We start from the raw sequence: 57671 nt of genomic DNA, 5'->3' as shown, positions 1-57671 counted from the left end.
CAAGGCCGCGAATCTCAAGCGCCTCGGCAAAATGGTCCGCGCGCGTCGTAGAGAACTCGAGCTCAATCAGGACGAGGTCTATGCCCGTGGTGGGCCCTCGGACACGAAGTTGACCGAAATCGAGCAGGGACGGACACCGTTCCCCAGCCTCACCACGCTGCGCAAGCTCGACAGGGCGTTGGGTTGGGCGGAGGGATACTCGAACTCCGTGTTGTGCGGCACCGATAGAGTGGTATCGGATCACGAACCTGTCGAGGCCGACGATGAACTCCACGATGCTTTGGCCGCGGCATTCGCTCGGCACGGCATCACCCACATGGCAGCGCGCTCCGTCGGTACCGACCGCAGCTCGCTGCTGCTCGGAATGCCCGAGATCCAACAGCTGATCCGCATCCTGAACACCCTGCCCGATCCGGGCGATACCGCAGCACCGGAAATCGAGTCCGCCGCCGCCGACGTGGAACGTCCCGTCCCGCAACCGCTGTTCTTGGCACCGGCGCCGCCACGACGCGCGACGGGATAGACTCACGGCCGCTCGCAACACCCAGGGCCGCGTTCCTGGCTCGATCGCCTGGTTCGTGAACAGCAGACACCACAGCGGTTTCGGTCATCGCAGGTCCTGCGTCGTGGGGCAGTTCAACTCGTGCGCAGTCGCCTGTTCCATGAGTTCTTTCGCCGATTCCCACAGTTCTGCCAGTATTTTCAGGTCGGGCGTGCAGTACTGTGCGATGAGTGGATCTCCGGCGTGGTGGACGCCGCCGACAGCCTTTAGCCGCCACGCCGCAGCGGCCAGCTCGAGGACGCGACGGAGGTCTTCGCGCTCGTCCTCATCGGACTCGGAATTCTCGATCAGTTCATCGACGGCGTCCGGCAGTGGCGCCGTGTAATGTCCGACTATCGCTGCGGCGTCCATGATTTCGACGCGGTGGCGGTGAAGATGTTCGGCGGTGGTGGCACCCCGTCGGTCGATCCGGTTCAGTTCCAGCACGACGCCGGGAACGGCCGCGGTCAGGTCGCGCCACACCGGATACAGCCGCCGCAGTGCCCGAGAGTCCGGGTCCAGCCGCGCGAGCTTGGCCGCTGATCGCAGCACCGAGGGAACCAACGTCGCGTGCCCGAGGAACAACAACGGCAGCAGCAGCTCGCAAGAGCCGTTTAGATGCGCGAAATCGGTAAATAGATTGCTCATCCCGGCCGCGCGCATCATCGCCCCGCATGCCATCAACGCCGACACCAGTGTCGTGCCGCAGGCCGCTACGTACAGGAACAACACCACGAGCCGTTCCTTCTGCGTCTGCGTGCGCAGCATCAGGACCGGCCGGGAATTACAAACACAGAAGCCGACCAGCAGGGCAGCAGTCAGCGAGCAATACACCGCGTAACGCCATCCACCGGCCTCCGGAATACTCATCCCGGCGCGGCGCGCGGGCTCGGCCACGACGAACAGAGCGACACCGATCGCACACGCCAGCAGCACAACTCGCCGTTGTGGCTTGCGGTACTGCGCGAGACCGCGATCCCACAGCAGGAACAGGCCCACGAACAACGCGGACATGAGCACGAACAGCGCGTGCCATACGGTGTAGAGCGTGGGCGCTCCGCCTGGCACGACGGGCGCGACCCGGGCAGCGATCGCGGGCTCACGCAGCAGCGCCGTCGCCGTCGCGAGCGCCACGAGTTTGTTGATGTGGCGCTCGCCGGTCGACGAGTGGACCAACGTCAAGCGCGCCACAGCGACAACGGCCACGAAAATCAGCAACGGAATCATCACAGAGGCGGGATAGCGGTTGTCGGTCCACATTCAGAGCAGCCGAAGTTCGCGATCACGGCGCAGCGTGCCGTCCTGGCTGGCCCTGGTCATGATCATGGTCGCCAGCAACTCGGCCTCGTACTCGTCGCGGCGGCTGTAGGCACCGGTTGTGCTCGCGCCTCGAGCGGTGCGGACCTGCGACACCACCGAATCGAGCCGCCCGCCGAACGTCCAGTCGACCAGCAATCCCGCCAATTCCTGCGGCGTGGAGTCCCGGCCGTGATCCAACAGCATGTGCGCGGCCTCGTGAGCCAGGACATGGCGTTCCATCATCGGATCCGGTGACGGGCGGTGCAGCACCACATCGTCCTCGCTGCGCGCCAACCACAACCCACACAACCCCACCGGCGCGTCCTCGGGTAACGGCAGCCGCACGATCGGACGGCCCCGCACGGTCACCAGACAGGCGAAAAGGTCCTCAACCGTCCAGTCCTGCGGCAGTGCCAGTTGATCGATCAGCGATGTCAGCTGCGACCGTGTAGGCGATCCACGCCGCCATCCGCCACGCACCTCAGCCTCCCGACCCGAAACGGCGCGCGCCACGATTCATCATGGTGGGCCGATATTGAGTAACCATGCGTTACCGACTCCCGTTGTCGACCTGCGCCGAACCTTGTGGGCTCTTGCGCGTGTCCCGTCCCGTCGACGTCCACCTGTTGGCGGACTCGTGGTGAGGCCATTGGCCCGCCGATCCCGACCCACCCGGAGCCACGTCTGCGGTGCAGGTGCGTCCGGGAGCGGTGTAGCCCCCTGCCGTTCTAAACTACGTAATCTGTGTGGTCAATGCTACATAGTTAGGCCATAGTTTGCATGATTGAGAACGAAAAAATGTATGAACTATGTATCCTCTCTGAGGTGTGAAGCTGGGCAAACCAGGCGGCTTTCCTGTATACCCGCGGTTGACATAGGCTGATTCACGCCACATCTGTTGATGAACTGCGGTGTTTATGTAGTGTTTCTGTCTAGAGCTCGGGACAAAAACGACAGAAGTTGAGGCGATGACGACGGCAGATGCGGAGCGGTTCGGGCGCGTGGTCAATGCACGCCGCCGCGTGCTGGGCCTGAATCCGCAGCAGGTGCACGACGCCGGTGGTCCCGCACCGACGACCCTGAGCAAGATCGAGAACGGTGCAGCCGGCAAGCTCTACCTGAGCACCTTCCAGAAACTCGATACCGGGTTGAGGTGGCAGCCCGGATCGGCCGCCAGCGCCCACGACCACGGGACCACACCCGTTCCCGTGAACGGGATCGGGCCGGAGTCGGTGAAGGTCCCCACTCCGGTATATGTGGCCTTTCCCCCGGGGGTTATCGAGGAGGTCTGCGGCATCGCGAAGGATCTGGAGATGCGCGCGGCCGCCGACGGGCAGTTGTCCGAGATCTCCGTGGGCCTGGACCGGGTCGCCGATCGGATCCTGCGAGCGTGGACGATCGCGGAGATCGAGCGAATGCGCGTGGCGGGCAGCCTGGAAACCTTGCCGGTGGAGACGCTGCTGGGGCACTACATGCGCCGAACGCCACTCGCTCCCACGCCGGAAGATCACGAGGAGCTGATGTATATGCGGTGGCTGCTGTGCCGCCTGCCTGCGGACTGCTCGGAGGAAATGGAACTGCGATTCGCCGCACGCTGGAACCGCGTCCGGCAGATGCTCACCAATCACCCTGTCCTGGAATGAGATTCGCACAATGGCACTGCCTCTAGCAGAAAAGATCGAACGCCTGATCGCGTTCGCGCATCGTTACGGAGAGCCCGCGCTGAGCAGTGAGCAGATCGCCGCGGCGCTCACCCCGAGGGTGGCCCGGGTGGTCACGGTTGATCAGATCACCGCGCTGCGCGACGGCTCGATGACCGAGATCGCCGATGATCTGGCCAGGGAGTTGTGTCAACTGTGTCACTGCCTGGATGACTCCTACCTCACACCCATCGGGGACGAGGATATCGATATCGATCAGCGTCTACGGCTGTGGACGCTGGCCCGCGACCGCGGGTTGGAGCACCTCGCGGCCCGCGCCCCGGGCACTATGTCGCGCCCCATGCTGGAAGAACTCATCGCCGATATCGAACTGCGGCCCGTGAGCGGAGTGACCTTGCAGGCCGGTCAGATTCGGCGGTAGGTGATCGCCAACCCCGAGGGTCGCAACGTCAGGTTCTCCTCCACGTCCAGCTTCGAGGTTGTCGTGGTCAACTCGAAATCCCGTACGAGGGAAGCCAGCATCAGCCGTGCTTCGTGGCGGGCGAAGGCTTGGCCGATGCACGAGCGCGGTCCGGTGCCGAAGGGGCGATAGGCCCCTGGGGGCACGGGCTTGGTGTCGCCGAGGAACCGGTGTGGGCGGAACTGGTCGGCGTCGGGGCCCCACACCTCTTGGTCGCGGTGTACCGCCAACATCAGCGCGAAGACCCACTCTCCGGCGCGGATCGGATACCCACCGAGGGTGGTGTCGCGGCGCGCGACCCGGAAGAAGCCGGGCGCGGTGGGCCACAGTCTCAGCGATTCCGAGATCACGGCGTCGGTGAACCGCAGCTTTGCCACGTCGTCGAAATCGATGCGTCCACCACTGGTCAGCGTTTTGACTTCGGAGCGTACCTGCTCGGCGAGGTCAGGATCGGCGGCGAGGAAGTAGCTGGCGAAGGCCATCAAATTGCCGGTGGTCTCGTGACCGGCGATCAGGAAGGTCAGCACCTGGTCGGCGATATTGTCATCCGGCAACGCTGCCCCGGATTCGGGGTGAAGCATCCGATCGAGCAGATCCGGCTGCCGGATTCCGGAGCGACGACGAGCGGCAATGACCTCGAGCACAGTCGATTTCATCAATGCGATGTCTGCGGTGTGCTGCCGAGCGCGTTTGCCGCCGGTGAGCCCACCGAGGACAGGGATCGCGGATTCCTGGACGTAGGCGAACGCCCTGGTGAGCGCGGCCGCGAACGGCGCCCGCTCTGCATCCGAGGTGAACACCCCGCAGGGGTGACCGAATCCCGCGAGGCTGATCGTCTCGAGCGCGGCGTCACCCATCATGGCCGCGACATCGGTGACTTCGCGCTCCTCTCCGATCCACTGCTCGGCCTGGTCGATGACGCGCAGCATGGTCTCGTGATAGCCGGACATCGCGGTGCGAGCGAAGCCGGGCATAAGGATTTCGTGCGCGCGTTGCCATTGCGGCGAGTCGTTCGGTGCCGTGAACAGGCCCTGCCCTCCGATGGGAACCAGCTGTTCGTAGGGTCGCGCGGCGTAGCGTGCCCAGGTGTCCTCATCGCGCAGTTCCTGCATCAACGCTGCGGAACCGGCGAAAGTCAGGTGGACTCCTCCGACGAAGGAGCGACGGTACAGCGGCCCCAGCCGGCCAAACTGCTGCAAGGTCTTCTGATTCGGTCGCTTGCGGTCCATACCGAGCACGTCGCCCAGAATCGGCACCCGCCGCGGCGGATGCGGAATGGTAGCGGTAGTGGTCATGACTTGCCCTTTCACACGTTCGCACTTGTGGGGAGTTGCTGAGTTTCTTTCCAGACGCGCGCCACCGCGAGAATGAATCGCTCGTCTTCGAGCCAGTCCGGAGCGATCACCTCGGAGCCACTGCCATCGGGGATCTCCTCGGACAATGCCGCGCGCAGCGCCGCGCACACCTGGCCCGGTGTCGGCCGGTCATCGAGCGCGGCGAGCGGACCGGCCACCGACAACATGACGTCCTCGATCTCGATTCGCATCCTGTGCTCGGTGACCTGTGGCAGGGAATCCCTGTGCTGCACCTGCAATCTGGTCGCCGGGCGGGCGAGCATCAGGTCATTCCACAACGGCTCCAAGGTGCGGATATTGCGGCTGGCCGGGTCACTCCGCAGCCGGATCCTCGTCGATTCCACGATCGAGGGGATGGCCAGCAGCATGAGCGCCGATATCGGTCCGAGAAACAGTAGGTCGTTGCTGCTCGCTCGGGCTTCGGTGAGCTCGTTGTCGACACCGTGGAAAACCAGCCACGCAGACGATATGCGGCTGAAACTATCGATCATGCTCAGCGCGATGGCCGAGGTCGTGACGATCCCGAGCACGGCTCGCCGCCCGCTCTGGCGCCAGCGCCGGATCAGGTCGAATGAGGTGATGAGCACCGGGATCTCGGCCAATGGTGTCGGCAGGCTGTAGACCATCATGTAGGCCGGTGTTCGCCAATTCCCCAGTTCCTCCACGGCGATGTTGGCCTGTCGTGCTGGCATCGACAGCCATGCCAGTGTCACGCCCAGTACGACGACCGCCGTGACGATGCCGCCCATCGTCCATCGCGACACCGGTGTCCTGGTTCGCCACAGCAATCCGATCCAGAGCACCGCGCCCGCCCCGATCAAGGCGCTGATGTGGGTGGCCAACCGCACATCCGCCAGCGCTATCCACTCGGTGAACACCGACTGCACGGTGCCGACGCGCAGAACAGCCACGCACACGTAGGCGCCGATCAATGTCGCGATCGCCCAGTCGAGACGGCTGCGTTCGAGCATCAGCGTCATTCTCAAGACCATCAGGATCACGATCCAGCCGACCAGGGCGGTCGCCGCGACGCCGGGCACTACCGATGTCGCTTCGGTGACCAGCAACGGGCTCGGCGGCGTCATCGTCGCATCAACTCGAACAACGATGCCGCGCGATGCGCGGCTCCGTTCGTGTCGTTGGGCCCGCCGCGGCTCAACCCGGCTAGATGGGTTCCCAGCCACTCTGCCTGTGCCTCGGCCACATCGTCGAAACTGCCGCGATGCAGTATCTGCCGGACCCACTCCGGATCCAGTCCTTCGGTCAGAAGCGACTCCGACACCTCGAAATCGGTGCTGCCCTGGTGATCGAGTAGCACGTGCCCGGCCTCGTGCATGATCTCTTGTCGCTGGCCGCGCGGTGACCGGTTGGGGTTGTACTTGATGACCATCCGGTGATCCATCACCCATAACGCCCCGCAGCGCGAGGCGATCGGAACCTGTTGGCGCCACGGGTCCAGCACGATCGTCCTGCCCACCCGGTCCGACAGCCACCGCATGAACTCGGCGATCGTCCACGGCGGGGTCAACGGGATCTCGTCCAGGATGTCCTGCACCCGCCCCTCAGCGTCCACCGGCAACCGACCTCTCCCACCGTGCCGACTCCGTCATCTGGAGAAAGTGGGGTCGCCTTCGGACATGCCCATCTCGCCGCGCCACGTGACGCGGTGCAGTCCGGTCACCGTCATCAATTTCTCCCGCCGCCGGATGAACAACCCATAGTGATAGCACATGAACTCGCGGGTGCGCGTTGGTCAGCACCCGTTCCCGACCCGATGGCGTCCCCCCTGTTGCCGCTCCATTGCCACAGAGGGGATGCCATCTCTGCGCGGCGCGACGATTGCGCGGATTGAGCACCCGAGACCGAGACGATTCGCACGCGCCTCGAATTGCGTTGTCGCGCCCCCTTGCTCGCGGCAACGCGCTCCTGAGCGGGTAGGGAGCAATCATGCCGGGAGACTCCTGTATCCGAACAACCGAAAGCAGCGCTGAGTAGACGTCTGCTTCCAGCACGGGAATCGCTCACCGGCCGACGCGGATCGGAGTTTAACAACGACTTATGTGTATCGGCAATCATCTCCATCCGGAGACTGCGGCAGCAACCGTCCAGCGCTCAAAGGCCAAGGCGCACATCGTGGTGGCAGGATCCAGGACCGACCGGTCGATCCGTCGGTGGCTACGCTCACTTCCATGAGATTGCCGAGCGCCTGGATTTGCGTCGATGTCATCGGCACGGCGCAGTGCGGGGAAATCGTGGTGCACACCTTCGGGGAGAAGCGGGTGTCGCGTCGGCTGCGTCGCGTCGGCACCAAGCTCGGTTTCGATCACAGCGGCGAAGCCCTGTTCGCCTCGCTGGTCGGCGCGGCCCTCGAGCAGCAACCGCGAGTCGATCAACGCAGCAGCGAACACGGGCTCGAATTCCACACGAAATGGGTCATTGCCCCCGACAATGTCGCGGTGGCCCTGGTGGTCTGGCTCGCCCCGGCGCCCGTGGCACCACGACCGATATACAACGCGTGGGTACTGGATCTGCGACAGATCACCACGCGCTCGGCCGGTGACAACCTCGCCATAATCGGCGACGGGCGTGTCGAAGGTGAGGAACGCCCGATCCGCGATTTGCTGACCAATGCCAACACCGACGACACCCCCAACTTCCTCGCGCTGTACTGGGACGCGTTGACCGGTGACCCTGGAATACTCGCCGAGGCGTACTGGTCGATCCGCTCGCCCACGGGTTGGATCCACTTCTGGAGCGCCGCGCGAGTACCCACGCACCCGACCTCGACTGCGCAGCGCAACTTCGTGCACGGGATCAGCGTCGAACTCGCCCACCGCGACGTCGTGTCCACGATGTCGACGATGGTCGCCTTCACCGAGTCGACATTGCTGATCGTCGATGGCGACGCGCTGTTCCCGGTGACCACCACCGGCAAACTCGCCCCGCTCGAGGAACGCCACATCAAGGAAATCCTGGGCCAACTCCACCTCGCGGACATCACAGACGACCTCGCGAAAGCGCCCGTCGAGCAGATGATTTCAGTCGAGCACACCGCATTCCGCTGTACAGTCTTCGCCCTTCCCACCGTGCAGCAACGTCTGACGGTCAGACCCGTGGCGATTCTCCTCAAACCGGAACAGGCACAGTACCGACCCGAGTAGTCAGGGGCGAGGAACGTCGTGGATCACGATGGGGGCCGCGGCCCTCGTGCGCACCACAGCGCGACCTGGCCGATCACCTGCACCTCGACCTCGGACCATGCCGTGTCGAGCGCGTGCCGAAGACCCTCTACGTCGTCGTCGGCGTTGTGGAACGCGCCGCGTTCGTTGAAGAATCCGCCCACGGCGCGGCTCAGTCGCGTGGACGGGCTCGCCAGGACCGTTGATCCGAAGAATCGCCCCTCCGGCGCGGTGACGGCCGCGACGTGCGCGAACGCTCGGCCCTTGCTGTCCCACGCGCCCGGCACGCAATGCATGAGCAGGCTCGCAGCTACCGAGCGGAACCGACGCCCTTCCGGGATCGGGAACGGGCGCAGGACCGAACCCCGCACCGCCTCCGCTGTGATGCCGCGCGCTCGCAGGCGAGAGGTCGTCATCGCCAGCGGATGCTCAGACAAGTCCATCAGCATGATCGACGGCACGTCGACGGGGTAGCTCGCCCGCTGCAAGAAAAAGCCCGTGCCGGGACCGATGTCCAGATGATCACCGGCGACATGCTGGTTGTATTGATCGCGAATATTCGTTGTCGCACAACGCCATACGAGGTGATTGTTGAGCCCGAGCACCCACGGGTCGTAGATCCGGAGCAACGCCGGCGAATACGGTCGTGAACCGTCCAACTCGCCACTACTGAACTGCTCATCCATTCGCCTACCCCATGCGCGCGTCGAAAACGATCCCCCGAAACTGGGGGCCGTCTGCTTCCGACTCAGGACTCGCTCACTGACCGGCGCTCGTTGATCATATACAAGATCGCGACGCGCGGGCATCGCGACCGCAGACATGGGCAACTGATCAGCATTTCCGTGTGATCACACCCTCGGTGGATTCCGACGACGTGAACTGGTCGGTCGGTGCGTGGCGAGGGCTCGAGGTTGTGCCACGATGAGGGGGCAGGTGGCAGCGAGAAGCGTTTACGCATTTCCGCATCCAATGCGGGGACAGGGGGCACGATGGATATCAGCCACACAGGATCTCACCCCAACATCGCTCCGTTGGAGTTCTGCCCGGATCTGCGGCCCGAGGATCTGACGATCTTTCTGGAGCGGATCCGCCCCGGGATGCCGGAGCAGTTGTGGAAGATCATCGCCCCCTACACCGCGCTCCCCCGGACCTATGACCCGTCGTCCTACGGACTCGCCGAGCCGATGGAATCGGAGACGACCGCCGGACCGTGGGTGGCCGAGTTCAACGCGCCGGTTCCCTGGCACGAGATCCTGCCCGACCTCGACGCGGTCGAACTCACCAATACCCGTGTGACCCTCGAGGACTTGGCCGTCGCCTGGAATCTGCTGCGCACCAACGGTCATCGCCCTTCCATCGCGGTCAATTTGGCACCCGGCCCCATGCCGGAGAAATGGCTCATCGAAGTCGTGGCCGTGATCGCGGACGGTGTGGTCGATCGCACACTGGCAGCCGATGTCTCCATGCTGCTGTGCGGGCAACTCGCGGTCATGCAGGCCCCGACCGGCGCGATCTGGCGCTGCCACGACTGACCGCCGCTGCCGCTGGTGCGGCTAGCGGCGACGCCGCCACGATCTGACCGCGTGCTCACCGGTGATCGTCGCGGGTACTCCCGAGCCGTCGTATTCGCCGTCGGTCGACATGTCGGTCCAGATCATGGCACCGTCGGTGAGGGCGCGCACGTGAATACGCGCGGTGACCGCCACCCGGGCCGTACCCAACCACGCGGCCACCACATCGGAAGCATGGATTATCGGTCCCACGACCTTGGTGGATCCGACCACGATCAGCACCGCTCGATCAGTCCCGAGAGCGTTGGCGACCGTTCCCAGTGGTGGTGTGTCCGTCGTGTCCAGGAAGTGCATGGTGGCAGCGACCGCCGATCCGCGAAACAGGACCACCACCAGGCCGGGGCCGGCGCGACGGATCCCGCGCGCCGCGTCGACTGCCTCCAGCACCGCCGCCGAACCTTCATCGTCGACCCGCATCATCGCTGCTCCGTGGAATGCGCACCGGCCGAAGAGAATTGCTCGGTCCAATCCGACCGGCTCGGTCCTGGACCAACCTCCAGTTCGCGAAGCCAACCAGCCAACTCGGTCACTTTCGCGGTGGTGGTCAGTCGCAGGCCGTACATGGTCTCCAGCCAGCGCCGATCATCGATACTCATCGCCCGCCCTTACCTGCCGGATCACGCGGAACACGCAGGCCGATCGTTGCCATGACGGCCACGACCCCGAACAGCGCGAGCCCTACAACCAGCGCGATCTGCTCGTGGCTCACCGTCGCACCTCTACCGGCTCAGTGCTGGCCCGGGGCCGAACCGATGATCCGAGCGTGGTCACAGCCCACCGCCGGTCGCGATATCGCGCGAGAGCGCGCCGAACCATTCCGCGGCCTGGCCGGTGGCACCGGTCCCGTAGCTGGTGTGGTGGCCGATCACATCGACGTAGTTCCCGACAGTCGCCGGGTCGAGGAGGTCGCCGTTCGCCGCGATATTTGCACCGATGGCCGCCCCGACCTGGGCAGCCAGTTGCGGAAGTTGTCCCACCGGATCCGCGACGACAGCGGCCACGATCCGGTCGACCTTTGCGGTCACCGCCTGCGCTTGGCCCTCGTCGGGTACCGAGGCACGTGGGTCCGCGGCATCGGCGACTCGATCCGAGATGGTCTCGACCGGAACATAGTTGACCGCGCCGCCGTCGACATGGATGTCCTCGAGCACAACCGTCGCGGTGGCTGCGGCCACCGTCTGCTGCCACGCCCCGCCGAGGGAATTCACCGCCGCTATCGGATCGCGCAGGTCCGCCTGCGCGGCGAGACCAGCCGCCGTGCGTAGCACCGCCGCCCGCCCGGGTGCGTCACACGCGAGATCGCCGGGAGCACAGAATTCACCGACCCGGCCCGTCAGCTCGCCGAAGCCGGTCTCGTCGGCCGCGAGCCCGCCACTGGTCGGGGGAACCCCGATACGCACCCGCGAGGTCGCCGCGCCATCGGTTCCCGGCGCGGGCGCGGGTGTCATCTGCCCGGGGGCCCCCGGAAACGCCCCACTTCCGACCGGGCGGGTTCCATCGCTGAACAGCGCGATACCCGCTACACGATCGGCGGGCACCGGACCTTCCCCGGCGCCGACCTGGCGGGCGAATTCGCTCGCGGCCATCGCGCCCTGCGAGTAGGCCGCCACACCGAGCAGAGTGTCCGGGCAGCGCGCTACGACATCGGTGGCCGCCGCGTACAACGCCGCCGATGCCTGCTCAACCGACGCCGCGAACGGGGCCGTTCCCGCCCCGGTGCCCGGCGCACCGCCGAAGCTCGCCTCGTAAGGGATGGTCACGGTTTCGATCCCGACGCCCTGGGCGAGCATCGGTCCGACCATCGTGCCCAGCATCCCGCCGGGGACCAACGGATTCGCCCCAGGGCTGGACTCCCCTGTGCCCTGAACAGCCAGGACCATCAAACCGGGGCAGCCTGAACTCGGCGCCGCGGCGGCGATATCATCGGGAAGCGCCACCGGCTCCGCAAGGGGAACGGCATGCGCGGGAGTTGTAGTCAGCGCTGCTCCACCACATGCTATTGCTGCGGCGGTCAGCGCGAAGATGTATCGCACCGGAAGTCCTCACAACTACGGCGGCCTCGGTGGAATCCATCGGCGATCAACACCGAGCCGCATGATCATCTGCGAACGCAGGCGACGACCCACAGAAGGGGCACACGCCGAAAGCGAAGGCCCCCAACGATGTTCGGTACTCGCTGTCGCGAGCCCGTGCCCGTGGGGGCCACCCGCCGAAATGGCGGCCGGGCTCCGCACCTGTGCCAGACCCTCGGGGTCCGGCACACGTAACGAAGACGGCGACCGTCGTGCTTGCAGCCGACTCCTAGCGAATCGGCCGGATCAACGGCGTCAGTGCGGAACGACGCTGAGGATGAGCCCGACGATGCTGTTCGCCGCCGCGAAGGCGTTGGCCGCGATCGACGAGAGAACGTTGAGCGTGTACAGGAGATCCATGTTCCGGGTTTCCTTTGCCTCGAGGGTTTGTGGCCCGCGACGGTCGCGCTACCACGAGTTGAGAGAGGAAGCCGCAACGCCGTCAACAGCGCTTACGTCTTGTGAACGGGACTCCCACCACCCAAAAGCCAATCTAAAGCCAGTTTTTCGCGGTGTCAACGAAAACTTGTAGAGGCCTTCGCGCGTCTCACCGCCGAGCTGACGAAACTGGTAGGCAGCTCATCACGGGCAAACAGACTGCTTCACTGCGGATAACGCAGAGCAGCCCGTCCTTACACGCCCTAGGTAGCCGCGCGGTTCTCGTTATAGTTACTTTCAGGAAAACGCAATTTCGGCACCCGCCAGTCCCCCTCCCGGGTCGGCCATCCGGTTGCTGTGTTCGTGATCTCAGCGCATGTTCGAGCGAACAGGCAGTCGCGCACAAGGCCCACTCGATGACCAGATCGTACTGCGGTGTGTGCGCGTCGAACTTGTGAAATCTGTTCTTACGCTCCAGATTCGACGTACGGTTGTGTGCAGGGGCGATCGGGCCCTGGTGCCTGAGCCGCCGGCCCTCTGTTCGGTCGGTCCGTTGACAGCTCCAAAAATTGGCTTTAGATTCGCTTCATGCCGAGACCGAAGCACATGCGTGTCTCCCCTTGGCATCTCGCTCTACACGCCTTCATCACCGCGCCATCGTCGCCGCAGAATTATCCATTCACCACAGTGCTTTTCAGGATTGCTGGGATCCACGCGCTGGCGCAGTCGACCGCCGACGCCCCCTTCCTTCCACGTGTGCGGTCACAGTGGTGACGGGTTCGGTACCGCAGGAGTCGAAGACAGGGGCGATGTCCCGGCGCGACGACCGAAGCACACATTCCGGCAGTTCGTACGCATCTGTCATAAATTTCGGGCGTAGGCGGCGTGTCGATTCTGTATCAGATACAGGGGCATGCAAAGGTGTGCGCATGGGTCAGACGAATAAAGGCGAGAGGGAGTTAGTGCAGATGCACGCCGCACCTGCACTAGTGCGCGCCCTGGACACGGAAGCCCAAGAGAGCGGCGCAGATAGGGGCCCCTTCGTGGCCGACATGATGGCCACGTTCTTCGGCTTCTACACATTGCCAAGCGGGAAAACGGACCGAGACGCTCATGTCAAGGACGTGACCGGACTTGCGGCCCTGCCGGTTCGCCGACAGGTCTATGACGTAATGATGGCGCACGCAAGCGATTCCGGAGTCAGCCTCACAGAGGCTGTCACACTCACGGCCGCCCACGCGATGGGTGTTCCCGAAGCGAACTTCGCCTTCGATACCGGTCAGGAAATGTTCGCGATCCGTGCCGGACGTGTCCATACCCAAAACCCGCCACCGCGGATCCCAGTGCGAGTCGTCAAGCCGGTTCATACCATCTTGAAGGACGAGGCCGATCTGCACGGTACCGCGATGGGGCGCTATCTGGCTGACATGATGGCCACCTTCCTCGGCCTGCCGGAGCACGTGAAAGTCGTGGAAACCTGTGCGGCCCTGCCAGTTCGGAGATCCGTGTATGAGGCATTCGTCGATCGTGCAGCCGAACTTGAGGTCAGCCTGATCGAGTGCGTATCCAACACCTTGGCCCAGGCGCTGAACATGCCAGCCACGGCGTTCGGCAACGAACAACCGACCCAGCAGATGTTTCCCATCGGCGCCGAAAGGGCTGATGCGGCCTGACAAACCAAAACCCCCTCACCGTTTCGCGGACGGGAAGGGGGCCAGATACCCAACCAGCTAGAAGGGAGTTCTGAGCTTTTGGTCGTTCTCACGGTAGCCGCATGTCCGGCGCCGATCAATTCGACACGCCGTCACCCTTCGATGACGCAGTGCCAACACCTGGGGGGTAATGCAATGACTCGACTTTGAGCTGTCCGTGCCAGGGACAGTCTCATCAGCAACTGAATAAACGACAGGCTCGGAACCCCGAACAGTCGGAAGCCCCCAGCGTGCCAGGCCGAGGGCTTCTTCCCGAAAAGTGGTTATGAGGGACTCAACCTCATTACCTGAGCCGTCCCCCCCACTTCCGAGAGGGCTTTGTTGTGAACAGCAACGGCTCTGAGGATAGCGCACGCCCAAATGCCGGTCCACTAGCAACGCGCAACGGTGTCGCTGACCTCTGCCTTGACTCACCCGCACCTCCCCGCAGTACCGATCCTGTAGCAGTCGCTCCACACGCCGATAAGACCCCTGAAGCGGTGGTGGCAGCGCTTGCCACCCAAACGCACAAACTGGCTGGCTTTAGCAAAACACCAGCTCCGACGAGTGAAACTCCGGAGCTGACTTTCACGGTGCTCGCCCCCTTGCTCGCGGCGCGTCGGCGCATGCGCGTGATCGACCCGCGAACGAACACCTCAGGGCGTACCCGAAATCTCGCTTTGCGGCGTCCGGAGTGGCCGGCTGCGGTGCCGATCTACGACGCGACGCGGCTGACGACGATGCTCGTGTTCGATTTCGACTCGAAGAAGCACGGTGCACCTGCGGTCGACCGGGATGTCGCAAAGGTCACCGCGTGGTTGCGTGACTGCGGTGGGCAATGGATCAGCGACCACAATCCGGGTAACGGCGGCCGCCACGTCATCGTGCTGCTGGCAGTGGGTGAGTCCTATCGGCGCGTGAATATCGAGCCCGTGATGCGGCTGCTAGCCGATCGCCTTCCGACGCTGGATCTCTCGCCGATGCTCAACGAGAAGACCGGCTACATCACCCCGCCCGGTTCAGCAACCAAGGACGGCGGGTCACGGTTGCTGGACGGCCCGCTCAAGGATGCTGTCGCCGCCTGCGCTGCCCGGTCCGAACCAGGAGTGATCGCCCGTCTGAGGCTGCTGCTGGGCGACTCGCTGCAAACGGCGCACACACCACCGTCGGCCTTGAGCACACCGGAGACCGTCTCTGCGGACCTGTGGAATGGAACGGGTGCCGACGCTCGGCTGCGCCCAGAATGGCGACTGCGCACCGAGATCCCCGCTGTTCCTCTGGCCTTCGCCCGCCACGGCACGATGCCGAAGGACGGCCGCTACCGCAGCCGGACCGAGGGATGCCAGTCCGTACTCGCGCACGCCGCCCTCCGCGGGCTCTCCCTCGCTGAGGTTCAAGTCCTCGTCCACGCCAGCGACGCGGATGCCTGGACCGGATTGCGCGCCCGCTATGAGGAGGACGAACACCGCGCCGATGCGCATCTCCAACACGACTGGAGCAGAGCTTGCCACTGGACATCGCAACACATCCCAATCTTGCGGTCGTCCGGACACGGAGAACATGTAGTGCACACGCCCCCCCTGGGGGAAGAGTTCGGCGGGACGAGAGACACCCCGTACTCACGCTGGCTTGCGTCGGCTGCTGGCTGGGTGCAAGCCAGCTTCCCGGGACAGTCTTACCGGTGGACAGCGATGGCGGTGCTTCAGGCACTCGCGTATGCCGCTTGGCTGAAGCAGCACCAGGGTGGGGACGGGACGCCGCTGGTCGGCGTCGGTATCCGATCGCTGGCACTGCACGCCGGGCTGATGCCGGAATCCACCGTCGCCGACGTCTTGGCTCGCATCAGGGATATGCCGGGCGCCCCGATCGACCGCGTACGACTGGCTGCGGGCACCCTCGCCGACCTCTACTCCCTCGTTCCGGCACGCCGGCCCCACGACCTCGACACCACGATCGACCCGGTCGACCTAGCCCGCGTGCGGGTCGACCCGGTCCATGATGCTTGGCGCATCCTCGGGCTGCGCGGCCGCGCCGTCTACGAACTCATCATCCGCACCGGCCTGCGTCGACGAGCGGACCTCGCCGCGGCCACGCATATGGCGGCCTCCACCGTCGACGATGTGCTCGCCGCGCTCAAGCAGGCTGGCCTGATCGTCTCCACTGGACGTGGCACCTACGGCGCTGGCACGGTCACCCTCGACGACATCGCCCGCGCCCACGGTCTGCCCGCCGAACGCGCCCGCCGCCTGGCCGCCTACCTGCGCCAACGCCGCGAATGGCGAACCTGGCTCGAAATTCGGCACGGAATGGTCGTGGACCCAGGAAGCGTCGACCCCATCGACCTTGTCGCGCCGTGGGACCTCGATACCGAGCTGGACGAGGCCATCTGGAGCGCCCAAATGGCCACAGGACCACCAGACCCACAGTCGACACACTCACTACCCGGCGATATCGACGAAGGCCCAGCCCGAGACGAAGATGCAGTCGCGCTGGCCCTACTCGTCGCCGAACTCGGAGCCGTCGTCATTTCTTGAAGGAGCGCTTTCCGGCACCGGTCGGCGCGCCTGGTGTCGGGGTCTCATTCGAAGTGGCGGGGCCCCCTCTCTGCGCCGGCCTGCGGTTCGCCACGTGCCCAACAGCTGCACGGTTGAACCCTCCTCACGAGATCTGGCGGATCCCGGTCTCTCCGTGGTCTGGTGCGTGAGACGGCCGATGGACCCGATGTCGCCACGCAGGACCCGTCGTGCAATCGACGGGGGTCACTTTTCGGGGTTCCGGTAGTAATCGCCGAAAATCGGGCGGATATGGCGTAGCTGCCTGGTAGGAGCGGGTTTCGTGTTCGTGCTGCGGGCTTGGGTCGTTGGTGCTTGGCTGCTGATGAGGTTGATCGGCGCAGCTGGAGGTTGGGGTTCGTGGCGACGCGGCTGTTCGCGGACGAGGAGTTGCAGCGTCTGCGCGAGTTCCCGGAGATCAGTCGGGAGGAGTTGTTCCGGTATTTCACGCTGACGCCAGCCGATTTGGCGTTCGTCGATCCGGGCCGTGGTCGGGGTCCGGCGGATCGGTTGGGCCTGTCGGTGGCGTTGTGTGCCTTGCCGTGGCTGGGATTCGTGCCGGACAAGGTGTCGGCGGCGCCGCCGGTGGCGGTGGCCCGGTTGGCGGAGCAGCTGAAGCTGAATCCGGCGGAGATCGGCACGTACGGCAGACGCGCCAAGACTCGGACGGAGCACGTTCGGCTGGCGGCGCAATATCTCGGTTGGCGGCCGTCGGGTGGGCTGGAGTTGAAGGAGCTGGACGAGTTCCTGCTAGCGCGGGCGCTGGAGCACGACTCGCCGACGTTGTTGTTCCGTCTGGCGTGTGAGTATCTGATCTCGGCGCGGGTGATCCGGCCGGGCCCGGTCACGGTGGTGGAGCGAGTCGCCCACGCCCGCAAGCAGGCTCAGTCCGAGACTTACGACCGGTTGGCGCATGAATTCACGTCGGAGCGGTGTGCAGAGTTGGATGCGCTGCTGGCTATCGATGCCTCGATCGGGACCTCGCGGGTGCGGTGGCTGTCGACCGGGCCGGTGGAAGCATCGGCGAAAGCAGTGAAGGCCGAAGTCGACAAGCTCGGGTTTCTGCGCGGTCTGGGCGCGGACACCCTGGATATGTCGGTGCTGCCGGCGGAACGACGCCGGTTTCTGGCCACGATGGGGCGGCGGCTGACCCCGCAGGCCCTGGAACGGCGGGATCCGCAGCGCCGCTACCCGATCCTGCTGACGGTGCTGGCGCAGTCGGCTACCGAGGTGCTCGACGAGGTGGTGCAGCTGTTCGACCAGGCGATCTCGGCGAAGTTCAGCACGGCTGAAAGACGGATGCACGAGCAGTTGGCCGAACGCGGCAAGACCGGCGAAGACCGGCAAGCTCTGTTGGACGAGCTGCTGTCCATCGCCTGCGACCCGCAGATCCCCGACGAGGAGATCGGCAGTCTGATCCGGAGCGAGCGGATCGGGTGGGACCGGTTGCGGGCGGCGATTGCGCAGGCCAAGCCCCGCCTGCCGCGTGATCATGGGCATCTGGCCGCGTTGGATTCCTCCTACAGCTATCTGCGGCAGTTCACCCCGGCTGTGTTGTCGACGGTTCGGTTCGCCGGTGGTACCGCGGCGACCGAGCTGCTGCTCGCGGTGGACATCCTGCGGGAGCTCAATGCCACCGGTTCCCGCAAGGTGCCCGAAGAAGCGCCGGCCGGGTTCGTACCGTCCAAGTGGCGCGGCTACCTGGACGAGGCTCGCAAAGCGGGAAGTGCCACCGCCTACCGGCACTACTGGGAGCTGTGCGTGCTGCTGTGCCTACGAGACGGGTTGCGGACCGGGGATGTGTTCGTGCGCGGATCCCGCCGCTATGCCGATCCGGCCGCCTACCTGCTCACACCCCAGCAGTGGGAGCCGCAGCGCGCCGAGTTCTGCCGCCTGGTCGGCAAATCCGCCGATCCCGCCCGCGCCCTGGCCGCGGCCACCGACGAGCTGCACGCCGCGGTCGGCGAGCTGGAAACCGTACTCGCCGACGGTGACGGGCCGGTACGCCTGGACGAGGACGGGGACCTGGTGATCTCGCCGCTGACCGCCGAAGACATCCCGGCCGAAGCGACCGCACTCAAGGCCGAGCTGACCGAGATGCTGCCATTCGCGCCGATCGTGTCGCTGCTGATCGAGCTGGACAAACGCACCGGTTTCCTGGACTGCTTCACACATGCCACCGGAAAGCAGGCCCGCACACCAGAACTCAAACGCAACCTCATTGCCGTCCTGCTGGCCGGTGCCACGAATCTCGGCCTGACCAGCATGGCGGATGCGACGGGCATCTCCTACGACATCCTCACCTGGACCAAGGAGTGGTATGTACGGGAGGAAACACTGCGGGCGGGGAACCTGGCGCTCATCGACTACCACCAGCGGCTGCCGCTGACCGCGGCATTCGGTACCGGAACCTTGTCCTCGAGCGACGGGCAGCGGTTCCCCACACGTGGCAAGTCGGTCACGGCCAGGGCTCTGAGCAGGTATTTCGCGGAGGAGGGCCTGTCGACGTACACCTGGGTCACCGATCAGCATGCCACCTACGGCACAAAGATCATCGTCGCCACCCGCCGCGAGGCCCACTACGTGCTCGATGAAATTCTCGGCAACGCATCGGATCTGCCGATCACCGAGCACGCTACCGACACGCATGGGGTCACGCTGGTGAATTTCGGACTGTTCGACCTGCTCGGGCTGCAACTGTCGCCGCGGATCCGGGACCTCGGCAAAATCACGCTCTACCGGCCGGGGTCGCGTGCGGAGGCCGAATCCCGGTTTCCGCACGCGGGCCCGCTGCTGACTCGCAAGCTGAACACCGATCTCATCGCCGAACACTACGACGATCTGCTCCGGTTGGCCGGATCATTGAAATTCGGGTATGCCACCGCGTCCCTGCTGGTCGGCAAGCTGTCCGCGTCGGGCCGACAGAACGCGCTCGCTGCGGCGTTGAAGGAGTACGGGGCCCTGCGCAGAACGGTCTACGCCGCGAAATACTTGTCGGATCCCGACTATCGGCGCAGGATCGCCCGCCAGCTCAACAAGGGCGAATCGGTGCACGCACTCAAACGCGACCTGCTCTACGCCCACGAGGGCATGATCCGGGCCCGGCATCTGGAGGCACAGACCGAGCAGGCGTGGTGTCTGACCCTGGCCACCAACGCGGTGATCGCCTGGACCACTGAGTACTACGGGCTCGCCGTCGACCAGATGCGCCGAGCTGGGCGTCGGATCGATGACGATGTGCTGGCGCATATCAGTCCGGCGCACAGCGAGAACATCAACTTCTTCGGTGCGATCGAGGTCGACATCGACGCCGAGCTCGCTCAACTCGGCCCCACCGGCTACCGGCCGCTGCGCGTTCGCGACACTCTGTTCTGACCGGGTGCCCGTGAGAAGTGCTGTCGCTGAGGGTTATCCGGTGGTGGCTGCTGCGCCCGCGATGACCACCTCGAGGCACTCGCTGAACAGGTCGTCGACTGTGCGACCGGGCCGGAAGTATTCGGTGATGCCGGCGATCACGGTCGGGTGCTGTTCGGTGAATGCCGCCATGTCGAAGTCGTTCATCGCGTCGGGGTCCGGGCGAGGGGCCTGCTCTTCGAGGACGTGGCCGACGGTGAAACGCTCCACCGCCAGCACGATCACCCGAGCACGGTGCAACGGAACACCTCGCGCCACCAGCGTGCTCATCGCCAGCTCAGAGATGTCGGCCATCTTCAGCGAGAGCTGGGAAGCCGACAGCACACGCGCACCGTCGGGGTGGGCCAGCAGCGCACGGCGCAGCCGCTGGGCCAGCTCGCTGAGCCAGTCCTGCCAGCGCTCCTGCGGCGCCGGCGGTGACAGCTCACCGAACTCCTGATCGAGGATCGCCTCGGCGAGCGCGGTGACCAGAGCTGCCTTGTTGGGCAGATGCCAGTACAGGGTCGGCTGCCGCACACCCAGCCGTGCGGCCAGCTTTCGCAGGGTCACCCCGTCGAGACCCTCGGCATCCAGCAATGCGATCGCCTCGGTGACGATGCGCCCTCGGTCCAATGTCAACACACACCTCCCGCCACGACTCTATCACTGATAGAGTCGTCTCTATCGGCGATAGAGACGACCATGAGTCTTCGCCGAGACCGCAGACACAGGAGGATGAAAATGACACACCAGCATTCGATGCGGGATTTGCTGCACTGGGCGACCCACCGAGTTCCCGGGGTTCCCGCTCACGCCGAGCGGACACCCGGCCACCAGGGCGCCACGCGCCACAGGCAGGCGTGGCGGAACCCCGCTGTCCACAACCGGGTGCTCGACCACCGGTGGAATCACTCACCCGCCCGCCAGCCTCGGGTGCTGGTGGGGTGGCAGACGCGGATCGCGGCGTTCTTCGGTCAGGAGCTGCGGTGAAAGCCGCGGTGTTGCACGAGATCGGGAGCGTTCCGCGATACGAGGACTTTCCGGATCCGGTGGCCGGTGAGGGGGAAGTGATCATCGATGTGAAGGCCGTTGCGGTCGAGAACGTCGACAAGGCGATCGCGACCGGAACGCATTACGCCAGTGGGCAATTCCTCACCGAACTCCCGGCGATCCCTGCCTTCGACGGCGTCGGCGCGCTGCCCGACGGCACCCTCGTCGGCTTCGGTAACCCCCGGCGGCCTTACGGTGCGCTCGCCGAGAAGACCGTGGTGGCCGCCGCCGCGTACGTCCCGATCCCCGAGGGAATCGATCCGGCCGTCGCCACCGTGCTGGCCACGGCCATCACCGGCATGTCCATCACCACGGCCGCCGGTTTCGTTCCCGGCGAGACGGTACTGATCCAAGGGGCTACCGGCGTCGCCGGGCGACTCGCGGTCCAGGTGGCCCGGCTGCTCGGAGCGGGGCGGATCGTCGCGACCGGCCGTGACGACGATCAGCTCCGCGACGTGCGGGCGCTCGGCGCCGACACCGTCATCAATACCGCTGTCGGCGACGACGCGTTGGCGCGGGCGTTCACCGAAGCCAAGGGTGAGGGCTACGACGTGGTCTTGGACTATCTGTGGGGCCGGCCGACCGAGATCTTGTTGCGCACCCTGGTTCCGGAGTCGTTCGCGTTCCCGAAATCGACGCGCTTGATCCAGGTCGGTGAGGCCGCCGGCCGCGGGCTCACCCTCACCGCCGAGAGTCTGCGCACCTCCGGAGTCGAGATCTACGGTGCGGCCAAGGGGCTCGACGCGGAGACCATGGGCAGGATGTACGGGCAGATCGTGGAGTGGACACGGTCCGGCGAGCTCACCTTCGACCTGGCGACGATTCCGCTGAGCGACATCGAAACCGCGTGGCAGCGAACCGACCTGCGCGGCAAACGACTCGTCGTACTGCCATAGCCGCGAAGGCCGACTCCGCAGCACTCGGCGCGGGCCACATTACCCCGGATAATGGGCTGTTATCCGAGGTAGCGCGGGGGTCCGAAGCGGTCTGCATTCTGGGTTATCGGGTACGGCGGCTGGCCTGCGGGCCGATCCGCACGGGTGGTTGGTTGGTTGTTGAGCGACCGTCCGGGATGTGGATTGGGTTGTGCGGGTGGGGTGTAACGGTTGGTGGCTGGTGGGCGGCATTGTGTGTGTCGGCTGGTGGTTCTGCGGTGGTGCTGTGAGGATCGATGGCCATATACCGGATGTTCGAGGATGGAGGTCGGGCGTGAGTTGGGGGCAGACGGTGGTGCGTGCGGTGGTGAGTGCTGTGGTGGGTACGGGGTTGGCGGTGGTGGTGAATCTCGCGACCAGCGGCGATTACTCGCTGTGGGTGTGGGGCGCGGTCGTGGCGTTCACCCTCGGGGTGGTGGTGGTGTCGGTGTGGGCGCAGAGCAACCAGCCTCCGGCGGCTCCTCCGGCGGGTGGGGTCGATGTCGGCAATGTGAAGGCGCGCGGATTCCGGGTCAGGAACGTGAAGTCCCCGGGTACCGGGGTGCGGATGCGCCGTGGCCGTTTTCGTGAGGATATCGATATCTCCGATGTCGAGTCCGGTCCCGGTGGTGGTGCCTCACACCCGTGACCCCGTCCTCGTCCTCGTCTGCGGTGGGTTCGGGTACCTGGTTCGGGAAGGCGTCGGCCCGCGCCATCACTGTCGACAACTCGCGCACCACGATCAATGTGGGTGTGGCCGGGTTGCCTGCGGTCGAGACCGGGTCGGGGTTGATGGTGGTGGGCCGTATCCCGCGCCGGGCCAAGCATTTTGTGGACCGCGCCCAGGTGCGGGAGTTGCGGGAGACGCTGGGCCGGTCGCTGGTGGGGGTGGTGGTGTGTGGGATGCGGGGTGCGGGTAAGACCCAGGTCGCCGCCGCCTACGCGCGGGAGGTGATCGCGGCGGGTGGGCCGGGGTTGGTGGCGTGGGTCAACGCCGAGACCTCCGATACCCTGCTGTCCGGTTTGGGGGAGGTCGCTGCCCGGGTCGGGGTCGCCGACCCCGACGGCGACTCCGAGAAATCGGCGCACCGGCTGCGTGATCACCTGTCCGGGCGGGACGTCCCGGCGTTGCTGGTCATCGACAACGCCGTCGGCCCTGACCGGGTCGACGCGTTTCTTCCGGTGGGTGGGGTGACGCGGGTGGTGATCACCAGCACCGACCGGGCTTTCGCCGGGTTCGGTGAACTCGTCGACGCCGGTGCAGGTTTCGCCCGAGCCGAGTCGGTGGACTACCTCACCGACGCGACCGGACTCAACGATCCGCCCGGCGCCGACCTGGTGGCCGCCGATCTGGGTGATCTGCCGTTGGCGTTGTCGGCCGCGGCGGCCACGATCACCGGCCGTCGCCTGGACTACCCCCGCTACCAGGAGCTGTTGGCCGCGCAACGGTTGTCGGCGGTACTGCCGCGCGGCGGCGGTAGTGAGCATCCCCTCGCGGTCGAGGAAGCGCTGCTGCTGGCGCTCCAGACCATCGAAACCCCCACCGGCGACCCCGCACTCGACGACACGGTGCGCTGGTTGGTGGGGGTGATGTCGATGCTGGCTCCCGACGGCGTGGACCGTGTCATGCTGCCCGACCGCGACGGATCGCTGGACATAGCGTTGCAGCGGTGTGTGCAGGGTTCGCTGTTGTCGTGGTCGGTGACCGGGGACACGGTCGTGATGCACCGGCTCCTGGCCCGTGTGGTCCGCGAACGCGCCCACGCCACCACCCTGGACCGGCTCGCCCTCGACGCCACCGCGGTGATCACACCACTGCTGTTCGGCGAATCGGAGGCCTACCAGCGGCGTGAGGAAGGTTCACGACTGGTCGACCACATCGAAACACTCTGGGAAGCGACCGATCACGGTGGGCTCGACACCGACACCACCACCACGGTGCTGAAGTACCGCCGGTGGACGACCCGGCAACTCATCAAAGCCGCCGACACCACACGAGCGATCACCCAAGCCCACACCACCCACACCGACCACGAGCGGGTCCTCGGCCACAACCACCCCGACACCCTGTCCTCCCGCAACAACCTCGCCTACGCCTACGAATCGGCGGGAAGGCTCGGGGAGGCGATCGCTCTCTACGAACGCACCCTCACCGACCGGCAGCGGGTCCTGGGCGAGGACCACCCCGACACCCTGGCCTCCCGCAACAACCTCGCTCTCGCCTACGAGTCGGCGGGGCGGCTCGGGGACGCGATCCCGCTCTACGAACGCACCCTCACCGACTACGAGCGAATCCTGGGCGAGGACCACCCCAACACCCTGAACTCCCGCAACAACCTCGCCTACGCCTACGACTCGGCGGGGCGGCTCGGGGAGGCGATCGCGCTGTTCGAACGCACTCTCACCGACCGGCAGCGGGTCCTGGGCGAGGACCACCCCGACACCCTGTCCTCCCGCAACAACCTCGCCTACGCCTACGAGTCGGCGGGGCGGCTCGGGGACGCGATCCCGCTCTACGAACGCACCCTCACCGACTCCGAGCGGGTCCTGGGCGAGGACCACCCCAACACCCTGAACTCCCGCAACAACCTCGCCTACACCTACGAGTCGGCGGGGCGGCTCGGGGACGCGATCCCGCTCTACGAACGCACCCTCACCGACTCCGAGCGGGTCCTGGGCGAGGACCACCCCAACACCCTGAACTCCCGCAACAACCTCGCCCACGCCTACCAGTCGGCGGGGCGGCTCGGGGAGGCGATCGCGCTGTTCGAACGCACTCTCACCGACCGGCAGCGGGTCCTGGGCGAGGACCATCCCGACACCCTGGCCTCCCGCAACAACCTCGCCTACGCCTACTGGTCGGTGGGGCGGCTCGGGGAAGCGATCCCGCTCTACGAACGCACCCTCACCGACCAGCAGCGGGTCCTGGGCGAGGACCACCCCAACACCCTGGCCTCCCGCAACAACCTCGCCTACGCCTACCGGTCGGTGGGGCGGCTCGGGGAAGCGATCCCGCTGTGGGAGCGACTGCTTCTCGACTGTGAGCGTGTCCTGGGGTCGGTCCATCCGATCACCGTGGCTGTTCGCGGCAACCTCGAGGCTGCCAAGTGATTCACAGGCGCCGCGGAATCGTTCTCTGACAGCTTTTTCCGGAAGAGGATCTCCGACTACCGCCAGGCCACACGAATCGACGACCACGTCGAGAAGGAACGTACGGCGGGTTCCGGTGTTGCTGTCGGTGCCATCCCATATCTGACCTGCTCGTATTCCCCCTGGCAATCACGGATGTGAGGGTGCTCGGCGGGCTCGGATAGCGGCGTAGTTGGACCAGTCCGTAGCGATGAGCGAGGCGCGTTCCGCAGCGAATTTCGGGTTGCAGCCGACAAGGTCCGCGAGGACCGGCGCGGGGATCTCCCGCAGCAGTTCGTTTAAGGCCGCGACCCGGCCGGCGCCGGTGACGCCGAGTTGGCGAAGCCGTTCCCGGAGCCTGGCGGTGCTGATCGGGCGGTTCGGTCGCTGCCCGGGTAGTAGCCAGGGTGACGTCGGGTTGGCTGCGGTGCCCATGTTGCGACGTTGGGTGATCAGATCGGTGATGAGACTGTCCAGGGGCTCGGGCATCGGCAGGTCTTCTTCGGCGATCCGCAGGAACACCTGACCGTCTTGGATGGTCACGTCGTCCAGCCTGATTTGAGCGATGCGGGTGGCGGGCATGGCATAGAGCAGGACCAGAAGACCCGCGACGCGGTCGATCGGGGGCAAGGTGTCCTCGGTGAACAGTTCGCGGATCAGTGCGATCCGCTCCGGCTGGGGTTGCGCCGCCGGAGCGGCGCCCCTGGGTGGGTTGGGAATTCGCAACTTCGGGCAGAGCCGTCGCCGGATGGCGAAGGTCATGAAGATGCGGGCCAGAAGGCGGGTTGTCGGGCCGTCGGCAAACCAATCGTCGATATCGTGCTGTGTGCATTCGGCCAAGAGGGTTCCACGAGCCCTCAGCCAGTTCAGAAAATCCAACGCGGCCCTTGATTGCTGGCGGGCGGTCGAGAAGGCCGAGGCGCGAAGGGCGCCGTTGTCGAGTTGCTGCAGGATCCGGTGGCGGTGGTGCCACCGAATGTAGGTGGCGAGGGCCTGGCGGTCGTCGGTCGCGGCGATCCCGCTGAGCAGGTCGGCCGTCCATTCATCGAACTTCAGCAGTCCTGGATTGCGTTGCGGCAGAAGACCGGTCGACATGAGAAGTTCGCGCAGGTAGCGGACGCTGTGGGAGCGAGGCAGGGCGGAGAAGGCTTCGTGGGTCAGCGGCAGGTCGCCGGTCGCCAGCGCCCGCAGCCGATCACCGACGCCCGGATAGCGAAGCCACTTTTCGACGCTGGCCGGGTTCTTCGACGAGCACAACGCATCGACCAACGGGGTCAGGAATACCGCTGCAGAGCCGGTGCCGTCATCGAGGATCGTGCTCACTCTGCGGTGTAGCGCGCATCGTTCGCATTCTCGGACTCCCCACAAGATCTGATCGTCAGCACCGCAAGTGTCACAAGCGAATCCAGTGATGCCGAAGCAGGGTGCGCAGAGCTGGTCTTCGTCGCGCTGGCCGGGGAGGACTCGGCAGTGTCCGCAGTCGGAGCAGACACCGATGCGACGGTAGACGGCCCGGTGGCAACTGGCGCAGATGACACCATCCGGCCAGCGGACCGACCGCGGCCGCATCTGGCCGCAGCGGGCGCAGGAGCTGGGTTTGTTGCTCACTGGGAGTCCGGGGTGATGCGGGCCCGCCGTGGCCTACCGATCCGATTGAGGTCGACGACATCGTCGGACAGGTCAGCGCCGACCGCCTTGCGCGACTTGACGGTTTCGACCTGCGGAGCGATGAGGTCGTTCGGGGTGCAGGACAGAATGTCGCAGAGCGCGACCAGGATCGGCAGGGACAGGCGCTCAGGCTTGCCGGACACCAGCCGGTAGATCTGCACGTTTGACAGATGGATGCCGCGGTCGGCCAGTAGCGGCGCCAGCTCGGTGGTCTTCCACATGCCCTGCTCGGCCATCCGTTCGCGCAGCAGCCAGTTGTAGCCCATCTTCTTGGTGGTCATCTCTGCCCCTTCTCGCCGCAGGCCTGCTCGATCACCTTGTCGAGAGCGGCCCGCAGCACGGTCGTCTTGTAGTCGGAGGAGACCGAGGTATAGACCGACAGCGTGCTGCCGTGCTCGTGCCCGACCTGCTGTTGAACGAACAGCGGGTCGAAGCCGTCCTCGATCAGATGAGTGATGTAGCTGTGGCGCAGGCAGTGCGGTCCAAGTTCGGCCGGCAGGCCTACCCGCTCTCGGAGCTTGACGAACGCCGCGTTGAACCGGGTCTCACTCATCCGCTGCGACCGCTCCGACGGCCACAATGCCGCGCTGTTCTCGCGGCGGCAGTAGGACCAGATATCGTCCACCCACTCCGTGAGGATGTCGACCGACCACGGCATCACGGTCAGCACGCTGCGCCGTTTCGGGCCGCTGCCCTGGCTGCCCTTGCCGAACCTGACGTAGCAGACACCGAAGTCGCCGAACTCCGTCGCCTTGGGGTTGCGACCGAAATCGTGGACCTCCAACCGCACCAGTTCCCGGCGACGAAGCCCAAAAGCATAGGCGGTCTTCAACATTGCCGCGTCGCGGAACGCTGCCACGGCGCCCTTGCGCCCGTTGCGGCGGATCTCCTCCACCATCTCGTCCGCCGCATCGAACAGCAGCTGCAACTCCTGCCGGGTCAGTGCCCGCCGCTGCGGGCGTCCCTCGACGTCGAGGATGTGCTTGGCGCTGTTCCAGTCGTGGCTGATCTGGATCGGGTGAGTGCCGAATCGCTTCTCGCACTCGACATCCCACCCATAGAGCGGTTCACAGACGTAGCCAAGGAACGAGCGGATCGCCAGCTGGTAGGCCCGCACCGTCGACAGCGCCAGCCCGCGCACGGCACGTAGATCGGTCGACCACTCCTCGAGATGCTGCGGCGTCCACTGCCACGGGAACTCACCGGAGTGGTCCTGAAACCGCCGTAGCAGATCCAATCGGGCATCGACAGTGCCGAAGGCCAGGTTCCGGCTCAGCTGCTGCTGCCGCCACCCTTCCAGCATCGCCTCGAACACCTGCACGTCCGGACGCAGCAACGGCACCCCGGCCGCCACCACCCGATGGGCCGCGCCAGCGACCTCCAACCTTCGCGATCCCGCCACCCAACACCCCAACATCCACCGAATGATTCCTTCATCAGATGATATATCGGGTGAAGAGCGGCTGATCACAGCCCCGGCTCCGATACCTCTCGCGCTATCGACCCAAGTCGGGGGCCAGCAAATTCCCGCAGCTCAGAGACCAAATCTGTTGACGCAGACAATCTTTCATCAGATGAAATATGGGCCAGAGCCCGGATAACGGGCTGTTATCCGAGGTATCGTGGGAGTCGACCTGCGGCGGACCCGCTGACGCGCGTACACGAAGCGGGCCCGTTATCCGGGGCAAGCACCGGAGGGCAATGGCGATGGCGGGCACGGTGACCCGGATCCGGGCGGTACCGCCCCGCACGGTGCGGGCGTCGGCCGAGGCGTACCTGGACACCATCGGCTCCCCGAACACCCGCCGCGCCTACACCATCGCGATCCTCAAGACCGCCGACCAACTCCACGGCCGCGGCCCGGACGGGCTGCGCGCGGACAGCCGGGCTCTGGCGGCGGTCACCGACACCGAGATCGGTGCCGCGCTGGAGGCCCTGTGGGGTTCAGCGGCGGTGAACACCTGGAACGCGCGCCGCGCCGCGGTCGGCAAGTGGCTGAACTGGTGCCGCGAACAAGGCTGGGACGCACCGGCAGTCCCGGCATCGGCCGGGCGATCCACCCCGCCGGACTCCGGCACCCCGATCCGTTCCCGGACCGCGATCGACCGGCTCATCGCTCGCCGTGACGTCCACCTCCGCGAGAAGACGCTGTGGCGGATGCTGTACGAAACCTGCGCCCGCGCAGAGGAACTGCTGCAGATTCAACATCGAGGATCTCGACCTGCCCGGCCGCTGCGCTCCGGTGAAGTCCAAGGGTGCCAAACCACGCACCCGCCGCCGCGGCGCCGCCCACCACGAGCACGTCCTGGAAACCGTGTACTGGGACGCTGGCACCGCACGGCTGCTGCCCCGTCTGATCAAGGGCCGCACCCGCGGACCGCTGTTCGTCACCCACAGGCGACCCGGGCCCGGGAAATACCTCGCCGACCGCGACGTGTGCCCGGACACCGAGCTGGCCCGGCTGTCCTACGACCAGGCCCGCGACCTACTCGACGCGGCCACCGCAATCGACGGTCCCGGAACCGGATGGGACCTGCACGAACTCCGCCACTCAGGCCTCACCCACCTCGGCGAGGCAGGCGCCAGCCTGCTGGAACTGATGGCAAAATCCCGGCACCGCAAGGCCGAGAACCTGCGCCGCTACTTCAAACCCTCACCCCAGGCCATGCGCGACCTCACCAGCCTCATTGGCCCAGGAGCAGACCGACGTCACTGAGTTGACCGCTGCCCCTGACCTCCGGTGACGTCATATCCGCCCGAAATTCGGCGAATGCTACCGGGACCCCTTTTCGCCACATCCAATGCGAATCCGCCACCGTCTCGCCACATCACCTTGAGAACCGACACCGGGCACAAGGCTGTGCCGTCGACAGACGAAAGGAATCATATCTATCATTACTTACGTAGCGTCATGTAAGTGATGATAGATATGTTAGATATGATATTATTGCTGAATGGCAACTGATACTCGCGCTTCGGGCCCGGTCGGACACGACGATGTCTTCCCCGTTGGAGAAGCGCTCGAAGCAACACGAGCAGCGGTCGACGAGGCCCTTAGCCGCGGTGCGGTAACCGGTGAGGAGGCGGCGGACCTCATCGCGCGGGCCGACCACGTCGCAACGCAACCGGCCCGAATCTCTGCCGCTCACGACCTGCACCGTTTCGTCCACTCGACAAAATTGGGGCGGTGGATCTGCCGATTCCCTGGATGCTTTCACCCGCCGGTCGCCCCCACGTCCACAGGCAAAGGCGGCGCTCGGAGTACCTATTGCGCGGTGGTCCGGGACGAGAGCGGAGGGCCGAAGCACACTGCGGGCAGGTCCATGAGGTTGAAACGGTGGCTCGACCGCGACGGCTCCACGCAGGAAGTGCCGGCCGACGACGACACCCATGAGCGTCCGATCAGCCTCGCTCGAATGTCGATCCCGGCGCAGGTGCAGAGGTTCGTTGATCTGGCGGAGGACCTGACGAGGCAGATCAACGGCACGGCCGCTGGCCTGCGGCAGCAGGTTGCCCTTCTCGGCGATGACGAAGCTCGGCAAGCCGAGATCGAATCAGTGCAGCTCGACGCCCGTCGAGAGGTCGAAGCAGCCGAGACCACCCGCCTCGCCGCCGATGGTCGCGCACGCGAGGCCACGAGACGAGCAGAGCAGGCCGAGCGCGACCGGGCCGAGGCGGAAGAGGCCGCCGAAGAATCGATCGAGCGCGCTGAAGCTGCGGAGCGCACCGCAGCCGAGCAGGCCGAGCGCGACCGGCAAGCCGTAGCTGACGCCCGAAGCGCGGCCGCCGACGATATCGCGCGAATCCGGCAGGACGCCGCCGACGAGATAGCCAACGCCCAGCGCGACGCCGAAGCCCGGATCGTCACCGCAACACAGGAGGCCCAGCAACGAGCCGACGAAGAAGTCCGCGCGATCAGTGACGACGCCGCCACCCGGATCGTTGCGGCCGAGACCAAAGCCGAGGCTGCGGAAATTGCGACGCGCGCCGCCGGTGAGAAGGAACGAGCTGCCCGCGCCGACGCCGAGCAGGCGCGACGCGAGGCCGCGCGCGACGCGGCGACCGCGGCGGCTACCCAGGACGCCAACCGTGCGTTGACGCAAGAACGAGATCAGCTGCTGCGACGGATCGAAGTTGACACCGAATCCCATCGCCAAGACATCCTGGCCGCAAACGGGCGAGCCGAGAAGGCCGAGGACCGACTCGATGAGGAGCGGAATCGCCATCAAACCGAGCTGGACCGTCTCGCAGCCGAGCGCTCGGCGGCCGACACACGCGCTACGACCCAGCTCGAGGCAGTCGTCGCCACCCATGAAAGCCAAGTCGCCGCCCTCGAAGCCCGAATTCGACTCCTAGAGCAGATCGCAGCGTCAGGCAAGGGCGAGCCGTTCGCACCGAATACGTAGAGCCCGGAGGGGCGCAATCCGCGCTCCCCCTCCCCCGGCCTATTTTCGGCCCAGTCACCGGCGACTCCAGCGGGCACGCGCCGATGTATCACGGCAGTTCCGCTTCGCGGCTCGCGGCTACCAGGTCGGGGTTGAGCCGTCCTTTCCTCCCGGATCGTGAACTATCCATGTGATCTGCCAGCTACATCATGCGTGAATTATCTAGCGCGCCGAAGGTTCGGACGATGACCCCTCGGCCTCGCTGGGGGGCGTAGTGCTAGGCGCGATCTTCCTCGCACGGCGGGTCTTGGTCGTAGGCAGCGGTGGAAGGAAGTAGTCGAGAAGCGCCGAGATGAAGTCGCTCCGACTGGGGAACTCGAACGCATCCGAGACGGCGTCATAGGTGGCCAGTTCCTGCTTGCTGGGCCGGAATGACTGCTGTGCACTGTCTTTCATTCGTCCGCGGGCGACTCGACGCCCAGGAACCGGACCGAGAATGCCGTCCGGGTCGTCATCGTCATCTTCGTCGCTGAGGACTTGGATGCTGTCGAGGCTGGCCAGCATCTGGGCGAATACGTCGGCGCCCTCCTTGCGCGCTGCTGTGAAGGCTCGACGTACGACCAGACCGTTGCTGGGCTCTTTGCCAGTATTGAGCTTGCAATCAGTCTGATAAGCGGTGAACCGCTGCCGGACCGTGGAATTGACGTTAACGAGACAGTCGGTTGCTTCCTGACCGCTCGGGCCGAGGTCGGTCACCGTGACAGTCACAGAACCGATCTCGAACTCTCGGGTGTCCAGATTCACCGCTGCCGGTGCGGGCTTCCGTCGAGGTGGAGTAGTTGTGCGCCTGCTCGTGTTCGAGGTGCGGTCGGGACGATGAACATCAGGGGCTGTCGCTGTCGTCGACTGGCCGCTGTGGGAAGCGCTCTCCTGGCTGGGAACCGATTGCAATTTTTCGCCACCCACCGAAGCATCGGCGGGGCGCGGACTGCGTCTGGTAGGGATAGCGCCCGAAGCAGCAGCCGCGAAACTGCTCAAGGAGTCGTCGGCTGGTAGGCCACCCACACGGGAGTCCGAGTCCTTGTCGTCGTTGGCCTTGCTGCTCATGCTGCGTCCTCTTCCTTGTTCAGGGCCGTCCATGCCTGGAGGAATTCCATGCCCAATGCGCGGTAGTCACTCGCCAGCGACGCGATGGACTTCATCACCGATGGTTCGACCTTCCCCTTGAGTTCATGCATCTCCTGTGGCACCCGTCCGTTTGAGCGGCATGCCACAGCTGCCGCTTCAACATGACGAATGGCCTGCTTGAACACCGGTGCAGCGCCGCCGAGGTCTGCTTCAAGGTTTTGTTTGATCTGCTTCTGCACCAAAGTTGCGCTCGTGTTGGTGGCGAACAGCAGCACACCCAGCAGCCTAATCCGGGGGTTTTGGGCGAGAGCCTGCCCAAATCGACGCGCCACAACGCGGAGGCCCTTGCGAGATGAAGGGTCAGATTTTGATGGAATCATGACCATGTCACCAGCCACGAGTGCCTGGAGTTGCAAGACCTCTGAACCGGGTGCAACGTCAAGGATAATGACGTCGTACTCGTCACGTACTGCGTTGATAGCTGCGGCATACATACACATCCAAGTGTTCTTATCTACCTCGTCATCCATGTATGAGGCGAATCGACGCTGGACGTAGAGTTCTTCAACGATATGTTCGAGTTCTATGCCACCCGGGACTACGAACAAATTGGGTCGCGCCTCGCCGGTCGGAACAAGAGGCACACCATCCAGTATGGCTGATACCTGAGCAGCTCCCCTGTCATCCATAGCAGTACCGGTTATACCGAGATCTTCGCAGTTGTTTCCCTGTTCGTCCATCTCTATGAGCAAGACGCGATTGCCGATAGCAGCCAGATCGTACGCCAGAGCTGCCGAAGTAGACGACTTACCGACTCCTCCCTTGCCATTAACAAGGACAACAACCTTACGGTCTAGAGGAGTGACATCTAGGTGCTTCTGCCTGAGTTCGTGTGCATCTCGTGTTGCACTTAGATCTACAAGGCCGAAGCTAGCTGTGATTGTGGCCATGCATGTGCCTCTCTACCACGTGTTTTGCTGAGCATTGCTCGAGATCATACAGCAAGCGTAGTTCAATGACCTGACAAGACACCCTGCGAAGGGTTCGAGTGCATCTTCATGCTCTAGGTATCTCATGCTTTATCGGTTGACATATCCATCTGAGCATAGAAGTCAGTATCGCAATGGGTTGAGGGCAACGCATCGTATGACACATGGGATCAGATCTAGATGGATACATAGAGTGATGTATCGGATGTCTAATCCGGTAAGGTATAGTGACACGTATAGAACAGCGTGTCGCATGTAGTTATGCTGTGCTGTGAGTGAAGGCTTATTCTGGCGTTCATGCTTGGCGCTATCTGATCGGTAGTGCGCCAGGTGGTCTATTGCGGAGTCATCGACCTCAGTCGCAGTGCGTTCAGATAGTCCAAATTCGCCGTCACAGTGACGTAATTTCCGCAGGTCACCGCATGGATGTGGGCCTATTCTTCCTGACGTTGCGGTTCTGCGCCTCGCATGGTGTCGGCTACTCTCAGGACACGCGTCGCCGAGCAAGTACGGTCCTAGCGCAGCCGAGGGATGTCAGATAAAGGCGAAGAAGTCGCAGCCGCGTGGTCTCCGCAGTCGTCATTGCGGGAGCATCGCCGCCGGAGCCTAGCTTTGCTGATCACTCCTGATCGCCGTTCGCGCGCTGCGGCGAAGACTTATCGCAACACCGTTGTCAGACTGACTCTGACTCAGTCGGCAGAGTGAGTGACATCGAGAGTCGCGGCCAGAGACGGCGTCTCGTATCCGCGCCGCAGTGCTCTCGATGTCCGGTGGAGGATCGGAGCAGATCGGACCAACGGGCGTCCAGGTGCAATGCCAGACAGGGCAGTGAACTGCCCAGGCCTGGGGGTCGGATCGATCGGTTTGCAGGCAGGGTCTAAGTCAGACGATCTCGGCTCCGGGATCGAATAGGGGAGGCGCGGCTGGGGATCGACCAGGAGAAGGTGACTATTGCTCCCCGACCAGCCGATGGCCCACTCATCGAAGGGCAGACCATCTTGGGAAAGGTCGGACCATCCGGCTTTACCTCAACTCGTTGCAATACCGCACGTCGCTGGCGGGGCGCGTCCTCAAATCGATACAGAGTCTCGGTAAGACTGCGTCGGGGGGAAGCCGGGGGAGCCTCGCGGCCTTGCCTCGAGCAGAGCCCCTGTAACCCTCCAGTTCGCTGCCATACGCAGACAACCAATGCGACTGTCGTCGGAGCTGCTCTGGGCAGGCCGCAGTGGGTTGCGATGCCTCCTCCCTCCTTCGTGGCAAGTCGAGAAAGATGAGGCGCCACGAGGGAAGTTGCTTGGGGAGTGCCTGTCGGGAGTCCGCCGCAAAAGCGCAACAGCTGAGTCGTCGTCGGGCTGGTCCGGGCCGGATCGGTTGGACGGCGGCCTCGGTGAGAGGAACTCACATGCGCGATGCGCAGTGTCCGCCGCCATCCGCCACGTCTGGTCGAGATCGGTCTAAAGCCTCGCGTGCGTCAGTCTGTCGCGGGCGACGAACCTGGGTGACAGGGTTGCCAGCCGCTATCGATGTCGAGGTGCTCAAGGACGGGATTCCTCCGGTGTCGGCGACTTGGGAGAGGTGGCCCGGTTCGTGGGGCCGCGCGTTCCGTGTGTACTACTGGCACCGGGACGCGCTCATCAGTGGCGCTCGATAGCTCAGGGGAGCCAGCGTACTTTCACCAAATCGGGCGGCGCGGTCGGAACTGTAAGTGCAAGTGGTGCCAAGGAAGTCGAGTCGATCGCGATCAACGGATGGCACAAGAATTGCGCCGACCGACGCTATCAATCTGTCACAGTGACGAAATTTGGCTATGCCGAACTATCGGAATCGGCGGCAACCCTCGAATCGGCGGCGTGAGGACCGCATAGGCGACTACTCGGGCCGTCTGCTTGGTGTGGGTGTGAACCCATGCCGCGCGCTCGGATTTCATCATCTTCAGCGCCGTGCCCGGTTCCAGTCGATAGGCAGTTCCGGTGATATCGCCGGGCCCGCGCCGGTGCGGTTGGCCTGCTTCACGCGACGGCGCCAATCCGCGTCGGCCAATAGCTCGCCCGAACGCAGTTCCTCAAGCCCGGCAGGCTCGTGATGCTCGCTGCGGACATGTCCCGGTCGAGCCTGCTCGATCTCTGGTATGTGGGACTCGGGTGAGACACGCTCACCGACTGTGCCTTTTACCAGGTAGGAGCCCGATCGCTCGTGGCGAAGACCTCTGTGTCGCCGCCCACGACATCCAGGCGGGAAACGTAGCCGATATATCGTCGATATATCGGCGATATGTCATAACGATCATTATCGGCAAAACACGATGCGTAAAATACGCTGTGCTGCAATAGATTTCGACTACCGATCGAGTCCAGGTCTCCAACATATCGCGCCGAGGACTGCATCGCATCTGGTCGGGCTGACAAGAACTCTCCAACTTCCTGTGAAGTGCCAACATGCGGTCGCCAACTTATATACTCATTGCGTCTGAGACGTTTGTCTGAAATGGTGGATCCCTGGTCTCACCTCAATCGGAGCGGACAGATGAACCCGAATGCCCGCAGAGGGTAATAGGTGGACAAAGGCTGCAAGTCGCCGAGCGTCGCACGGCGGCGTAGATCGCCCGGACCTCTTGGCCCTCGTTCCATGCGGCGACGAGGGAGTGAATTCGGAGCAGGTCTCGATTCGCTAGAGAACGACTAGATCGTCCCAGGTCCATTCTCCGGCTGCGGCACCGTCGGACTCACGCCCGAACCGGTACTCCCCAGCAGGGGGTGTCATTAAGAGATCGATTTGTACGGGGGCCCGGAGCTGGTTACTCAGTGTTTTCTCGAGGTCAGGTCGTCCCAACTCGAGCAGCGCCGCCAGTGCTTCCCTGAACTCGGAGCGGGTGCCGATGGTGATGGCGGGCATGGCCCGCTGCACCAACCCAGGGGTGAGATCGTGCAGATCGGCCCTCCGCAACGCATGCACCAGCCAGGCGACGCTGACCGGCTGGTCGATGGTGGTGGTGGGGACGGCTCGCTCGGCGAGCACACGGGCCAGATCGTGGAAACCGGCCTCCCGCAGCGCCTCCAGCAGCCAGGCGACGCTGCCTGGTCGGTCGATGTTGGCGATGAGGACGGCTTGCGTGGCGAACATGCGGGCCAGATCGTGGAAGTCGGCCTCCCGCAGCGCCTCCAGCAGCCAGGCGACGCTGCCTGGTCGGTCGATGTTGGCGATGAGGACCGCTCGCTCGGCGAGCACACTGGCCAGATCGTGGAAGCCGGCCTCCCGAAATACATATAGGAGAGACGAGACAGTATTTTCGTCGTCAGCCACCCGTTCGATGACCCAATCGGCTGGTCGTCGATCGTTCGGATGAAGCCTGCTCATCAATCTGACCAGGTCGAGAGCACTGGAGGGATCTCCATCTGCGATGGCATCCGCCCACATTTGGGCGGCGTCGCGATACAACCCACGCCCACAGGCGGCATTTCCGAGCCTGGTGCGGTCTTGGACGTGGGCGTGACTGGTGAGGGCTGTCCAGAACGCGATCGGCGGAATGACGTCGGCGCGTGCGGTGCGCGACCGTTGGTAGAGGTAGTCGGCCAATAGGTAAGTCGGTCCGCTACGCGCACCAGCCTGCGCGGCGCGCGTCCGAGGGGTGATCGGTGGGTCGATGATGCGGGCCAATGCCCCGTCGGCGCCCTTGCAGGGGCGCGCGGCCTCGGCGAGGGCCTTCTCGAGCCAGTCACCGTCCGCGGCCACGGTGTTCCATTCCAGGCCGGTCATGTAGGCGTGAGCGGCGTCGGCGAGCAGCCCGTGCGGGAGGGCGTTGCGGTGCCCCATCCGGCGAGCGTCCATGGCGACCTGCACGATCGCCCGTGCAGCGGTGGAGAATTCACGCTCGTAGCGGCGCAGCAGTTCCGGCGCTCCGGCCAGGTACTGGGTGATCCGGCCGTCCTCGGCCCGCTCCCGCGCGAACGCGAACCGCGCATCGAACTCGGCAGCAGCCAGGGAGTCGGGGGCCGCGTCGGTGAACGACACCGGTACCTGGATGACCGTAGTGGTCGCTGAATTCTCCAGCAGATCACGAACCTGGGAGGCGTGCGGGCGGCACAGCGCGGTGTAGAAGGCGCGCCACAGCGTGCCGACCACCAGCACCGGAGCACGCCGGCGGTCGGTGAGCAGTTCCCGCAGCGCGGCCGCGGCGTCTTCGTCGCCGGGCCGGTTGTCCCCGCCGAGGTATTCCTGGGTTTCGTTGAGCCACACGACTGCTCGTGGCCGAACCCGGTCCACGTCGTCGAGCGCGGTGCGGCGGTTGGGGGTCCGGGGATGCCACAACCGCCACCCACCCCGCTCCCGCAACGGCGCCAGGGCTTCCCACAAGGCCCGGGTCTTGCCTGTCGAGGAGTCCCCCAACAGCACCACGAACCGGCTGTCGCCCGCGTCGGCCGCCGCGACGATCTCGGCGAGCGCGCCGTCGTGCGGCCGCGGCACGTAGTGGGTGAGCGTGCCGCGCTGGCCCTCGTCGGTGGTGATCGCCTTGTGCACGCCGAGATCGAACGGATCCAGGTCCGCGGTCAGCGGCTGCCCGACGCCTTCCTCGCTCGCGCGTCGATACGCCCGCTTCCATGCCTCCAACTCGGCGCCCGACACCCGGCACGCGGTGACGATCCGCTGCACCGTCTCCCAGCGCGGCAGCCCGGTGACACCGGTCATCAGATTGCTCAACGTCGTCTTGCCCAGGTGCCCGCCCGCGTCGTCGACGCGGGCGACGACGGTGTCGTAGCTCAAGCCCTCACGGGCGAACAGCGCTTTGAGCGCGGCCCGTAGATCCTGCGGTGTCACCACCGCCGCCATCTCGATCACCATTCCCCTGTCCTCGTATCGAGCTCCGCGCTGGCCGGGCGGGGCGTGCACGTAGGCAACAGTATTGCCACCACCGTGGCCTGGTGGCGTGCGTTCAGGATCGGCCGGCCCGCCAGGAGCAGCGCGGCCGCCATCACGGTGTCGGGTCGTCATTGCCGCTGGTCGCGGTCACGGAGTGCGCGGATCGCCTCGAGCAGCTGCCCGCACGCGCGGACCAGCCCGGTCAAGGCCACCGGGATCCCGGTCGCGGACTGAGCGATGAGAACGAAAGCGCCTATCCAGGCCAGGATTTCGAAGGTCATGATTACTACGATCAGCGCCCTCCCCGTTCGGCCGCACCACCGTTGGCCAACCGAACAGCACCCCGCCTCGACCAGCGACGACACGACAGATTCTGCGCCCGGAACCGAACGCCACCGAACACCGGCAAGACTGGCAAACCACCCATCCAAGCGCAGACATCTCAAATCAGCCGATACCGTGTGGCCGTCGCCATTGAAGCGCGCCGACGGTCCCGCCGCGGCTTGGTCGATCGTGGCCACAACTGCCGCCGAAACTTCGGGGTGCGATACCGCTGATCTGCGGATATGCTACTTAGGCAGGGGTTTGATCGGCGGCCCGCACCCGTCGCCCATCCACCACCGACCCAACCCGCTGCGGGCAGTCGGTCAGGTACCGAACATTAGCGCCTTTCCGCACCGAATGTTCTCTAACGAACATCTGTCCTGAAATGGATGCTCGTACTGGATTTCGACGTCCGTGAGTGCCGACTGGTGAGTGTCAGCACCGCCACATACCGCGTGCCGCGCATGAACTAGGAGGCTGCGCCGATGGTTTCCCATCAGCGACGCTGATACTCCCACCTCTGTCGCCAGATCAATCACCCACGGAACTCGGATCAGTCCGTATCCGTGAGTCCGTACAAACGTGCCCAGTTCTCGCGGCTTGTCAGTTGTGGCGCCGCGTCGCGGTATTGCTGTTGCAGGCGAGGCAGTTCTTTTCGGAGCTGGCGCAGGGTGCGCACCGTACGTTTGAGCAGTTTCGTCGCCTGCGCCTTGTCGCGCTGGCGTACTCGTACCCCCGATTGGGATGCGTCGGTCACTACAGCGTGGTCGAAACGCGAGATGTGCCACCAATGAGCGTCTTCGCGGGTCACACCGATGACACCGTGTTCGGTGCGGCCGAACCACTGGTCGAAGGCCCGCTTGAGGAGGATCAGCAGTGGTCGCGAAGGTTCGCCGCCTGCTCGACGAATGCGGATGTCAGCCGGTCGGATTGCGGCCGGGGACGCGGCAGGTTGTTTGATGGTTTCGGGGTAGGCGGTGCGGGTGGATCGGGAGTCCTGCAACGCCTGGGCGCCGCCGTCGTCCAGGATTCGCGGGCCGCGCAGGAAGTCTTCGATGCCCTGGAGCGTGGTGTGGGCCAGGCCATAGTTCATGGCGACGAGGTATTCGGCGATGCGGCGGAACAGTATGCGCGAGATGGTTTTCGGGTCGAGTTCGGTGTGCAGTACACCGACGATGAGCGAATTGCGGCTGCTGAAGTAGCGTGCCCAGTCGTCGAAGTCTTTCCAGTAGAAGTCGTGATGCCAGACTCCGGCGTTGGCGAGGGTGACAGTGGGGAACCCTGCTGCTCGGGCACGCAGGCCGTATTCGACGTCTTCCCATTGGAAGAAGAACGGCAGCGGCAGTCCGATCTGTTTGACGACCTCGATCGGCACGAGGCAGGTCCACCAGGCGTTGTATGTAGCGTCTACGCGGCGTTCCTGGTTCTTCTTCAGCATGTTGGTGTTGCTCAGTGCTTTGGGCGCTTTGCGGCCGTGCGCCAGCTTGTTCAGGTGCACTTCTTCGGCACCGACGTTGAGGTAGTCGGGGTTGAGCAGGTACAGCATCTGGGCACCGACGAGGGTGGGCTGTGTGGTGAAGTGCGCGAAGGCGCTGACGCGCAGCATCGTTTCCGGTTCGCACAGGATGTCGTCGTCCATGATGATCACGTCGCCGTGCTCGTGGAGGGCCGAGGCTTCGTACAGTCCGCGGGTGAAGCCTGCGGATCCGCCGAGGTTGGGTTGGCGGATGTAGTTCAGTTTGGTGCCGAGCTGGTCTGCGGTCTGGATGAACAGTGGTCGACTGCTGACCAGGTCGGTGCCTTGGTCGGCGACGTAGATGGTGTCGATCAGTTCCAGCACGGCGGCATCGGAGGCCAGTGCCGCGACTGTGGTGGCGCAGTCGTCAGCGCGGTTGCAGGTGCAGGTCACGATCGAAAGGGATCGTTGCCGGGCCGGTGCGGGTGCGGTCCACGCGACATCGGACAGGGCGACCGTGCCGCCAATGGCGTCGACCTCGATCCACAGGGCACCGCCGTCGAGGAATTGATTGAGTCGTGCGCGCATCGTGATCGTCTGTGGTGCGGGATGTTCACCGGGATTGTGGCCGGGGGCGTCGAGGGTGTGAGAGTCGATGATGCGGGGGTGCCCGGCGATATCGGAGGCGAGCAGTCGCACACGCGCCTGGTTGCTCACTTCCAAGCACGCTGATACCTCGATCTCGTCGACGGTGGTCCAGCGCTGCCAGTAGCTGGCCGCGAACCGGCCGAAGTAGGTATTGGTGTGCAGCTTGGCGCCTGCGGAGAGTTTTACCGCGAATCGCTGGCGCGCCGCGCTGCCCTTGACTGCGGCGTACAGCCCGTCGCTGATGTTGGTCGAGGGGCCGGTGAACACTCCTCGCTGCAACACCAGCCTGCCCGCGGCGCGATGCCGGGCTACCAGAGTCGTGGTGGGCCCGTGGTCAGGCGCTGCGGCGATGGCGATGCGTTCGTGGCCGTGTGCTGTCGGTTGGTTCATCATCCGCCTTGGATCGTTGCGTTTGTCGTCGACCGGCCCCGAAGACACCTGAATGGGTCACTGCTGCCGCCCCTGACCGGAGGGGAGGCTACCAGAGATGAAGGCGGCAATCTGAAGAGAAAGACGTCGTCTAGCTGGTCGTTTTCGACGCCGTATGGTCGATTCGGTTTGACTGCGGTGTGCCCTGGGCCAGCTCGGTGAGGAGTTGATCCAGACTGCTTCCCATGCACCGTTCGGCCCGGACCTTGCGGGCGGCGCCCGCGCGAATCCGTGCGGATACCTTTGTCGACATGTCCAGCGCTGTCGTGATTTCTGCGGCAAGCGCGCCGGGGCGATCCGGATCGAACAGCAGCCCGGTCCGGGTGTGCCGGATCTGCTCGGCGAGCCCATCTCGGTCCGATGCGATCACTATCGGCCCCCCATTTGCTGCCAGCAGTGCGGTTTCCTGCGGAACCGCACCAATGGGTTCTCCGCGCGAGGGGCACACGATCGCGGTGACATCCCCACAGCAGGACAGGGCGCGATACAGCTGGCGATCGAAGTGCGGGATCAGGGTGTGGGCGTAGTCGATTTCGGCGAGGCGGCGGGTGATCGCGGTCATGTTCGGGTCGTGACGGTGATTCGGTGAGGTGAGGGCCACCAGACGAAACGGTCGATCGACATGTTGCAGTTCATCGATGAGGATGTCGAGGCCTTTGACCGGATCGACCCGACCGGCGAACGCGATGATCGGCAGGTCACGGGGAATCCGGTGCTCGGCCAACACGGCATCGACTTGAGGTGAGGACAGTGGTGTGTAGTCAGGGCTGGTGAGACTGAGTGAGTGCGGGAACCGCAGCGGCTCGGCGCTGAGCCCGAAATCTCGGCGCAGGTGAGCGGTGAAGAATTCCCCGACGTCGGCGATGTGCACTGCATGTCTGGAGTTGACTTGTTCGATGCACCATCGCTCGGCCGCGAGCCGGTCGGGATTGGGAGTCATGCCGGTGACCAGCACCGAGCTGTACCAGAGGTGGACGAGCTGGATATGTGACCCGAGCCTGACCAGGTGCGCAGACAGCCGTAGGTATACCGCGTCGACGGCGAGCACGATGACCCGGTCGTAGAGGTCGGCGATCGACTCGATCCGCGCGGCTAGCGCTCGACACATCTGATGCCAGGCAGATTCGGACCAGAATTCCTCGGCATGCCAGTCCAACGGCCAGCCATGGGCATCGGATTGTTCGAGTAGCCCTGTTGCCACCGAGTGGGCGTGCTCGTCGAACTCGTACCCGGTCGCGGTCGGACACGTTGCAGGGTAGGCCGCGAAGACCCTCGCGATGTCGTGGCGGTCGAGTATCGCTCGGTTGACTGCTATCTCGTGAAGGAAGGCTTTGGTCTGGGTGCCGATGCCGCTGTGCGCGGAAGTAATCCCGTCGAAAGTCGCGTATACCAGTGCGGTCCTGTCTTTCGTATTCATCAGGTCATCACCACAGGATCGACATAGAAGGGACGAAAACGGGTCGCCACCGGCTGGGTGAGGTGTTGCCACATCGCCACCGGCACCGCACCGCTGATGAGCGCGGCCGCCCGGCGAGCCATTTCATGGTCGGTGTCGTGCACCTTCAGTCGGCATCGGGAGATATCGCGGGACTGAGAGGCCACGGTGGGGTTGTTGATCTGCCAGCGGCTGCCGATCAAATGCCCCTCGCGGAGGCTGTAGGTAGTGATTGGCGACAGCGCGGCCGCATCGCCGCCGACGATCGCGGGTAGCGACAGGGCCAGTATCGGATCGCTACCGTCGGCATCGGTGATGGCTATCGACCATCCGCGCTGGCGATGGGTATTCCAACTTGGCGTTTCGATGTCGAAGCGCGCCTTGAATTTCGGTTCTCCGAAAATCTCGATGCCCGGGGAGATCGCGGCGTCATGATCGCACGCCACATGCAGGGGGAAGAACCCGATCTGCTTGGCTTGATCGTTCCCGCGCAGAAAGTCGTGAACATCGATCGGCACACGGAGAGACCGCTCGGCAGGAACAGCGAGGATGCTCAGCTCCAGCTCGTTGATCACGGCGTCACCGGTGGGGTAGCTCGCGTGATACCGCTGATATGCCACTGCCAGATAGGTTCTACCGCTCAGAACCGCAGGTGCCAGCGATCGCGGCAGGGCCTCGGTGGTCAGGTGCTGGTGGGTGGTGAACAGCGCGGCGCAGCCGGAAAGCGAGGCGTAGTGGAACGGGCTGGCCTCGTCGTCGGGAATCGTGGGCCACGGGTTTGTGGATGTCGTCATCGGTGTGTCTCCTGCCGACCGGTGAGGGCGCCGACTGCCGCGTTGGACGGTCTGGTGGTGAACAGGCCGCGGATCATGCGTCGGGTGCGGGTGTCGGAATTGGTGTAGTCGTGGCGGCCGTGCCCGAGGCGATCGTTGGCGAACAGCACGCCCATCCCCTGTTCGAGGCTGAATTCGACGTAGTACCTCGGATCGCGCTCGCGACGACCGCGGATCATCGTCGCGAGTGCCCGCATCAACGCCAAACCGTCCTCGTCGTCTGGGATCTGCCAGCTGTCGGTAGGTGTCAACGACAGCCGCGTGAGCAGATCTCCGTCGACTGTGCTGAGTCCTGGGCCGATGCTGACAGAGCGCGCCGCGCCCGGCAGGTTCGACACCCGCACCAGGGCATGTGGGTGCATCAGCGCGGCCGCGGCCGCCGGGTCCGAATCGGCCAGCTCGGCGAAGATCGCGGTGGTGTTGACGAAGAACGTGGTGCCACCGCTGTGAGCAGGCTGGACGCACAACAGCAGCGAAGTCTTTACTTCGCCAATGGATTCCAGAGTTCCATCGCTATGAAGAGGCTGCCCCTTGGTCGAGTCGAATGACGGGTGTGCCATCTGGGCAGTTCGGTTGTCAGCGCACATACGTGCTATTCCGTCGCTCATGGCAGCGGTGCCGCGATACAGCGACGGCGTGAAGGTTGGTCCGAGCGCGAGCGCGGCGGCCACCGCGTTGATCGAGTCGTCGGTGACCGTTCGATTCTTGGCCGCGATGAGGCAGATCCCATGCCGCTGATAGCGCGACACGATCTGCGCGCGGGCCTCCGCCGAGATCGCGGTGAATGAATCGACTTCGACGGCGGGCAGTTCCGCCAGGCCAGCGAAAGACGGGATCGTCGATCTGTCGAAGCGGTTCAGAAGGTCATGCATGAGGGTGGTTTCCCCTTCGGTCGGGCGCAGGTCGTGAGCGGTCCTCGGCGCCGTGCCGGATGAAGTGTGAGTCGTGCAGGAAGACCGGAATCGGCTCCTGCGGTTGTAAGTACAGCGAATCCAGCAGCACCCACGCCGAGGAGGCGAATCGGCTCCGGGTGAACGTGCCCGCGTCGGTCAACAGCGGAAGAGGAAGCAGTTCGGCGAGCGTTCGAGGCACATACAGGGTGCGGCGCTGCGGAAGGAACATAGGCACAGCCCCGGCGGCCGTCTCGACCAGGGCCAAATCGGCGGGAACTACGCCGTCGAACGCGGGGGGCAGGCTCGCCAGATCCTCACGTAGCAGCCGCATCCATCGTCGGTCGACCTGCTGAGTGTCGGCCGCGTCGTGGACAGTGATCATGCGTCGCTGATCCCATCCATCCAGGGTGATGCCGGTGCTTGCTCCCTCAGTCGGCAGGCGCCGATGCTCACGCCATTGGTGGCATCGGGTCGCGTGCTGCCAAGTCCATGTCTGCACGGCGCTGTCCTCGTCCGGACTCGCGCATCGTTGAGTCATCATCATCTCCCCTGCTCAGAACCGTGCCGCCACCGAAATAGGATCCGACAGCGCTCGCGTCGGGCAGTACAGGGCGAGGTCGAAATGACTTGTGCCGGTGATGTGGTCGGCGATCACGCGGCCGGTGAGAGGCCCTGCGAGGATGCCGTTGCGGAAATGTCCGGTAGCAATCGAGATCCGCGGATCCCGGCTGGCACCGATCAGCGGTAAGCGATCAGCGGTCTGGGGCCGGAACCCTGCCCACATGTCACTCACCGACCATCGGCCCGCCATCGGGAATGTCCTGCGTACCCGGTCCAGGATGGTCGAGACCACCTCGACGGTGTTCTCGGCGGTCCCCGCGCGGTATTCCTCGCTGGTGCCGCAGATATATTGTCCCGCAGCACGTTCCAGCAGACATCCGCAAGCGCCGACCGGGAGATACAGCACGTCTTGCAGCAGGCCGGGCGGCCCGGCCAGTTCGATGATCTGCCCGCGCACCGGGAACACCGGTACATCGAGACCGAACAGATCGGCGACTTCAGCACTCCAGGCGCCTGCGGCGATCAGTACCCGGTCGCAGTCGAGCACCACATCGTCCGCACACCGCAACCGGATGGTCTCGGTCGAGGTGGAATCGACCCCGACCACCGCTGTGGGAATGACGTCGACTCGACCGGTGCGTCCGAGCGCGTCGTAGACCAGCGGGGCCAGACGTCGTGGGTCGACGACCGCTTCACCGCGCACGTGCATGGCTCCACGGATCAGCGCGGTATCGATACCGATACGACGCAATGCCGGGTCCTGCGGTGCGAGGTAGTCGCAATCGCTGTCCAGCGAGCGTGCCAGCTCGGCGTATCCGGCCAGCGCGGGGGCGCGCTCGTGGAAGTCGAGCACGTAGAAGTCCAGTTCCCGGAACCCTGCGGCGGCGCGAAAGTCGGTGTCTTCGAGCCCGATGCGACGAAGAAAATCGGGATAATAGTTGGCCGCTTCCCGCAGGAAGGACAGCCATTCACGGGGTTCGTAGGTCTCCCATTCGCAGGTAGGGGTGAGCATGCCGACCGCGGCGGAAGTCGCGGTCCCCGCGCGCTGGTCCCCCAGCACCGCCACCCGACATCCTGCTTGGGCCAGATGCCAAGCCGCGCAAGCGCCGATGATCCCGGGCCCGATCACGGCGACGTCAACGGTGATCATGCGGCCCTGCCAGCCAAAGCCACGATGCTGGCGATGGTGTGTGCGACTGACGCGACATCGGTATCGGTGACCGCGGGGCCGGTAGGCAAGCACAGCACGCGCGCCGCGAGCGATTCGGTGTTCGGCAGCGGCTTCGGCGAATGGATGGCCGATTCCGTGCGATAAGGCTCCAGCGCGTGGCATCCCGGCGCGAAGTAGGGCTTGGTATGGATGTTTCGGGCGGCCAGACGCTCGCACAGTTCGTCGCGGCCAATCCCCGCAACGGCGGAGTCCACCTCGATGACGACGTAGTGGTAGTTGCTGGCGGTGCCGTCGCTGGGCTCGCGAACCACGACCCCGGACACACCAGTCAGGTACTCCCGGTAGAGCGTGTGCTTGCGCCGGTTCGCGGCGATGACAGGGCCCAGACTCGGCAGCACCGCCAGCGCCATCGCGGCGGAAATCTCGTGCATCTTCGCGTTGGTGCCGACCGTTGTGAACTTTCCTGACGGGTTGGTACCGAAACTGCGCATCGCTCGCACGCGCTCGGCGATCGCGTCGTCATTGGTGACGACCAAGCCACCCTCGCAGGCACTGACGATCTTCGTCGCGTGCAAACTGATGACCTCCGCCGTACCGAACGTCCCGACCTGCCTGCCGTGATAGGTGACGCCGAGCGCTTGCGCAGAGTCGAGGATCAACGGAATGCCGTAGTCGCTGGCCAGTGCGCTCAATTCCTCGAGCGGACCGACGTTCCCCCATGTAGCCACCGCGCAGATCGCCGAGGTGCGGTCGGTGATCAAAGGCTCCACCGTCGCCGCGGTCACCGTCGCACTGTTCAGCTCGATGTCGGCGAACACCGGGGTCAACCCAATCCAGGTGAAAGCCTGCGCGGTGGCCGGAAACGTGAACGAGGGAACCACGACCTCGCCAGCGAGTTCGCACGCCTTGGCAACCAGCTGGATCGCGGTCGTCGCATTGACGACCGCGATCACATGGGCGGCGCCGAGTACCGCACCCAGCTCGTGTTCGAGACGGCGCAGCAGCGGACCCTGATTGCTCAGCCATCCGTTGTCGAGCGCCTCCCGGATGAGGGCGGTCAGAACATCTAACTGCGGTAGGTTCGGTCGCCCGACCATGATCGGTTCGGTGAACGCCAGACCGTCATCGGCGCTGTCGGTGTATTGCTGCTTTCCAACAGCCAACATCATTTACCTCCAACAGGTTTCATGCTTCACCGAACCGCAGCGAGTGGATCTCCGTCGGCCAGGTCGTAGCTATTCCGGTGGTTGATCAGGGACTGAGTGCGCATCGAACAGGCGCTTCCACTCCGACCGCGAGGTCATGCCGGAATGGGCTGCGCGATAGGCCGTCTGCAACTCGGGGAATCGCGCGTCGAGCTCACGATGCAGCGCCAGCGACTGCCGCAACAGCGCCGCCGCCTTCGCCCGGTCGCGTTTGCGAAACACCACGCCACGACCGTCGGCAGTGGTCACCGTGGCGCCGTCGACCCGGCCCAGCGAGAACCATCGAGCTTCGACAGGGGTGTAGTTCGCTTGCGGTGCTTCATGGTTCGCATCATCAGCAGCGAACAGGTTGCGGCCGACGATCTCGGCGAGTGCCGCGATCTTCGTCAGCGGATTTCGGGGCCCGGTCACGCCGAAGGCCTTGGCCCTGCCCGACGTCGGCGACGGCAGATCAGCGGCCGAGTCCAGGACCATCGCGTCCGGGAAATCGCGTCGCATGCCCCGCACCTTCGGCAGCGCCTCCGACAGCAACTCCCACAGATGGTCAGGGCCCGCCAGGAAGTCACGGATGGCTTCCATCTGGATGTGAACAGTCGAATACTCCAGACAGATCAGATGCTTGACCAACGCCTTTATCGAATCGACCACGATGGGCCGGTGCGGGCCGTCGTGATACAAAGCCGCCACGATCAAGCGATTGCGCAGATGGAAATACGCCTGCCAGTCGATGGCGTCGTCCTTGTCGCTCCAAGCCATGTGCCACACCGCGATACCGGGAACCGACACCGTCCGATGCCCGGCCGCCCGCGCCCGCAACCCGTATTCCACGTCCTCCCACTTGAGGAAGAACGGCAGCGGCTGCCCGATCCGCTCAGCGACCTCACGTGGGATCAGGCACGTCCACCACCCGTTGTAGTCGACATCCACACGGCGATGCAGATTCGCTGAGTTGTCTCGATCCCGCAGCGGATAGCGGGCGAAGTCGTGGTCGTACTCGGAATTCGGCGCTGAGGTCCACATAAACCGACCCCGGTCGACGACCTCGCCCATCGAATGCAGGTGACTGCGCTCCTGCAAATTCAACATCTGACCACCGACGATGATCGGATTGCGCGCATAGCGGCCAAACGCCAGCGCTCGCAGGATCGAATCCGGCTCGATCATGATGTCGTCGTCCATGTAGAGGATGAACGGACTGTCGGTGTTCTCGATCGCCTCGTACATGATTCGCCCGTATCCCCCGGATCCACCGAGGTTGGGTTGGCGAAAGATGCGCAACTTGTCACCGAGCGCTTCGGCCGCCACATCGAATCCTGGTTCCCTGCTGACGAGCCTGTCGCCCTGGTCGGGCACCAGCACCACATCGATCACCTCGGCGACCTGCGGGTCACTCGACAACGCCATCAGCGTCGCCACTGCGTCGGCGGGTCGGTTGAATGTCGGCATTCCGACAGCGACGCGCCGGGTCTGCATCCCGTCAGGTGGGTCGATCGGCGAGTACCAGCCCGCCGACAGCACCGTCACCTCGGTCTCGGTAGTCAGATCGAACCAGATCCAGCCCCCGTCCTCGAACGGTGCCAGATCGATCTCGGCCTCGAAGACACCTTTCCCGGACTCGTCCGGCGTGACGAAATCCCCGAGCACCGCTATCCGCGAACCGTCGGCCTTGGACCGGTACACATCGACTCGGCAGGCACCGCGCACCTCGACTCGCACGACCACCGACGGCAGCACCGACCACCGGCGCCAGTACGCCGCGGCGAAGGCATTGAAGTACGTCTCGAACGACACTTCCGACTCCGCCGACACCAGAACCGAAGTCCGGCTGAGTGCGTGCGCCCGCCCGGGATTCGATTCCGCCTCCACCTGGTACAGCGCCCGCACATCCAACGGCTCTCCAGGCCGAGGGAATATCACGCGCTGCAACAATTCGATGCCCTGCCGATGAACGCTCATAGTCCTCTTTCCCCAGTTCACTGGTCCAACTCGGATGCTCGCGACACTACGAGACCGCTACCGCACGCAAATACCTAGCCGAATGAGGTCAGGTCGACGCTCAACCGACCACGCTCCCGACCGCTCCGTCCGTGGAACAGGCGGCGGATCACGCGCAGATTGTCGGCTACTCCAACGGGAGATGTCAACTTGAAAGCTGTTGTAGTGCAATACATTTGGATACTCCATGACAATTGATCGGTGCCGTGCAGCTTGGCGTGCACGAATGCCCCGAATTGGGAATTACTGCTACGTATCCTGTGTATCCACCTCCCCAGGCCGGGAGGTTCGCGCGAGGTCCACATCGGCGGTGGGTAACTCGATCCGGCCGATCTCGGCGAGCACTTGCTCCGGCAGTGGTCGGAATCCAGCCCATGGTGGAATCAGCCAGCGCCTGTCTGTTCGGCGTGGGCCGGGGAGGGCGACAACCGCGTCGGGCATGATGATGCGGGCCTTCGTCGCGGTCAGTTCCGGGCGCCAACGTGCCCGCAGATCAGGCGAGACCGGACCGGTCAGCATGATCCAACCAATATCGTCGACAACGATCACAGGACCGGGCTCGACGAGCTGATCGTGTACCTTTTGCCCCACCTCCTCTGGCATGAACACCCCGCCGATGGTCGACCACCGGCGCAGCACAATGTCGAGGCTTTCCTGCAAGACAACGCAGTCCAGAAAGCAAATCGTGCGATACCGATGAGCTTCCGCCATGACCTTGTCGGGCCCGCTTGATGGTGGCGACATCCACTCACCTCCTCGCCTGGACTAGCCGGTCGCGAGCCGCGGCCGCGACTTTCTCAGCGACTCGACGCGGGCTCAGATCGGAGGTGTCCACGATCAGTTCGGCCTCGGCCGCCATCCACTCTCGACGGGCCTCGATGTAGCTGGGCATGTGTTCCAGGCGCCAGCCGGCCGCGCGGTGCAGTAGGTCGTCTCCACAGATCCGTCGTCGCACTGTGTCGGGCGAAGCCTCCAAGAGGACATGAAGCACCGGATGACCGAGAATGCGAAAGCCCTCAGCGATCTCGTGCCAGTACTGCCGCACCAGCACGGTCTGCGCTATCACCAGGTGCTGACTGGCCTCCCGGGCGATCACATCGGCGACCATCGGTGTGAGCGTCCGCCAGGCTGGCAGATGCTGAAAGTCGTCGTATCCGAAATCCTGCAACTGCGACAGGACCAGAAAACCGACCTTTTCCGGCTCGAACCGATGCCACGTAGCATCGAAATCGGCCAAAGCGTCGGCGCTGGTCGACTTTCCTACGCCGTAGGGACCGTTCAGCCAGATGATCACCGCCAGCTCCTGTCTCGAGCGGAATCACGGCGGCCACCTCGAGCCTGCTGGCACCGACCGCGAATATGCACGGAAGTCATCGCAGCCTCCCCACTGCGGCCAAACAGAACTCACTGACCGCCGGATCCCAGCCGAAGCCCGCCCCGGCCACCCCGGCTCGCTCCACATTCGGACGCCAGCGGTGCACGGGGACCAATCCGGGCCGTATCAGGTCGAAGCCGGACACGAGTCCGGCGATCTCCTCCGCTGAGCGAGGCCACAACGCGATCCCGCCATGGCGGTAGATATCGCGCGCTTCGTGGACCATCTTGGTTTCCACGTCGTCGGTGATGTGGCTCATCACCACATACGACCCGGGCGGAAGGATTGCGGTGACCGCGTCGATCACCGCACGGGGGTCGGCGATGAACTCGGCGACGAACCCGAGGCAAATCGCCACCGGCTCGATGAGGTCCACCGTCGCGCTGATCTCTCGTACGATCGTGTCGGTATCGGTCAGATCCGCGTGCACGAACTCGGCGCAAGAGCCCGCGAGTAGGGCGCGCCCGTGCGCGGCCACGACCGCATCGCTGTCCACGTACACGGTGCGTGCGCCAGGAAGCACCCTGCCCGCGATCTCGTGCAGATTCGGTGCGCACGGATATCCGGCACCGAGCTCGACGAACTGGAAGATCCCGAATTCGGCCGCCAGATCGTGCACCGCGCGCAGCAGAAACATTCGGGCCGCTCGCGCGCCCAGCTGGAAAGCGGGGGCCTCCTTGACCAGGCGTGCACCGAGAAGCTGGTCGACCTCGTAGGAATCCTTACCGGCGCCGAGCAGGTAATCGTGCACCCGCCCGCAGTGAGGGCGAAGGGGATCATGTGCGGTGAGCGCTTCGGCCCTTGCCCTGGCCGACATCGCATATCGGCTCATCTGGTCTCACCTTCCACACCGGGACCGCGAAAGCGCGGTGACCCCCGACGCGAATCGCGGCTGCTGACCAGCGCGCATCTGTATCGGGGCGAGTACGCCGCGACCCGGGCCACGTCGGTGTGTCGCTCTGACGGTGAGGGCACCGATCCCATCCAGGTACCGTGCCCTTTCGGGGTGTCCAGTTTCGTACAACGCGGGCCGGATCTGTTGTGGTGAAGAGGCATCCGAACGTTGTGTGGTGCCCCGCTCATCCGGTCTCATCCGGTTGGCGGCGCTCCGCTGCTTCCCCGCCGTCATCGACGTACGCCTGGAAGTCCTCGCCGACAGCGGCATTCACAGCCTTGACGTGCTCGATCGCTATCGACCGGCTTTCGGCGTTACCCCGACCTGCACGTATCAGCTCGGCGAGCGCGAGATCGAGTCCTTGCGCAAATCCTGCCTGGTCGTCGTTGTTGCTGGCCTCGAGTGCGAGGATGAGCTTCCCGGTGTATTCCGTGCCGAATTCATCGATCAGCCGATCGATCGTTGCCTGGGCCCGTGGCAGGGAGACCCCCTCCCTGCTGTACACAGTTGGTCTCGCCGCCGACAGCTCGGAGTGGCCGTTGGCGACGATGTTGGGTGTGGGGGGTGTTGGTGGTGGCACTATTGCGCCTTCACAGGTGTGGGGATGCGGGTGAGGTGGGTTGGTAGTTGTTGGTGGCCGATGCTGATGAAGCTGTTCAGGGTTTCGAGGTCTTGGGGCTCGGCGAGTGTGAGGTGGGGGAATCTGGTGAACAGGGCGGGGAGCGCGGTCGTGGCTTCGAGGCAGGCCAGGCCGGCGCCGAGGCAGTAGTGCGGGCCGTAGCCGAAGCTCAGGTGTTCGATGCTCGGCCTGCTGGGGTCGAATTCGTCGACGGTGGTGCCGGGCCGACGACGGTTGGCGGCGGCGATCGCGGCGATGATCGGATCGCCCGCTTTGATCTGCTGGCCCGCGACGTCGACATCGATATCGGTGATCGCGTAGCGCAGCGGCAGATTCGCCACCGGCGGCGCGAATCGCAGGGTCTCCTCGACCAGACGCGGCCATTCGACGGTGCCCGCGTGGAGTTGGGCTCGGAGTTCGGGGCGGGTGGAGACTTCGTAGATGGCTTGGTCGAGCAGGTTGACCGTGGTCTCGAATCCGGCGGTGATGACCAGCAGCAGGGTGTGGACCAGTTCTTCCTCGCTGAGCCGGTCGCCTTCGTCGCGGTGGTTGATGAGCAGGCTGGTCATGTCATCGCCGGGCTGGGCGCGGCGTAGCGCCACGAGGGTGGTCAGCAACTCCAGCATCTCGGTGAGGGTGAGGGCCGGATCGCGTTGCGGGAGTGTGGAGAAGATCTCCTCGACGCAGACCCGCAGGCGTGGTTGGAGACGGTCGGGTACTCCCATCAGTTCGGTGATCACCCGCAACGGCACCTGGGCGGCGTATTGCTCTCGCAGGTCGACCACCGATCCCGACGGGTGTTCGGCGAGCTCGTCGAGCAGTTCGCCGACGATGCGGTCGATCTGGGGTTGCAGCGCGGTGACCCGGCGGGCGGTGAACGCGGGCCCGACGAGTTTGCGTAGCCGCGTGTGGTCTTCACCGTGGGCGGTGAACATGTTGCGCACCGACACCCACGTGATCAGCGTCCAGTCCGGTGGGACCTCGCCCGCGAGGAAAGCGGGCCAGTGCCGGTAGCTGTCCTTGGACACCCGCTCGTCGGCGAACAAGGACTTGAGCAGGTCGGAAGTGGTAATCGCCCAGGCACGTATCCCGCCGGGCAACACGACCGGGACCAGCGGCCCACGCTCACGCAACAGAGCGGCTTCACCACGAATATCGGTACCGGTGGCATCGAGCACGTACGGCTCGAGGACGGATTGCAGATCGGTCATACCAGGACTCCAAATGCGGAAGGCGATCAGAAAATGCGCGATAGAACAGTTCGGTTGAACGGTCAGCGGCGGGCGCGCCGCGCGGTCAGCGGATCGAAGACGACCGGAAGGGCCTTGAGCGCGCGATGGAAAGGCCCAGACCGCCACACCAATTGCTCGGGGCGGCAGGCGAGTCGGAGATCGGGCAAGTGATCGAACAACTCGTCGATAGCGTCGGCGGCGCATTGATAGGCGATGTCGCGGGCCGGGCAGTCATGGTCGCCCGTCGAGAACGACAGATGCGAGACGTTGCGGGAGTAGTCGATGTAGCCGGTGGCATCGGGGGGACGGGTGACGCGGGGGTCGGTGTTGCAGGCCGCCATGCTGATGAGCACCGGCTGGTCCGCAGGCAAGATGACACCATCGACGTGGACCGGATGACGGGGATACCGGACACACAGATTGGCCAGCGGCGAATCACGGGACAAGACCTCGTCCAGAGCGTTTTTGGTCGTGCACGCGCCACTCACGACCTCTCCACCGAAACGCGGATCGGTCACGACCAACCAGCCGGTGTTGGCCACCAAGTGTTGGAAGGGCTCGATACCCGCCGCATACATGGTCAAGACCTGCTCACGTATTTCCTGCTCGCTCATATCGCCCGCGTGCTGAATCAGCCTGGTCGTGACGTCACTACCCGGCTTGGCACGTTTGAGGTCGATCAGCGCACCCAGCGCGGCATCGAGGATCGCGTCGACCCGCTGGGGGTCGGGGACAGCCTCGAACATCATCGCGAAGCCCGCGGCAAGCTCAGCACCGATATCCGGCGGGCAGCCCATTATCTCGTTGATCGTTCTGAACGCCAGCGGGCCCGCGTAGTCCGCGACCAGGTCCATCTCGCCGTTGGCTGCGACCGCATCGATGAGCGTGCTGCCGTGTTTGGCGACGGTTTTGTGCAATTCGTGCAGGTTCACCGCTTTCAGCGCGGCGTTGGTGGCCTTGCGGTACCTGAGATGGTCGTACCCGTCGCTACGCAACGCGTTGTCCCTGTCTCCCATCATCGGCAGGACCGGGCACTCCGGGTCCATCGTGGCCTGCCACCTACTCGGATCGGCCCGAAAGCGATCCGAGTCGTGCAGGATCTGCACCCCACGACCCCACCCGATCACCAACGTCGCCATGACACCCGGTGCCAACTCGACCCGGGCGAAATCCGGATGGTGGCGGCGCATTTCGGCGTAGAAGCGGTGCGGATCGCGCGCAAACGCCCGCGAATGCAGCGCGAAGAAAGGACCGTCCAGGCCGCTCGGTCCGGATTGCTGTCTGACCGTTCCTCCCGCCGAGGCCGACAGGGTGACACGGTGCGTGGGCGGTGGAGGGGCCGTAGTGGCCATGGAGCGTGTCCTTCTCTACGACTGTTTGCGATCCAGTCGGCGTCTCAACGCAATGCGTCTGGTGAGCACCGGAACCGAGAAATCGCGGCTGTTCAACACTCTTTGCAGATCAGTGCGCCGGGATGGGACCGGCACCATCCCGAACCGGATGCTTGCAGTGACGGTAGGAGCCGCCGAATGCCTGCGGTGATGGGATATCGATGATCCGGATTCGGATATACGGAAACTTGTATATTGTTCCGGCGGAGCTCATTTCGAGGCCCGATTGCGGTGCGGTTCGGTCGACAATGGAGACGTTGGCTGGCGCTGTTAGCTCTAGGCCGTTCGGCTCGGACTCCGGCTGATGGGGTCTCGTCGAGGCCAGCGAGGTGCCTGGTTGCGACGGTGCGGAAGGTGCCGATGGGCAATGACTGGAATGCCTGAAATCTGTAGTGAGGCATTTGATTTCTCCCGGCGGCGAGGACATCGAAGTCGACCCGCCGCCGGGAGGCTTGGAGCATTGGGCGTAGGGCTGGCCGGTGGTTCCCGGCGTACTGCACGGAGTCGCGGCGTTGCCTGGCTCGTCCGACCTCCACGTGTCGGTGACGCGTCAGCCGAGGATTTGCCACCTCGGGCTCTGGTTGCCATCGTTCGGTCTCCGCTCGGTACCTGTCAGCTCGTCCTATTGCTCAGCTCTCAGGAAACTGGCTGCCTACACTGATCAGAAAGGTGGCAACTCGCGGGAACGAGATTTGCCATACCCGTGGGGTACGTAAATCGATCCAAACGTGGAGGGGCATTGGTGACAGGTCTGACCGAACCGGACCGGCAACCGGCGGCCATCGCGAACCGTTTGGCGCGTGAAATCAAGCGGCGGCGCCTCGGGGCGGGCCTCAGCCAGCGCAAGTTGGCCGCCCAGATCGGTTACACACGCCAGTACGTGTCCATGTGTGAATGGGAGGATGCCAGCCTTCCTTCGGCGGAATTGGTTGCGGCGATAGACACAGCAGTCGGCGCGAACGGCGAACTGGTCTCGATGCGCGCCGAAGCGCCCGACAGACGTCACCGATCTCGGCGAATATCGACCGAGTTGGTGGCGGCGTCCGAACGCGGCCCGGCGGCTGCGGTTCAGTCGACGGCTGTGGTGGCTGCTGAACTGGATCTCGATCGGGCGTTTGATGCTGAGTTGGCCACGTCATTTCTCCGGTCGCGCTCGGTGTCGGAGGCGACAATCGACAGCTTCACCGCAGTCACGAATCTCCTCGCCGGTCAGCGGCAGAGTATTGCGCCCGATGCACTGATAGGGCCAATAGAAGCGCATCGGGACGCTGTTGCCACACTGTTCCGCGCTGCCACAAATGAGCGTGTCAAACAGCAGGTCGGAGCTCTCCTAGGGGAGACTTCTGTTGTCGCAAGCCGCGTTTGGAGCGCCGTAGGCGACAGGTCGATGGCTCTGACCCATTGCGCGTTCGCCCGCAAGCTTGCAGACCAGCTGCAAGACAGGGCAATGAGTGGAATTGCGCGAATATTTGAGAGCAATCTACGGTCCGACGCTGCAACGTTGATCAGCTCGGATGGCGATGTGGTGATCGGACTGCGGATTCTCAAGGAAGCCGCTGAGTTCGCTGATTGTCTACCACCCGCCGCACGAGCCCGAATCGGCGCGGAGCAAGCACAGGCATACGCAGTACTCGAGCTGCGGGAAGAATGCGAAGAAGCGCTCATGCGCGCCCAACGAGCCGCTGAATATATCTCCGAGGGTGACCGCACAGGATTATTCAGCGACTGGAACACGACACGAATTCAGGTGTATGTAGGCACTAGTCAGCTCCTGCTCAACGAGCCCAAGAGGGCGATCGCTGCTCTCAGTTCAGCTTTGAACACCAAAATGGGCGACAGCCCCAATGTCGAACTTGCCGCGCGCGTTGACCTCGCCAGCGCATACACGCTATCCGGTGAGCTAGAAGAGGGTTGCAGGATTCTTGGAGACGCATACGGCGCCCTGGCGGCGATGGGGAATCATCGCGGAATCGAGCGCGCGAACCGAGCCATCGAGAGGATGTCCCCCTGGCGGAATGAACGGCCGGTACTGGCGATGAGGGAAAAGATCGGCAGTCTCAGTTCCTGCTGATGGTGCCGATTATCGACTCGATGGCCTGTACCGTCGTATCGGGGTCTAGCCAATCAATGATCGAATCAGGCGAGTGTTGCGACAATTCGGCGCGCGTTACTCTGTGAGTGACAGCAATGACTCTAAATCCAGCGTGTCGTGCGGTTGCTATATCGTTGGGTGCATCACCGATGATGATCGTTCGCGTGGGGTCAACTGCTTCTCCATATTTTTCGAAGAATCGACCGGACACGACGGCAGGCAGTTCAAATCTGTCTCGAGCATCTGAACCAAAGCCGCCGATATTCAGATCGAGGTGAGGATCCAGGCCTGCCACTCTAAGTTTGAATTCCGCAGCGACGCGCAAATTTCCAGTCAGCGCGGTCTGTACGAACCCACTTTCTGCCAGGGCGGCGATAGTGTCGGCCGCGCCAGGATATGCAGGCTGGTCCCGTGCAAGTTCGTCCTCTCCGCGGGACATGACATCTACCAACTCGACACTGAATCTTTCTAGTCCGCTTTCTGCCAATGCAGCGGAAATTCCAGACGCGATTGCAGTATCAATAACTATGGACTCGTCGGTATAGCCGTGGACGCGTGCAGGAGGGAAAACCACTTCAGACTCCTCGAGACCGTATGTCCGTGCGACGGCCCTGCGCAGCCAACGCAAGTCCGCAGGAATCAAAGTGCCATCAACATCCCAAATAACGAGTCCCTTGTATGCCGCAACCATGCCTACGGATTCTTCCAGACACCACCGTTTACCGCAGTGCGCACCCCGATGGAACCGGAGCACCAGTGGGGTGATCAGGTGTCCTTGACGGCAAATTCTGCCGTGACGGTAGGTGCACGGCCGTCGACTAGATGATTGAGCTCGCAGTGCCCCG

General features: G+C 64.5%; 46 protein-coding genes and 2 pseudogenes (1 of these 48 running past the window's edge). 16 read left to right on the top strand and 32 right to left on the bottom strand.

Features of this window, described 5'->3' with window-relative positions:
• On the top strand, window positions 1–523 hold the 3' portion of the coding sequence (locus OG225_RS43140) for a helix-turn-helix transcriptional regulator (RefSeq protein ID WP_331761196.1). 5 nt of this gene lie to the left of the window's left edge; 523 of the gene's 528 nt are visible here — the last part of the coding sequence; its start codon lies beyond the left edge, outside the window; its stop codon occupies window positions 521–523.
• 84 nt (window positions 524–607) lie between these two features.
• Here the strand turns inward: OG225_RS43140 and OG225_RS43135 are convergent, their stop codons facing one another.
• Both OG225_RS43135 and OG225_RS43130 read right to left on the bottom strand, forming a co-directional pair.
• Window positions 608–1768, bottom strand: a complete 1161-nt coding sequence (locus OG225_RS43135) for a DUF6545 domain-containing protein (protein ID WP_405183716.1) — start codon at window positions 1766–1768, stop codon at window positions 608–610.
• Between the two features lie 33 nt (window positions 1769–1801).
• Window positions 1802–2320, bottom strand: a complete 519-nt coding sequence (locus OG225_RS43130) for a M48 family metalloprotease (RefSeq protein WP_405183705.1) — start codon at window positions 2318–2320, stop codon at window positions 1802–1804.
• A 488-nt stretch (window positions 2321–2808) separates the two neighbouring features.
• Here OG225_RS43130 and OG225_RS43125 point away from each other — a divergent pair, with 488 nt between their 5' ends.
• Both OG225_RS43125 and OG225_RS43120 read left to right on the top strand, forming a co-directional pair.
• On the top strand, window positions 2809–3483 hold the full coding sequence (locus tag OG225_RS43125; protein WP_331761189.1) for a hypothetical protein: 675 nt from the start codon (window positions 2809–2811) through the stop codon (window positions 3481–3483).
• A gap of 10 nt (window positions 3484–3493) precedes the next feature.
• A complete protein-coding gene (locus tag OG225_RS43120) occupies window positions 3494–3922 on the top strand; it encodes a hypothetical protein (RefSeq protein ID WP_331761188.1) in 429 nt (142 codons plus the stop codon).
• Here OG225_RS43120 and OG225_RS43115 read toward each other — a convergent pair.
• The 3 genes from OG225_RS43115 to OG225_RS43105 are packed head-to-tail and all read right to left on the bottom strand — an operon-like array spanning window position 3907 to window position 6889.
• Window positions 3907–5256: a cytochrome P450 gene (locus tag OG225_RS43115; RefSeq protein WP_331761186.1), complete on the bottom strand. Its 1350-nt coding sequence runs from the start codon at window positions 5254–5256 to the stop codon at window positions 3907–3909. The two genes, OG225_RS43120 and OG225_RS43115, sit on opposite strands and share 16 nt — an antisense overlap.
• Window positions 5257–5267: 11 nt before the next feature.
• Window positions 5268–6401 carry a DUF6545 domain-containing protein gene (locus OG225_RS43110; RefSeq protein ID WP_331761183.1) on the bottom strand — a complete coding sequence of 378 codons (1134 nt, stop codon included), beginning with the start codon at window positions 6399–6401 and terminating at the stop codon, window positions 5268–5270.
• A complete protein-coding gene (locus tag OG225_RS43105; RefSeq protein WP_331761269.1) occupies window positions 6398–6889 on the bottom strand; it encodes an ImmA/IrrE family metallo-endopeptidase in 492 nt (163 codons plus the stop codon). The genes OG225_RS43110 and OG225_RS43105 overlap by 4 nt, the downstream gene beginning before the upstream one ends.
• Window positions 6890–7505: 616 nt before the next feature.
• On the opposite strand from OG225_RS43105, the gene OG225_RS43100 reads away from it, so the two are divergent.
• On the top strand, window positions 7506–8477 hold the full coding sequence (locus OG225_RS43100; protein WP_331761179.1) for a hypothetical protein: 972 nt from the start codon (window positions 7506–7508) through the stop codon (window positions 8475–8477).
• Window positions 8478–8500: 23 nt separating this feature from the next.
• Here OG225_RS43100 and OG225_RS43095 read toward each other — a convergent pair whose 3' ends face one another.
• Window positions 8501–9181, bottom strand: coding sequence for a class I SAM-dependent methyltransferase (locus OG225_RS43095; RefSeq protein WP_331761177.1), 681 nt, complete (start codon window positions 9179–9181; stop codon window positions 8501–8503).
• A 306-nt stretch (window positions 9182–9487) separates the two neighbouring features.
• On the opposite strand from OG225_RS43095, the gene OG225_RS43090 reads away from it, so the two are divergent.
• Entirely contained in the window at window positions 9488–10030 is a 543-nt protein-coding gene (locus OG225_RS43090) for a hypothetical protein (protein WP_331761175.1), read from the top strand.
• Window positions 10031–10051: 21 nt separating this feature from the next.
• Here OG225_RS43090 and OG225_RS43085 read toward each other — a convergent pair whose 3' ends face one another.
• From OG225_RS43085 to OG225_RS43075, 3 genes are all read right to left on the bottom strand, one after another.
• On the bottom strand, window positions 10052–10489 hold the full coding sequence (locus OG225_RS43085; RefSeq protein ID WP_331761173.1) for a hypothetical protein: 438 nt from the start codon (window positions 10487–10489) through the stop codon (window positions 10052–10054).
• Window positions 10486–10665: a hypothetical protein gene (locus OG225_RS43080; protein ID WP_405183704.1), complete on the bottom strand. Its 180-nt coding sequence runs from the start codon at window positions 10663–10665 to the stop codon at window positions 10486–10488. Before OG225_RS43080 ends, OG225_RS43085 begins: the two co-directional genes overlap by 4 nt.
• 171 nt (window positions 10666–10836) lie before the next feature.
• A complete protein-coding gene (locus OG225_RS43075) occupies window positions 10837–12006 on the bottom strand; it encodes a cutinase family protein (protein WP_405183703.1) in 1170 nt (389 codons plus the stop codon).
• A 1442-nt stretch (window positions 12007–13448) separates the two neighbouring features.
• Here OG225_RS43075 and OG225_RS43070 point away from each other — a divergent pair.
• The 3 genes from OG225_RS43070 to OG225_RS43060 all read left to right on the top strand — a co-directional run bounded on the left by OG225_RS43070 (window position 13449) and on the right by OG225_RS43060 (window position 20137).
• Window positions 13449–14192: a hypothetical protein gene (locus tag OG225_RS43070; RefSeq protein ID WP_331761171.1), complete on the top strand. Its 744-nt coding sequence runs from the start codon at window positions 13449–13451 to the stop codon at window positions 14190–14192.
• Between the two features lie 362 nt (window positions 14193–14554).
• Complete coding sequence (locus OG225_RS43065; RefSeq protein ID WP_405183702.1) at window positions 14555–16744, top strand: hypothetical protein; 2190 nt, start codon at window positions 14555–14557, stop codon at window positions 16742–16744.
• Window positions 16745–17122: 378 nt separating this feature from the next.
• Window positions 17123–20137 (top strand): Tn3 family transposase, encoded by a 3015-nt coding sequence (locus OG225_RS43060; RefSeq protein WP_331761265.1) that lies wholly within the window; start codon window positions 17123–17125, stop codon window positions 20135–20137.
• 33 nt (window positions 20138–20170) lie between these two features.
• Here OG225_RS43060 and OG225_RS43055 read toward each other — a convergent pair whose 3' ends face one another.
• Window positions 20171–20797, bottom strand: coding sequence for a TetR/AcrR family transcriptional regulator C-terminal domain-containing protein (locus tag OG225_RS43055; RefSeq protein ID WP_331761167.1), 627 nt, complete (start codon window positions 20795–20797; stop codon window positions 20171–20173).
• A gap of 99 nt (window positions 20798–20896) precedes the next feature.
• Between OG225_RS43055 and OG225_RS43050 the strand changes: the two genes are divergently transcribed.
• The 4 genes from OG225_RS43050 (at window position 20897) to OG225_RS43035 (ending at window position 25230) form a co-directional block, all read left to right on the top strand.
• Window positions 20897–21145 (top strand): hypothetical protein, encoded by a 249-nt coding sequence (locus OG225_RS43050; RefSeq protein ID WP_331761165.1) that lies wholly within the window; start codon window positions 20897–20899, stop codon window positions 21143–21145.
• Complete coding sequence (locus OG225_RS43045; RefSeq protein ID WP_405183701.1) at window positions 21142–22101, top strand: zinc-binding alcohol dehydrogenase family protein; 960 nt, start codon at window positions 21142–21144, stop codon at window positions 22099–22101. Before OG225_RS43050 ends, OG225_RS43045 begins: the two co-directional genes overlap by 4 nt.
• Before the next feature lie 313 nt (window positions 22102–22414).
• On the top strand, window positions 22415–22768 hold the full coding sequence (locus OG225_RS43040; RefSeq protein WP_331761161.1) for a hypothetical protein: 354 nt from the start codon (window positions 22415–22417) through the stop codon (window positions 22766–22768).
• 23 nt (window positions 22769–22791) lie between these two features.
• Window positions 22792–25230 carry a tetratricopeptide repeat protein gene (locus OG225_RS43035; RefSeq protein WP_331761159.1) on the top strand — a complete coding sequence of 813 codons (2439 nt, stop codon included), beginning with the start codon at window positions 22792–22794 and terminating at the stop codon, window positions 25228–25230.
• A 168-nt stretch (window positions 25231–25398) separates the two neighbouring features.
• Here the strand turns inward: OG225_RS43035 and OG225_RS43030 are convergent, their stop codons facing one another.
• From OG225_RS43030 to OG225_RS43020, 3 genes are all read right to left on the bottom strand, one after another.
• Complete coding sequence (locus OG225_RS43030; RefSeq protein ID WP_331761158.1) at window positions 25399–26571, bottom strand: hypothetical protein; 1173 nt, start codon at window positions 26569–26571, stop codon at window positions 25399–25401.
• Window positions 26572–26852: 281 nt separating this feature from the next.
• Window positions 26853–27197 carry a helix-turn-helix transcriptional regulator gene (locus tag OG225_RS43025; RefSeq protein WP_331761156.1) on the bottom strand — a complete coding sequence of 115 codons (345 nt, stop codon included), beginning with the start codon at window positions 27195–27197 and terminating at the stop codon, window positions 26853–26855.
• Window positions 27194–28270, bottom strand: coding sequence for a tyrosine-type recombinase/integrase (locus tag OG225_RS43020; protein ID WP_405183700.1), 1077 nt, complete (start codon window positions 28268–28270; stop codon window positions 27194–27196). Before OG225_RS43020 ends, OG225_RS43025 begins: the two co-directional genes overlap by 4 nt.
• Window positions 28271–28623: 353 nt before the next feature.
• Between OG225_RS43020 and OG225_RS43015 the strand changes: the two are divergent.
• Window positions 28624–29632 (top strand): annotated as a pseudogene (locus OG225_RS43015) (tyrosine-type recombinase/integrase).
• A 607-nt stretch (window positions 29633–30239) separates the two neighbouring features.
• Complete coding sequence (locus OG225_RS43010; RefSeq protein WP_331761152.1) at window positions 30240–31322, top strand: hypothetical protein; 1083 nt, start codon at window positions 30240–30242, stop codon at window positions 31320–31322.
• Between the two features lie 201 nt (window positions 31323–31523).
• Here the strand turns inward: OG225_RS43010 and OG225_RS43005 are convergent, their stop codons facing one another.
• Window positions 31524–32408: a hypothetical protein gene (locus OG225_RS43005; RefSeq protein WP_405183699.1), complete on the bottom strand. Its 885-nt coding sequence runs from the start codon at window positions 32406–32408 to the stop codon at window positions 31524–31526.
• A complete protein-coding gene (locus OG225_RS43000) occupies window positions 32405–33379 on the bottom strand; it encodes a ParA family protein (protein ID WP_331761147.1) in 975 nt (324 codons plus the stop codon). Before OG225_RS43000 ends, OG225_RS43005 begins: the two co-directional genes overlap by 4 nt.
• 3949 nt (window positions 33380–37328) lie before the next feature.
• On the opposite strand from OG225_RS43000, the gene OG225_RS42995 reads away from it, so the two are divergent.
• Complete coding sequence (locus OG225_RS42995; protein ID WP_405183715.1) at window positions 37329–37511, top strand: hypothetical protein; 183 nt, start codon at window positions 37329–37331, stop codon at window positions 37509–37511.
• A gap of 512 nt (window positions 37512–38023) precedes the next feature.
• Here OG225_RS42995 and OG225_RS42990 read toward each other — a convergent pair.
• The 16 genes and pseudogenes from OG225_RS42990 to OG225_RS42915 form a co-directional block, all read right to left on the bottom strand.
• Window positions 38024–38242 (bottom strand): annotated as a pseudogene (locus tag OG225_RS42990) (helix-turn-helix domain-containing protein); the annotation flags it as partial.
• A gap of 158 nt (window positions 38243–38400) precedes the next feature.
• Complete coding sequence (locus tag OG225_RS42985) at window positions 38401–38553, bottom strand: hypothetical protein (protein ID WP_331761142.1); 153 nt, start codon at window positions 38551–38553, stop codon at window positions 38401–38403.
• Between the two features lie 596 nt (window positions 38554–39149).
• Window positions 39150–41093 carry a glycosyltransferase gene (locus OG225_RS42980; RefSeq protein ID WP_331761140.1) on the bottom strand — a complete coding sequence of 648 codons (1944 nt, stop codon included), beginning with the start codon at window positions 41091–41093 and terminating at the stop codon, window positions 39150–39152.
• 127 nt (window positions 41094–41220) lie between these two features.
• On the bottom strand, window positions 41221–42546 hold the full coding sequence (locus tag OG225_RS42975; RefSeq protein ID WP_331761139.1) for a glycosyltransferase: 1326 nt from the start codon (window positions 42544–42546) through the stop codon (window positions 41221–41223).
• Window positions 42546–43358 (bottom strand): hypothetical protein, encoded by an 813-nt coding sequence (locus OG225_RS42970; protein ID WP_331761138.1) that lies wholly within the window; start codon window positions 43356–43358, stop codon window positions 42546–42548. Before OG225_RS42970 ends, OG225_RS42975 begins: the two co-directional genes overlap by 1 nt.
• Window positions 43355–44269 (bottom strand): TauD/TfdA family dioxygenase, encoded by a 915-nt coding sequence (locus tag OG225_RS42965; RefSeq protein ID WP_331761137.1) that lies wholly within the window; start codon window positions 44267–44269, stop codon window positions 43355–43357. The genes OG225_RS42970 and OG225_RS42965 overlap by 4 nt, the downstream gene beginning before the upstream one ends.
• Window positions 44262–44672: a hypothetical protein gene (locus OG225_RS42960; RefSeq protein ID WP_331761136.1), complete on the bottom strand. Its 411-nt coding sequence runs from the start codon at window positions 44670–44672 to the stop codon at window positions 44262–44264. The genes OG225_RS42965 and OG225_RS42960 overlap by 8 nt, the downstream gene beginning before the upstream one ends.
• A 171-nt stretch (window positions 44673–44843) precedes the next feature.
• Complete coding sequence (locus tag OG225_RS42955; RefSeq protein ID WP_331761135.1) at window positions 44844–46001, bottom strand: FAD-dependent oxidoreductase; 1158 nt, start codon at window positions 45999–46001, stop codon at window positions 44844–44846.
• Entirely contained in the window at window positions 45998–47119 is a 1122-nt protein-coding gene (locus OG225_RS42950; RefSeq protein WP_405183698.1) for a DegT/DnrJ/EryC1/StrS family aminotransferase, read from the bottom strand. Before OG225_RS42950 ends, OG225_RS42955 begins: the two co-directional genes overlap by 4 nt.
• 138 nt (window positions 47120–47257) lie before the next feature.
• Window positions 47258–49183 (bottom strand): glycosyltransferase, encoded by a 1926-nt coding sequence (locus OG225_RS42945; protein ID WP_331761130.1) that lies wholly within the window; start codon window positions 49181–49183, stop codon window positions 47258–47260.
• 288 nt (window positions 49184–49471) lie between these two features.
• The gene (locus OG225_RS42940) at window positions 49472–49966 is read right to left on the bottom strand and encodes a hypothetical protein (protein ID WP_331761127.1); all 495 of its coding nucleotides are present in this window, start codon (window positions 49964–49966) and stop codon (window positions 49472–49474) included.
• Window positions 49967–49970: 4 nt separating this feature from the next.
• The gene (locus OG225_RS42935) at window positions 49971–50516 is read right to left on the bottom strand and encodes an AAA family ATPase (protein ID WP_331761126.1); all 546 of its coding nucleotides are present in this window, start codon (window positions 50514–50516) and stop codon (window positions 49971–49973) included.
• A gap of 76 nt (window positions 50517–50592) precedes the next feature.
• On the bottom strand, window positions 50593–51429 hold the full coding sequence (locus OG225_RS42930) for an SAM-dependent methyltransferase (protein ID WP_405183697.1): 837 nt from the start codon (window positions 51427–51429) through the stop codon (window positions 50593–50595).
• A 247-nt stretch (window positions 51430–51676) separates the two neighbouring features.
• Entirely contained in the window at window positions 51677–52072 is a 396-nt protein-coding gene (locus OG225_RS42925) for a hypothetical protein (RefSeq protein WP_331761122.1), read from the bottom strand.
• Window positions 52072–53322 (bottom strand): cytochrome P450, encoded by a 1251-nt coding sequence (locus OG225_RS42920; protein ID WP_331761120.1) that lies wholly within the window; start codon window positions 53320–53322, stop codon window positions 52072–52074. The genes OG225_RS42925 and OG225_RS42920 overlap by 1 nt, the downstream gene beginning before the upstream one ends.
• A gap of 62 nt (window positions 53323–53384) precedes the next feature.
• Window positions 53385–54695, bottom strand: coding sequence for a cytochrome P450 (locus OG225_RS42915; RefSeq protein WP_331761118.1), 1311 nt, complete (start codon window positions 54693–54695; stop codon window positions 53385–53387).
• 781 nt (window positions 54696–55476) lie between these two features.
• Here OG225_RS42915 and OG225_RS42910 point away from each other — a divergent pair.
• Entirely contained in the window at window positions 55477–56805 is a 1329-nt protein-coding gene (locus OG225_RS42910; RefSeq protein WP_331761271.1) for a helix-turn-helix transcriptional regulator, read from the top strand.
• Here the strand turns inward: OG225_RS42910 and OG225_RS42905 are convergent.
• Window positions 56792–57517, bottom strand: a complete 726-nt coding sequence (locus tag OG225_RS42905; RefSeq protein WP_331761116.1) for an HAD family hydrolase — start codon at window positions 57515–57517, stop codon at window positions 56792–56794. The genes OG225_RS42910 and OG225_RS42905 overlap by 14 nt on opposite strands.
• Window positions 57518–57671 lie beyond the last annotated feature (154 nt).

This window comes from Nocardia sp. NBC_01377 (assembly GCF_045040005.1).
In the GTDB taxonomy this organism is placed as follows: Bacteria; Actinomycetota; Actinomycetes; order Mycobacteriales; family Mycobacteriaceae; genus Nocardia; species Nocardia noduli.
Note: the sequence above shows the minus strand (reverse complement) of the source record. Positions and strands in the feature narration are given on the sequence as shown.

Excerpts from the sequence above, each read along its gene's own strand:
- OG225_RS43135 (WP_405183716.1), bottom strand. The coding sequence starts at position 1,768 with ATGATTCCGTTGCTGATTTTCGTGGCCGTTGTCGCTGTGGCGCGCTTG.
- OG225_RS43125 (WP_331761189.1), top strand. The coding sequence starts at position 2,809 with ATGACGACGGCAGATGCGGAGCGGTTCGGGCGCGTGGTCAATGCACGC.
- OG225_RS43120 (WP_331761188.1), top strand. The coding sequence starts at position 3,494 with ATGGCACTGCCTCTAGCAGAAAAGATCGAACGCCTGATCGCGTTCGCG.
- OG225_RS43115 (WP_331761186.1), bottom strand. The coding sequence starts at position 5,256 with ATGACCACTACCGCTACCATTCCGCATCCGCCGCGGCGGGTGCCGATT.
- OG225_RS43110 (WP_331761183.1), bottom strand. The coding sequence starts at position 6,401 with ATGACGCCGCCGAGCCCGTTGCTGGTCACCGAAGCGACATCGGTAGTG.
- OG225_RS43100 (WP_331761179.1), top strand. The coding sequence starts at position 7,506 with ATGAGATTGCCGAGCGCCTGGATTTGCGTCGATGTCATCGGCACGGCG.
- OG225_RS43095 (WP_331761177.1), bottom strand. The coding sequence starts at position 9,181 with ATGGATGAGCAGTTCAGTAGTGGCGAGTTGGACGGTTCACGACCGTAT.
- OG225_RS43090 (WP_331761175.1), top strand. The coding sequence starts at position 9,488 with ATGGATATCAGCCACACAGGATCTCACCCCAACATCGCTCCGTTGGAG.
- OG225_RS43085 (WP_331761173.1), bottom strand. The coding sequence starts at position 10,489 with ATGATGCGGGTCGACGATGAAGGTTCGGCGGCGGTGCTGGAGGCAGTC.
- OG225_RS43080 (WP_405183704.1), bottom strand. The coding sequence starts at position 10,665 with ATGAGTATCGATGATCGGCGCTGGCTGGAGACCATGTACGGCCTGCGA.
- OG225_RS43070 (WP_331761171.1), top strand. The coding sequence starts at position 13,449 with ATGGGTCAGACGAATAAAGGCGAGAGGGAGTTAGTGCAGATGCACGCC.
- OG225_RS43050 (WP_331761165.1), top strand. The coding sequence starts at position 20,897 with ATGACACACCAGCATTCGATGCGGGATTTGCTGCACTGGGCGACCCAC.
- OG225_RS43025 (WP_331761156.1), bottom strand. The coding sequence starts at position 27,197 with ATGACCACCAAGAAGATGGGCTACAACTGGCTGCTGCGCGAACGGATG.
- OG225_RS43010 (WP_331761152.1), top strand. The coding sequence starts at position 30,240 with ATGAGGTTGAAACGGTGGCTCGACCGCGACGGCTCCACGCAGGAAGTG.
- OG225_RS43005 (WP_405183699.1), bottom strand. The coding sequence starts at position 32,408 with ATGAGCAGCAAGGCCAACGACGACAAGGACTCGGACTCCCGTGTGGGT.
- OG225_RS43000 (WP_331761147.1), bottom strand. The coding sequence starts at position 33,379 with ATGGCCACAATCACAGCTAGCTTCGGCCTTGTAGATCTAAGTGCAACA.
- OG225_RS42985 (WP_331761142.1), bottom strand. The coding sequence starts at position 38,553 with ATGACCTTCGAAATCCTGGCCTGGATAGGCGCTTTCGTTCTCATCGCT.
- OG225_RS42980 (WP_331761140.1), bottom strand. The coding sequence starts at position 41,093 with ATGATGAACCAACCGACAGCACACGGCCACGAACGCATCGCCATCGCC.
- OG225_RS42975 (WP_331761139.1), bottom strand. The coding sequence starts at position 42,546 with ATGAATACGAAAGACAGGACCGCACTGGTATACGCGACTTTCGACGGG.
- OG225_RS42970 (WP_331761138.1), bottom strand. The coding sequence starts at position 43,358 with ATGACGACATCCACAAACCCGTGGCCCACGATTCCCGACGACGAGGCC.
- OG225_RS42965 (WP_331761137.1), bottom strand. The coding sequence starts at position 44,269 with ATGCATGACCTTCTGAACCGCTTCGACAGATCGACGATCCCGTCTTTC.
- OG225_RS42960 (WP_331761136.1), bottom strand. The coding sequence starts at position 44,672 with ATGATCACTGTCCACGACGCGGCCGACACTCAGCAGGTCGACCGACGA.
- OG225_RS42955 (WP_331761135.1), bottom strand. The coding sequence starts at position 46,001 with ATGATCACCGTTGACGTCGCCGTGATCGGGCCCGGGATCATCGGCGCT.
- OG225_RS42950 (WP_405183698.1), bottom strand. The coding sequence starts at position 47,119 with ATGGTCGGGCGACCGAACCTACCGCAGTTAGATGTTCTGACCGCCCTC.
- OG225_RS42945 (WP_331761130.1), bottom strand. The coding sequence starts at position 49,183 with ATGAGCGTTCATCGGCAGGGCATCGAATTGTTGCAGCGCGTGATATTC.
- OG225_RS42940 (WP_331761127.1), bottom strand. The coding sequence starts at position 49,966 with ATGTCGCCACCATCAAGCGGGCCCGACAAGGTCATGGCGGAAGCTCAT.
- OG225_RS42930 (WP_405183697.1), bottom strand. The coding sequence starts at position 51,429 with ATGAGCCGATATGCGATGTCGGCCAGGGCAAGGGCCGAAGCGCTCACC.
- OG225_RS42920 (WP_331761120.1), bottom strand. The coding sequence starts at position 53,322 with ATGACCGATCTGCAATCCGTCCTCGAGCCGTACGTGCTCGATGCCACC.
- OG225_RS42915 (WP_331761118.1), bottom strand. The coding sequence starts at position 54,695 with ATGGCCACTACGGCCCCTCCACCGCCCACGCACCGTGTCACCCTGTCG.
- OG225_RS42905 (WP_331761116.1), bottom strand. The coding sequence starts at position 57,517 with ATGGTTGCGGCATACAAGGGACTCGTTATTTGGGATGTTGATGGCACT.